This window comes from Robertmurraya beringensis, assembly GCF_042433785.1.
GTDB classification, from domain to species: Bacteria; Bacillota; Bacilli; order Bacillales; family Cytobacillaceae; genus Robertmurraya_A; species Robertmurraya_A beringensis.
On record NZ_JBHLUU010000028.1, the window covers coordinates 1 to 57671 of the forward strand.

At 36.8% G+C, this 57671-nt stretch carries 39 protein-coding genes, 1 pseudogene and 2 riboswitches (1 of these 42 running past the window's edge); of the genes and pseudogenes, 10 read left to right on the top strand and 30 right to left on the bottom strand.

The features are described from left to right. Positions 1–110: 110 nt before the first annotated feature. The 4 genes from ACFFHF_RS09840 to ACFFHF_RS09855 all read right to left on the bottom strand — a co-directional run bounded on the left by ACFFHF_RS09840 (position 111) and on the right by ACFFHF_RS09855 (position 6988). Entirely contained in the window at positions 111–1814 is a 1704-nt protein-coding gene (locus tag ACFFHF_RS09840) for a S8 family peptidase (protein ID WP_377057966.1), read from the bottom strand. A gap of 144 nt (positions 1815–1958) precedes the next feature. Next, on the bottom strand, positions 1959–3113 hold the full coding sequence (locus tag ACFFHF_RS09845; RefSeq protein ID WP_377057967.1) for a glucosaminidase domain-containing protein: 1155 nt from the start codon (positions 3111–3113) through the stop codon (positions 1959–1961). 236 nt (positions 3114–3349) lie between these two features. Continuing rightward, positions 3350–4966: a hypothetical protein gene (locus tag ACFFHF_RS09850; protein ID WP_377057968.1), complete on the bottom strand. Its 1617-nt coding sequence runs from the start codon at positions 4964–4966 to the stop codon at positions 3350–3352. A gap of 159 nt (positions 4967–5125) precedes the next feature. Then, complete coding sequence (locus ACFFHF_RS09855) at positions 5126–6988, bottom strand: bifunctional metallophosphatase/5'-nucleotidase (RefSeq protein WP_377057969.1); 1863 nt, start codon at positions 6986–6988, stop codon at positions 5126–5128. A gap of 334 nt (positions 6989–7322) precedes the next feature. Here ACFFHF_RS09855 and tagU point away from each other — a divergent pair, with 334 nt between their 5' ends. From tagU to ACFFHF_RS09870, 3 genes are all read left to right on the top strand, one after another. Then, positions 7323–8252, top strand: coding sequence for a polyisoprenyl-teichoic acid--peptidoglycan teichoic acid transferase TagU (gene tagU, locus ACFFHF_RS09860; protein ID WP_377057970.1), 930 nt, complete (start codon positions 7323–7325; stop codon positions 8250–8252). Between the two features lie 124 nt (positions 8253–8376). Further along, positions 8377–9729 (top strand): hypothetical protein, encoded by a 1353-nt coding sequence (locus ACFFHF_RS09865; RefSeq protein ID WP_377057971.1) that lies wholly within the window; start codon positions 8377–8379, stop codon positions 9727–9729. A gap of 20 nt (positions 9730–9749) precedes the next feature. Then, positions 9750–10772: a hypothetical protein gene (locus ACFFHF_RS09870; protein WP_377057972.1), complete on the top strand. Its 1023-nt coding sequence runs from the start codon at positions 9750–9752 to the stop codon at positions 10770–10772. 54 nt (positions 10773–10826) lie between these two features. Here ACFFHF_RS09870 and ACFFHF_RS09875 read toward each other — a convergent pair whose 3' ends face one another. Then, entirely contained in the window at positions 10827–14612 is a 3786-nt protein-coding gene (locus ACFFHF_RS09875; protein ID WP_377057973.1) for a DUF2135 domain-containing protein, read from the bottom strand. A gap of 180 nt (positions 14613–14792) precedes the next feature. On the opposite strand from ACFFHF_RS09875, the gene ACFFHF_RS09880 reads away from it, so the two are divergent. Continuing rightward, the gene (locus tag ACFFHF_RS09880; protein ID WP_377057974.1) at positions 14793–15467 is read left to right on the top strand and encodes a CPBP family intramembrane glutamic endopeptidase; all 675 of its coding nucleotides are present in this window, start codon (positions 14793–14795) and stop codon (positions 15465–15467) included. Positions 15468–15589: 122 nt separating this feature from the next. Here the strand turns inward: ACFFHF_RS09880 and ACFFHF_RS09885 are convergent, their stop codons facing one another. After that, positions 15590–17056, bottom strand: coding sequence for a serine hydrolase (locus ACFFHF_RS09885; protein ID WP_377057975.1), 1467 nt, complete (start codon positions 17054–17056; stop codon positions 15590–15592). A gap of 154 nt (positions 17057–17210) precedes the next feature. Here ACFFHF_RS09885 and ACFFHF_RS09890 point away from each other — a divergent pair, with 154 nt between their 5' ends. Together ACFFHF_RS09890 and ACFFHF_RS09895 are read left to right on the top strand one after the other, a co-directional pair. Beyond that, positions 17211–19082 carry a M14 family zinc carboxypeptidase gene (locus ACFFHF_RS09890; protein ID WP_377057977.1) on the top strand — a complete coding sequence of 624 codons (1872 nt, stop codon included), beginning with the start codon at positions 17211–17213 and terminating at the stop codon, positions 19080–19082. A gap of 130 nt (positions 19083–19212) precedes the next feature. Continuing rightward, positions 19213–19296: riboswitch (cyclic di-GMP riboswitch) on the top strand. Positions 19297–19319: 23 nt separating this feature from the next. Then, a complete protein-coding gene (locus ACFFHF_RS09895; protein WP_377057978.1) occupies positions 19320–19451 on the top strand; it encodes a hypothetical protein in 132 nt (43 codons plus the stop codon). Positions 19452–19751: 300 nt separating this feature from the next. Here ACFFHF_RS09895 and ACFFHF_RS09900 read toward each other — a convergent pair whose 3' ends face one another. Both ACFFHF_RS09900 and ACFFHF_RS09905 read right to left on the bottom strand, forming a co-directional pair. Further along, the gene (locus ACFFHF_RS09900; protein WP_377057979.1) at positions 19752–21101 is read right to left on the bottom strand and encodes an IS1182 family transposase; all 1350 of its coding nucleotides are present in this window, start codon (positions 21099–21101) and stop codon (positions 19752–19754) included. 328 nt (positions 21102–21429) lie between these two features. Next, positions 21430–21636, bottom strand: a complete 207-nt coding sequence (locus ACFFHF_RS09905) for a hypothetical protein (protein ID WP_377057980.1) — start codon at positions 21634–21636, stop codon at positions 21430–21432. 251 nt (positions 21637–21887) lie between these two features. Here ACFFHF_RS09905 and ACFFHF_RS09910 point away from each other — a divergent pair, with 251 nt between their 5' ends. Then, the gene (locus tag ACFFHF_RS09910; protein WP_377057981.1) at positions 21888–22166 is read left to right on the top strand and encodes a hypothetical protein; all 279 of its coding nucleotides are present in this window, start codon (positions 21888–21890) and stop codon (positions 22164–22166) included. Positions 22167–22297: 131 nt separating this feature from the next. On the opposite strand, the gene ACFFHF_RS09915 is transcribed toward ACFFHF_RS09910, so the two are convergent. From ACFFHF_RS09915 to ACFFHF_RS09930, 4 genes are all read right to left on the bottom strand, one after another. Next, on the bottom strand, positions 22298–22903 hold the full coding sequence (locus ACFFHF_RS09915) for a cell surface protein (protein WP_377057982.1): 606 nt from the start codon (positions 22901–22903) through the stop codon (positions 22298–22300). A 16-nt stretch (positions 22904–22919) separates the two neighbouring features. Next, complete coding sequence (locus ACFFHF_RS09920; RefSeq protein ID WP_377058047.1) at positions 22920–23435, bottom strand: matrixin family metalloprotease; 516 nt, start codon at positions 23433–23435, stop codon at positions 22920–22922. A 321-nt stretch (positions 23436–23756) separates the two neighbouring features. Further along, positions 23757–25979, bottom strand: a complete 2223-nt coding sequence (locus ACFFHF_RS09925) for a hypothetical protein (RefSeq protein WP_377057983.1) — start codon at positions 25977–25979, stop codon at positions 23757–23759. Positions 25980–26148: 169 nt separating this feature from the next. Next, positions 26149–26988 (bottom strand): hypothetical protein, encoded by an 840-nt coding sequence (locus ACFFHF_RS09930; RefSeq protein WP_377057984.1) that lies wholly within the window; start codon positions 26986–26988, stop codon positions 26149–26151. 207 nt (positions 26989–27195) lie between these two features. Here ACFFHF_RS09930 and ACFFHF_RS09935 point away from each other — a divergent pair, with 207 nt between their 5' ends. Next, positions 27196–28146, top strand: coding sequence for a DUF3298 and DUF4163 domain-containing protein (locus ACFFHF_RS09935; RefSeq protein WP_377057985.1), 951 nt, complete (start codon positions 27196–27198; stop codon positions 28144–28146). Positions 28147–28290: 144 nt separating this feature from the next. Here ACFFHF_RS09935 and ACFFHF_RS09940 read toward each other — a convergent pair whose 3' ends face one another. The 4 genes from ACFFHF_RS09940 to ACFFHF_RS09955 form a co-directional block, all read right to left on the bottom strand. Next, positions 28291–28608, bottom strand: coding sequence for a hypothetical protein (locus ACFFHF_RS09940; RefSeq protein WP_377057986.1), 318 nt, complete (start codon positions 28606–28608; stop codon positions 28291–28293). After that, a complete protein-coding gene (locus ACFFHF_RS09945) occupies positions 28565–31024 on the bottom strand; it encodes a hypothetical protein (protein WP_377057988.1) in 2460 nt (819 codons plus the stop codon). The genes ACFFHF_RS09940 and ACFFHF_RS09945 overlap by 44 nt, the downstream gene beginning before the upstream one ends. Before the next feature lie 124 nt (positions 31025–31148). Next, on the bottom strand, positions 31149–33086 hold the full coding sequence (locus ACFFHF_RS09950; RefSeq protein WP_377057990.1) for an SH3 domain-containing protein: 1938 nt from the start codon (positions 33084–33086) through the stop codon (positions 31149–31151). A 5-nt stretch (positions 33087–33091) separates the two neighbouring features. Then, positions 33092–33667 (bottom strand): hypothetical protein, encoded by a 576-nt coding sequence (locus ACFFHF_RS09955; RefSeq protein WP_377057992.1) that lies wholly within the window; start codon positions 33665–33667, stop codon positions 33092–33094. A gap of 67 nt (positions 33668–33734) precedes the next feature. Beyond that, positions 33735–33821: riboswitch (cyclic di-GMP riboswitch) on the bottom strand. 304 nt (positions 33822–34125) lie between these two features. Here ACFFHF_RS09955 and ACFFHF_RS09960 point away from each other — a divergent pair. Both ACFFHF_RS09960 and ACFFHF_RS09965 read left to right on the top strand, forming a co-directional pair. Next, positions 34126–34593 carry a sigma-70 family RNA polymerase sigma factor gene (locus tag ACFFHF_RS09960; RefSeq protein ID WP_377057993.1) on the top strand — a complete coding sequence of 156 codons (468 nt, stop codon included), beginning with the start codon at positions 34126–34128 and terminating at the stop codon, positions 34591–34593. A 363-nt stretch (positions 34594–34956) separates the two neighbouring features. Next, entirely contained in the window at positions 34957–35481 is a 525-nt protein-coding gene (locus tag ACFFHF_RS09965; protein WP_377057994.1) for a competence protein ComK, read from the top strand. A gap of 265 nt (positions 35482–35746) precedes the next feature. Here the strand turns inward: ACFFHF_RS09965 and ACFFHF_RS09970 are convergent, their stop codons facing one another. The 14 genes and pseudogenes from ACFFHF_RS09970 to ACFFHF_RS10035 form a co-directional block, all read right to left on the bottom strand. After that, complete coding sequence (locus tag ACFFHF_RS09970) at positions 35747–36757, bottom strand: GGDEF domain-containing protein (RefSeq protein WP_377057995.1); 1011 nt, start codon at positions 36755–36757, stop codon at positions 35747–35749. Between the two features lie 636 nt (positions 36758–37393). Next, positions 37394–38539, bottom strand: a complete 1146-nt coding sequence (locus ACFFHF_RS09975; protein WP_377057996.1) for an HNH endonuclease — start codon at positions 38537–38539, stop codon at positions 37394–37396. A 143-nt stretch (positions 38540–38682) separates the two neighbouring features. Continuing rightward, positions 38683–40125 (bottom strand): recombinase family protein, encoded by a 1443-nt coding sequence (locus tag ACFFHF_RS09980; RefSeq protein WP_377057997.1) that lies wholly within the window; start codon positions 40123–40125, stop codon positions 38683–38685. A gap of 333 nt (positions 40126–40458) precedes the next feature. Continuing rightward, entirely contained in the window at positions 40459–41514 is a 1056-nt protein-coding gene (locus tag ACFFHF_RS09985) for a hypothetical protein (protein ID WP_377058049.1), read from the bottom strand. A gap of 36 nt (positions 41515–41550) precedes the next feature. Continuing rightward, positions 41551–42636, bottom strand: a complete 1086-nt coding sequence (locus tag ACFFHF_RS09990) for a hypothetical protein (RefSeq protein ID WP_377057998.1) — start codon at positions 42634–42636, stop codon at positions 41551–41553. Positions 42637–42762: 126 nt separating this feature from the next. Beyond that, on the bottom strand, positions 42763–43443 hold the full coding sequence (locus ACFFHF_RS09995; protein ID WP_377057999.1) for a hypothetical protein: 681 nt from the start codon (positions 43441–43443) through the stop codon (positions 42763–42765). A gap of 214 nt (positions 43444–43657) precedes the next feature. Further along, a complete protein-coding gene (locus ACFFHF_RS10000; protein WP_377058000.1) occupies positions 43658–46702 on the bottom strand; it encodes a recombinase family protein in 3045 nt (1014 codons plus the stop codon). A gap of 196 nt (positions 46703–46898) precedes the next feature. After that, the gene (locus tag ACFFHF_RS10005; RefSeq protein WP_377058002.1) at positions 46899–48626 is read right to left on the bottom strand and encodes a zinc-ribbon domain-containing protein; all 1728 of its coding nucleotides are present in this window, start codon (positions 48624–48626) and stop codon (positions 46899–46901) included. A gap of 181 nt (positions 48627–48807) precedes the next feature. Continuing rightward, on the bottom strand, positions 48808–52428 hold the full coding sequence (locus tag ACFFHF_RS10010; protein WP_377058004.1) for a recombinase family protein: 3621 nt from the start codon (positions 52426–52428) through the stop codon (positions 48808–48810). Positions 52429–52549: 121 nt separating this feature from the next. Beyond that, positions 52550–53284 carry a recombinase zinc beta ribbon domain-containing protein gene (locus ACFFHF_RS10015; RefSeq protein WP_377058050.1) on the bottom strand — a complete coding sequence of 245 codons (735 nt, stop codon included), beginning with the start codon at positions 53282–53284 and terminating at the stop codon, positions 52550–52552. Beyond that, a pseudogene (locus tag ACFFHF_RS10020) lies at positions 53285–53374 on the bottom strand (recombinase family protein); the annotation flags it as partial. Positions 53375–53529: 155 nt separating this feature from the next. Continuing rightward, complete coding sequence (locus ACFFHF_RS10025) at positions 53530–54687, bottom strand: phospholipase D-like domain-containing protein (protein ID WP_377058006.1); 1158 nt, start codon at positions 54685–54687, stop codon at positions 53530–53532. 240 nt (positions 54688–54927) lie between these two features. Next, a complete protein-coding gene (locus ACFFHF_RS10030) occupies positions 54928–55434 on the bottom strand; it encodes a hypothetical protein (RefSeq protein WP_377058007.1) in 507 nt (168 codons plus the stop codon). Positions 55435–55557: 123 nt separating this feature from the next. Beyond that, on the bottom strand, positions 55558–57671 hold the 3' portion of the coding sequence (locus ACFFHF_RS10035) for a recombinase family protein (RefSeq protein WP_377058008.1). 1531 nt of this gene lie beyond the right edge of the window; the window shows 2114 of its 3645 coding nt (coding positions 1532–3645); its start codon lies beyond the right edge, outside the window; the stop codon is at positions 55558–55560.

A 57671-nucleotide genomic window follows, 5' to 3' on the forward strand; every position in this document is an offset into this window, starting at 1 on the left:
AGAAGCGATATAAGGTTAATGGTTAACTGAAATTAGATGGGACGCCGTATGCGGTGAAAGTCGCACGTACGGTGTTAACCGGGGGAAAAGTTGGAGATAACATCAAATACTTACCTATCGGAACTGTCCAAAGGCTTTAGAAGATCTGAATGATCGGCTGGTAGTTCTATTTGCTTCGATACATTCAATGTAAATTCAGAGCTTTTAAGTGCAGACTTATCATAGCTGCCGTTTACATCCTTCACACTAAATACTAGTGTCCCAGAGAATGGTGCTTGAAATAGCTTACCTTCTTGCTTACCCTCTTGAACGGCATTGATTTCTTCTGAATGCTTTCCGTCTTTTGTTTCTAGGTATAAGGAAAGCTTGTAATCAAATTGACTCGCTCCATCTAGGACGAATTGCAGATTATCTCCTTTTTCCACATCCACTTTATATAAGTATTCTTGATATGGCATCGTGATTTGTCCCTCTAGCTCTACTGGTTCCGTAAGCTTGACAGGAGCGGCCTTTACAATCATTTCTTCAACGGTTAACTTTTTTGTTAATAGGGTTGGTAACTTTTTCACATCGTACTGCATAGCCAAGACAGGATTCACAAGACCATTTGCGTATTTTACATCAAACCCTATTGCACCTAAATCTTCTGCTGTTTCTTCTAATATGTATTCAATCTGAGCTGGTGTTAAGTTTGGATTTTTTGATAATAATAGGGAAGCAATCCCCGATACCATCGGAGTAGCCATCGATGTTCCGCTCATTTTTACGAAGGTTGATTTTTTCTCATAATCATACATGGTAGAATAAATATCTTCACCTGGAGCTACAACATCTACAGAAGGTCCATAAGAAGAGAAATAGGATAGTTTCTTATCACTATTAACGGAACCAACACTGATTACACCTTCGTATGCAGCTGGATAGCTAATCGTGTCGTCCCCTGTATTCCCTGCAGCAGCAATAACAACTACGTTTTTCTCAGCAGCTTTTTGAAGAGCTTCTTCAATGAGTGGAGACTTCATTGAACCACCAAGACTCATGTTGATAACTTTTGCTCCCTTTTCAACGGCATACAGGATACCGTTTGCAATCGCATAATCACTTGCACCCCATCCACGATCAAATACATCAATTGGGAGAATCTTTGCATTTGGATTTACTCCATATCCGCCAATTCCATTCCCTTTATTTGCAGCAATAATACCAGATACATGTGTTCCATGATAATCAGGTGAGCCCGGGTTCATTGGATTTACGGTATTATAACTCGATAATAAACGTCCTTTTAAATCCGGATGTTTTGAATCGACACCTTGGTCAATAACCGCAACAGTTACGGCGTTTTTCCCAGCTAATTTTTGAGCCTTTTCTAGCTGCAAAAGAGAATTTTGGTATTGAGAACTTGCTTTCGGGTCTATTCCTAGCGGCTTATAAAAAACCGACGGACTGACAGATTTGACTTCGTTAAGCTTTTGATAGTTTCTAATGACTTTATTTAAATCCTTCTTGTTAGTTACCTTTACAACAGCATATTTCAAATCAGAAAACTGCTTTAATAAGGTTGCACCAGCTGCTTTATGCTGCGCAGAAGTTAAAAGCTTGTTCATTTTGATAACAAGGGTGTCTTCGCTTACTACCTTTTCATCAGTAGTATTGATTTTTGCTTGTAACTGAGGTTGATTTGCTGTAACCGCAGCAACTTCTTGTAAACTACTAAACTTCGATTCTGCTGCAGCTGTTGACAACGGGATAAAACCGTTAGCTAGTAAACCTATTCCCGCTACAATGGATATAGACTTTTTCCATATCTTCATTTTTTCTCCTCCTTTTTTCACTATTTCTTTTTTGAACTCACATATAAATAGAATCATATATCCTAATAAATAGCAAGATTTTCCATAATAGGAAATTCGACAATAAAAAGGCAACCGATGACTTTTATCGGTTGCCTGGGAAAATTATAGATTTGTATAGATTGCACTATTTTTGTTAAAGAGAATGTAGTAGCCAGAACCCACTTCTAGTCTCGTTCCTTTTAAGTTGTACACTCTGAACTGTTGTCCCTTGACTAAGGTTTTTACAACTGCCCCATTTCGATCGTATAAAGGTGTGTTGGCTTTGATGGAGACAACTCCTTTATAGAAAGATACCTTTTGTTGCTTTCCTACGTAATAGCCACCGCCTACATAATATGCTTGATCGTCGTAGCTATAAACTTTAATGGTTTCTCCTGTTCGTAAATAACGATGGAATTGTCCGTTTGGTTTATATAATACGGACTCATTATTAGGGATATAGAGACGTCCAATAAATAGATTCATTTTACTACTATCCGCAGCCACCACATAGTTTCCACCTAGGTTGTAATTATTACCGATGGTTCCATAAACCTTATATGAGTTCTTTCCTTTTAATACTTTCGCAACTGTGCCATCTGGTGCTATCAATGGACGATCGTATTTTAAATATAAAGTTGCTATTGGTAGTGGGTGAGTGATGCTATTATCTACATTTGGAATCTGTAATTGAATAGACTTGATTTTTTCATAGATAGATAGAATGTTCTGTCCATAATTTGTACCAGGGACCGCCCATCTTCCGTTCAGGTCCTGCCAGTTTGGTGCGATTCCTCTTGTAACATAATCAAATCTTGGATCGATCTTTTCTGTCACTAGCGGTTCTTTGTTGGCATATGCTTTTAGATGCTGAATTTGTGCTCTGACTCCCTCTTCAGGTGTTGAGAAGGTTGCACCCTGAGCCCCTCCTCCTACTGCACCAATGCCAGAATAATTATTTTGTTCTGGCTTCACATCTCCACCGAAAGTGAAATAGCCTGTCTCATGAATCGCTTGAGCAAATGCAATATCCCCACGAATCCCTTCCATACGTCCGATGCTTAAATAGAGCTCCGCTAATCTGTATATAGTAACCCCCATTAATTTAGGCTCTGGATTCGATAACAAAACAAAATCTCCAAGCTGTTTAGAGGTTAGAATAGATGAACCTGCTATAGGAACGAATACCTCCCCAGCCTTTCCCTTTTGTGGATGCATAACGAAAATAGTAGAAAAGAGAAAAAGAGAAGCAAGTAGAGACAGATAAATCTTCTTCATTATTATTTGAACAACTCCTAAACCTATTTTCCTATTATTTTACTATATTATTAGAACCATCAGGGAAATATTTTCGGGAAATTCCAAATGGGTGTCTGTCACCCTTCGTGGACAGTTTGCTCTATTTTGTCCGTCTGAGGCGGACACTCACTGACTTCAATACCTAGCCGCAGATTGGATAAGTAACTTGACGCATTAAAGCCCTTCCAATAAGGAAGGGCAACTAATTAAAATGATTAATCAATATTTAAAGTAAAGAACTCTAAACTGTATTTATCTTCTTTTAAATTGTAAATCGGGCTAGAATAATACCATATAAGTGAATTTCCTTGTACAAGTGGGCTTATGTTACCTGGTGAAGGTACGCCTAAAAGTTTTTTTGGCTTTTGAATTAATTCTCCATTGCCGTTTACAACAGCAAAATATAGATCCTTATTGTAGTTAGTACTCATATTTTCCTCTACCCATAAGATCACAAATTTATTATCATTGATTTTACTTATATGAGTTTCTTCGATATTAATGCTTGACTTAGTATTGTCATTTGAAATCTGAAGTAGTTTTGGTTGTGAATCTGTTTTTTTCGGAACAACACTTAAAATAACATTTTGCTTATAAGCACTTATGACTAAATAGTTTGACTGACTTACTTCCAAGCCACCCAAAGATGCTCCAGTATAATTATCGCCTATCCTTCCAGGAAAACTAATTAAATCCACTTGTCTAGTAATCTCGTTTTCTCGTTCAACTTGTAATACAATAGCACGTGGATAAGCATCCCCATGGTCTACATAAACTGTATCTTCTCCATCAAACCGGACATAGGTTGCGAAGGAATGACTTACATGGTTAGCTGGCCATTGTCCTCCATTATTGATCAATTTCATATTTTTCATATCAACTAAAAAACTTATATTAGACTGATGACGTAAACCATCATCAGTTTTGTATCTTAATCTAGCTGAATGAATGACTAATTTTCCATTGTAGCTATCCATTGTAACATTACTACCATCAAAAGGTTGAGCAACATATACATCCTTAATATCTAATTGAGCAATTTTTTTCCACCTATTATCATATTTAACTAACCTATAGACGGGTTTTGTATTTGACTCTTCATAATTACCTTGACCATATAATATATAGTAGTAACCATCATTTCCTTCATGAAATCCTCCAAAATTCAATGATTCCTTTTGTACCTTTGTTTCTCCACTTTTATTAAAGAGATGGTCAAAGTGTAAAATTTTTATATCTTCATAATCAGCGTTTAATATGTTTATACGACCTAAGTGATCCTTAAATATGTACCGCTTTGAAGGATAGAACCAATTAATATAGGAGTAGTCCTCCGACTCTTTTAAGCTTGAAAGCAAATTTGATGAGGTAAAGGATAAATTAGGATACAATAGAATGGGCTTTGAAGCTTTCTCGTCTTGAAGGGTACAATGGCTTAAATTTCTAATTGTCTCTACTTTTATTCTTGTAACTGCCTCTAGTTTTGCCTTACTGGGAGTTTCATATTTTACTTTTGAATCCCGATCTACATAATACCCTCCACCTACACTAAGCATTCCAGGTTTAAAAGCATAAATACGGTAAATTTCACCCTTATTCAAGGTTCTAGTAAATACCTTTTTATCTCCATCAAATTTAAATAACGAGGTATTATGAAGAACAGTTAATCTCCCAATTTGACCTACTTTAAGCTCAACTCCATCCCAATATACTTTATCAACTACACTGCTTTGTCTTTGTCTACAATCTAATGATTCTGTAGCTTTTATCGATGAAATATTATCCCACAGCAAAAGAGCAAATACTATTAAAATTACTCCAACCTTTTTCAAAAAGCTCCCCCCTTTAAGTAAAATTATAATGCATATATTTCCCAACCCGAATGAAAAGAATAAAAAAACTAACCATAATTGAGAACACTTTTAACAAAGTTACCCTTCACATATATAAAAGCCATGCACTTCAAAAATGCGAGTGCATGGCTTTTGAAATTATTTACCTTGAAGCTGTTGAAGCTTTGTCTTTGATGGAGTTTCATATTTAATATGAGATTTCATATTCGTAATGAAGTATCCTCCACCAACACCGTACTGTCCACCGTATTTACTATTGAAGTTATAGACACGATAGGTTTCACCTGGTTTTAAGATACGAACGAACTCAAGTTTATTAGTTGCTGTACGTTTCCATAGGTTAATAGCCTTATTAACTGTTACTCTTCCAATTTGACCTTTTTTCAGAATAGCCCCATCCCAGTAGACAACTGGAGTTGGTTTTGTAACCACAGGTGATTCTGGTTCTTCTTCTGTTGGAGCTTCTTCTACAGTAATACGCTTGTCCACTGACACGTTTACCTTACCTAGCTTTTGAATATAAACAATTAATGCTTCATCTAAAGCAGGGAACTCATTGACGATCGCACTTTCTTTAAAGGACACATACTCATCGCCACCTGCAGCCATGAAATCATTGGTTGCCACTAGATACTCTGCCTTCATATCCATAGCTTTCCCATTTAATTCCATAGAATGAACACGCTCTCCAGCTGGCTTATTTACATCAATAGAAAATGTCATCCCGGCAATATGAGGAAATGCACCCTTTGACTCAGGATAAGCACTTACACCATTTTCAAGACCCGCCTTAATTTGTGCCCCTATAAGTTTCTTTGTAACAATGTAATTTCCAAATGGTAGAACAGAAATAACTGAACCTTTTGTGATATCTCCCTCACTGATAGAAGCACGAATTCCTCCACCGTTTGTGATTGCGATATCAGCACCTGTCATGTCTATCATTGCATCCGTAATTAAGTTTCCTAGATTAGTTTCACCTGTACGAACACTCGCACGTTCACCGTCTAAGAAAACAGCTGTTTCACCAATTTTTTCAGATAAGATTGTTTTTTGCTTTTCCTTAATTTGGTCAACTACAGCTTGTACAGCAGGATCAGGAGTAATGTTCGCCGCTTCTTCTTTTGTTACTAGCTTTGCGGTTTTATTGACAATCTTGCTTCCTTCAAAAGTAAGTTCTACTACACCTAGATTTTTTGTATATTCACCAGCACTTACTATTAAAGTATTATTCTCTCCATTTAAGCCTTCAACAAGTGTAGAGTGACTATGCCCATCTACAATTAAGTCAATCCCTGGAGCTTCCTTAGCTACTTTAATAGAAGTATCTGTACTAGACTCATCAATTCCTAGATGAGTAACAGCAACAATGGCATCAACATTTTGAGCCTTTAGTTCCTGTACCATGGCTTTTGCTTCCACAACCGGATCCGTAAACGTTAGACCTTCTACATTTTTCGGATGAGTCTTATAGTGTGTTTCAGGAGTTGATAAACCAAAGATACCGATTTTCAATCCATCAATTTCTTTTATCTCATATGGATTTAACAATAATGAACCATCCTGTTTACGGACGTTTGCACTTAAAACAGGGAAAACAACTTTATCTTTTAATTCGAGTAATCTCTGATAGCCGTAGTTAAAATCATGATTTCCTGCAGCCATCCCATCATAACCAACTGCATTCATGACGTCTGCAATACTTCCACCCTGTTCTAGGGTTGCAAACGTTGTACCGTGAAACGTGTCACCTGCATCAAGTAGCAAGGTATTAGGGTTTTGCTGTTCGTACTGTTTTAACATCGTTGCAATTTTTGCGAACCCCATTCCATCATTCGCTGACTCTTCTACTCTTCCGTGTGAGTCATTCGTATGAAGGATCTGGATTTTCTTAGTCGTTGTGCTCTCAGCCGCATCTGCTATTTGGAGCGCTCCCCCAAAACTAGAACCAAAGACTAGTGTCGAAACTAAAACGATTGCACTCTTCTTTAAAAAACGCATATTTCCCCTCCTAAATTGGTCTTTTTTCATAGTACAAATCTATTATATAAAATATTCTGTAAAATTTGTGTAAAAGATTGTAAGATTTTAACGAAAAAAGGAAGAAAGGTGACAGACACCCTTCGTGGACAGTTGACCCTGTTTTGTACGCCTGAGGTGGACACGTATATAAAAGCTACTTTATCGTCGAAAGTTGTTATAGATAAATTACAATTGTCAACAGATAGAACTACGCCCTTGACATCACCCAATAATTTCGTATATGATATTTCGACAATTTCTGTTATTCTATTTTATGTAGTACATTAAACCTAAAAACATGGAGGATTTTGTTGTGGCAAATAGAGTAAGTACGAAGAAACGCAAATGGCCAAAGGTCTTAGGAATCATCTTACTGGCACTTTTCATCGGTGCTGGAGCCTATGCCTATTCAATATACACTTCTTTAACAAAAGCAGTTGATACGATGCATCAACCGATAGATCGAGAAAAATCAGATAAAAGAGATGAAGAAGTAGTTTTAGAAAAGAAGGTTCCATTTTCTATCCTTATGCTTGGAGTTGACGAACGTGAAGGAGACCGCGGACGCTCTGATACAATGATTGTTCTCACAGTTAACCCAAATCTAAACTCTGTAAAAATGTTAAGCATTCCCCGTGATACACGTACGGAAATTATTGGGAATGGTACTACGGATAAAATTAATCATGCTTATGCTTTTGGTGGAGTGGAGATGTCTCTGGATACAGTGGAAAATCTATTGGACATTCCGATTGATTATTATATGCAGATAAATATGGAAGGCTTTAGCGATATCGTTGATACTGTTGGTGGAGTAACCGTTCAAAACGATTTAGACTTCACTTATGAAGGAGTACATTTCCCTGAAGGCGAAGTGACATTGAACGGAGAAAGAGCTCTAAAGTATTCTCGTATGCGATATGAAGATCCACGTGGAGATTTTGGACGTCAACAAAGACAAAGACAAATTATCCAGGCTGTTATCAAAAAAGGAGCTAGCTTAAGTTCTTTAACCAAGTATGATGAAGTATTTGAAGCCCTTGGTAACAATGTTAAAACAAACCTAGTATTTAGCGAGATGGTAGATATACAAAAGAATTACAAGGAAGCAGCTAAAAATATGGAGCAACTTACTGTATCAGGTACAGGTACAAAGATTGATTCCATTTATTACTTAGTCCTTTCCGATGAAGAAAAACAACGTATTCAAACAGAACTAAAAAATCACCTAGAACTTCAGTAGTACTTAAGCTCCCGTTTACAAGTGTAACGGGAGCTTTTTTTCCCTAAATCTCCCTATAGTCAGAAACCCCTCTAGTATGTATGATTAAAGAGGTTCAATCACTATGACAAAGGGGAAATTTCACTTGAACAAAAAGAAACTTATCCAGTTAACAGCTACTACCACTTTACTTGCTAGTTCTTATGTAGCAGTTAGTCCTATTCAGGCAGAAGCAGCTACCTCAACGGAAAGCTTAGTTATGCAAGCGGAGTCAAATGTAGTTTTGCTAAAACGAGCAATCTCTGTTGATTATGAAGCTGACGCAGTCACTCAGCCTTGGACAGAATACAATAAAGCAAAAAAAGCTTACGAGACAGCTAAAGCTGCAGTAAACAAACTCACTGGGACACAAAAAACAACACTTAACGCACGATTAGATAATGTGAAACTTTGGATTGACCGTACAGCGGTTTATATTGATTCTATTACTTCAGGTAAAAAATTACTTGCTGCCCAAGAAGCAATGGAAAACCACCTGTACGAAGGCGAAATGGAAGAAGCTACACTGTCTTACCATAAGCTTTCCTACGAAATTAAAAAACAAGCAGCTTACCTTTATAAAGTATATGGTCAATCAACACGACAAGCGATTCTTGAAACATATAAACTCCCAGCAGAAGAAGCAAAAGCAGCTGCTCTTTATCCTGTAAGTATTCATATTGAGCTCGGGCGTTTACAAGCAGCTTTAGAAAATAACGACACCGAGAAAGCTGATGTACTAATGGCCAACATTGATGACTGGCTATATTATGTAGAAGATCCCGTTCTATTTGATACTCTGACTGAAACCTATACAAGTATTTACGAAACGTACTATAAACCTAATATTGTTGAAGTTGATTCTTTTCCTTATTGGAACGAGATTCCTTCAGGATTAGGTGGAGATGAATTTAATATCCTAGATATGTTTGCCTTTTATGATGAGAATGGCGATATGGCTTGGATTACCCCATCAGAATATGGATTCAAAGTAAGAGACAACAAAGGTTATTTTAACGAAGATGGCACTCTAACAACTGCATATTCTAATGGACTTACTGAAGCTGAAATTGGTTCGGTTGAAGTAGAAGTGCTTGATAGCTCTAACAATGTAGTTGTCACACATACTTTCCAAATTGTTGACGGCAACAAACTTTTTTCTCTTGATGCTGGTAAACTAGTAGATGACCAGGCAGTCGAAGCTTCTAACTTAACAGTTGGGAAAAACTATCAGTTTATTCCAACTGATGCTCAAACGGTTAAAGGCGATTACACAAGTGAAATTGAACGCAACGTTTCTTTAGAAGAGTTTCCTGGTGTGACCTTCCGTTCTTCAAAACCTTCTATCTTTACAGTCGATTCCACTGGAAAGGTAACTGCTGTTGCTCCAGGCTATGCAAGACTAATTGTTTCATGGAATGACTATGAGTTCGAGATGATGTTAAAAGTGAATGAATAAGATTATAGAGGATAAAACAAGTGTATAAAAAGATTAGTATTATGCTTACTATTCTTCTGCTGTTATCTACCCAACTTTTACCTATAGGAAATGCCTCTGCAGCCTTAAGCTATTCCCAAACAAATAGTCTTGTGACTAAGGCAGAAAAGCTAGCGGGTGCACTAAAGTGGCAGATTTCAGTAGATTATAATAAAAACCTAACGTTGCCAGATATGGTTTTGTTTAATCAAACCAAGGATGCATATAACAAGGCTCAAACAGCTGTTTCCGCTCTTAAAGATTCACGAAAAGCAAGTCTCCAGTCACGTCTTGATACAAATGTAAAAATTCATATCACTCGTGCGATTGCTTATATTGATGCGCTAAATGGCGGAAAAAAATTAGAAGCATTAACGAATGAATTACGCTATTTAATCAAAGAGGAAATTTACACCATCCGGATGGATGACTTATACCATGAATTATCCTATCAAATTCGGAAGCAGGCCGTTCTTCTTTATCGTGTATACGGAAAATCTACTCGTGAGGCAATCTTAGCAAAATATAAAGTACCTGCGGAAGCCGAAAAAAGCAAAGTGGCTTATTTTGTTACTGTGAAGGATATTGTTGATAAGGCAAAGCTTGAAATGGCTAAGGATGAGGTTGATATCTATTTAATGATTAATTATCTCATTACATCGAATGATATGCTTCCAATCATTCAACAGCTTCACCCATACCATGTAGCACAATTCCTGCAATCCGATATGATTGATCTTGCAGAAGAATTAAGCATGGTTAGTGAGTCGGAATTTGAAGGGCCACAATTTGATATGTTAAATACAGAGGATGCCTTTCAAGAAACCATGATTGTTCACTTTGACATGGGGGGCTACTACCAAAAGGAACTCTACTTTTTGGATGAACCTCTTCAACAATATGAGTCGAGAATCATAAACTTTGAATTTATTGGTTATGAATATACGGTTCTCCTATATAGAGTTGATGAAAACCCATGGGTTGCACCTAACTTCTATACACTAGATATTTCTGAAATACAGTAAAAATAATTAAGCCCTTCTCCAAATCATTGGAAAAGGGCTTTTTACAATCAAATATTAATTTGCTAACCCTGTATTAAATTGATTAATCATAAAGTCTGATCCATCTGTATCTGTAAAGGAAGATTCTTCTCCTGAAACTAATTCTCCTAATTCAACACTCACATTTACACCATCTACAACTAAATTCCCATCAAAAACCACATTACCTTCCACCACATTAGAAACGGTCAGAGTGGCAATTGGTACTTCAGGTGTTTCAGTTGAATAAACGACAACTTGATCTTGCTCTCCGAGATCTAATACCTCAACATTAACATTAGTAGGCAAGTTCAATTGACTTATATCTTGGTTAAATGTAAATGAAATGATATCTGATGTGGAGAAGTTCACGTTATCATCTAAATCTTCAAAGCCTACACTAGTGATAGATAACTGATTTGTCTCAGTTATAGTACCAACCTGAACACGGAATTGAACAGAGTGACTATTCCCTTCTCCGTCTTCAGCATATAAATTAATTACATCTTCTCCTTCAGTCAATCCAAGTAATTTTAGAGTAGGCTGACTTGATTCTTCTACAATAGTAGCCTCAACAATTCCTTCTGATTCTTGATCAAATGTGTAAGAAATCGTCTCCGGATCCATTCCTCTATATTCAACAAAGAAGTTATTTAGATTAAGAGATACTTCTTCTCCAACATCAATGAAATGCATAAAATCAATCATATCTACATCAGTTACACGTAAATGCAAAGTAAGGGTAGCTTCTTGACCTGCAGCATTTTCTGCGTGTATATGCAGTGTATCTTCACCAACTTGAACTGGACGTAACTGAAGAGCTATCCCTTCCTCAGGAACGGTTGATTCTCCAATAGAGAAGTTAACTATTTCAGAGCTTTCTTCTTGAACCGTAAGCTCTAATCCTTCTGGGTCCATACCTAAGCCGTTAATAAAATCGTTCAGAATATAGAATTCATGAAATGCATTTAAACTTATTACTTCATTTCTTACTGGAACATATTCATATCCTGGTTCTTCCGGTACTTCCATAAATAGAGCTAAGGCTAATCTCAACCCACGAATACTAGCAAATAACTCTTTCATTGTTACATCAGGATTTGCTAAAACAGCCTCAGAATTTGCAATTGCTTCGGTGAGAGCATCCCTTTCCTCCGTAGAGTTATTATCTTCTTCCTCAAAGAACTCCTTACCAGTTGCAATCAGCTCTTGTAGAGATTCCTGTGGCTTCAAATAATCATTTGGAATTACTTCTGATTGCTCAAGTTCATTGATTGGCATAACGGAAACAGACTCACCATTATCTTTAATTTCTACGGCAAATACGACCCAATAAAGTTCGGAACCAGTACCCGTTGGAAGCGTAAATGTTTGATCAGCAGTTTGAGCATTTCCTTTAAAAATTTTCACATTTGCATTTGATTCTGCTAAATTAGGTTCTTCAGAAAAATTATGAACATAAAATACATATTTACCATCTTTTAGTTTTCTAAATGTAGTTGTCTCTGGACCGTATGAATTAGTGTCATCCCAATCTAAATCAACATACGTAACTCCATCTTCTTCATGTACCTGATCATAATAAGCCGTGTGTAATTCAGTACCGTCAATGGTTTGTCCAATTAAGTGGGAATCCAGATCCCTTGGTTCCTCGCCCCATGAAAGCATGATTTTTAATTCACTTGATGCAGCTGCACGAATAGCTGTTTCGTTCTGGTGTGTATTATATACATCAGAAGGAGCTGCAGCATACATATTGGAACTGATTACATTTGGCCCAGACATTTCTCCAATGTACTCACCTGCTGGTAAAGAAACGGAGTAGAAACCGAATTTGTCTGTTACTGCTTCGCCAACAATTTCACCATTAGCATCGTTAGCATCTCTAAACTTGATTGTAACCCCTTCAAATCCTACCTCTGCTACATCCGTAATTCTGCCTTCAAATCCAGTACCAATAAATACTTCATCTGAAATAGCTTCACCATGCAATTTCTCTGAGTTAGAAGATGGTTTTACCGTTATACTTAAAGTCTTTCCTACGTTCCCCTCTGTTAAAGATAGTGGTGTATAAGTGATTCTATTGAATGCAGGATAATATTGCACATTTTGAAGTTCAATCTCTTCACCATCAAGCGTTGCAGTTACATCAAATTCTTCTGTAGAGATTCCTGCTACATATTTTTCAAAATTAACCTTAATACTTGCCTGTGTAGCTTCTATTGTTTGAATCTGAGTTTGAGTCTCTGAAGAAACACTCTCATCAATTACTTGGTCATTAACCGTTACTGTTGTTCCATTATTTAGCACAACGTTTTGCGGCATCGTTGATAGCGTTGAGCCATCCGAATTAACTTCAGCAGTTACAATTCTCCCTTGTCCAAGAACCGAAGCTACTGCATTAAGGACAAGCGATTCAATGCTTGTTGCCTCTGAAAGATTTAGGCGCACTTGCGCTGCACGAGAATTAATCGTTTCAAATGAACCTAATAATTCTACTTGAAGGTTGCTATCCGTAGACTGGACTGTTTCACTAATATTAATATCAGTAAATCCTTCTGCATTCTCGTCCAGATCTGATTCCTCGATTTTCACATACGATTCAAGTTGGACTTCTACTACTCTAGTACTACCACTTGCGACGATACGAATGGCACCGTTATTTTTGTTAACAATCACTGTTGCAAGAACTGAATCTTCAAAATGAATACTGTTTATTCCACCACCACGTACATAGGTAGTACCTTCTACCTTAACGTTTTGTAAGCATACTTCACCTTCTGCAACAGATTCAGAGATAATAAGATCTCCTTTAATGACCATGTTTTTAAGTGTCACATCATCCGATGTAACAGTCACATTGTCGTTAATGGTTGCAACACCTTCTGATGGTCCATAGCTACCTGGGGAATCATATGTACTTGGTAGTTGTTCACTTGGCGGTTCTTCAGAAGGAACATCATTTCCTGGTTGTTCTGTGCTATTATCTGGCACTGGTGTTTGAGGTGCAGGTGTTGGTTCATCCTTACCAGCTTCGACTACCTCTTTGTATTCCTTTATTTCCTTATTAAATTTTTCATAGATTGGTTCGTGTTTAGTAACATTCCCAAGCTTCTCAGCCTCTTTAACTAGCTCATCTAGTAAGGTTAAAAGTTTAGTCATTTCCTCTTTTTTATTGTTTGAAATGGCTTCCTCTAAAAGATCCAACTTCATTTTAATAGTAATGGGATACATAGCATCTGCTTTAACATTCTCGGCAGATTTTTTAAAATGATTTCGTATTGCTTCACGAGTAGTTTTTCCATATACTCTATCAAGAAGTTTTGATTGCTTTTTTAACTCTTTAGATAGGTCATGGTACAGTTTTTCTGTCTCATCATCAATAATATTTTTCTGTAATCTCTCTTCTAACTTTTGCTTTTTCTCTTCAATTTTCTTCCCAGCATTTACCGCATCTATGTATGCTACCGCTCTACCAACTTTATTTGGTGTTGTTGAAATATAAAGTTCCACGTTTTGTTGTAAGCGCGCTTCATAAATATTTCTTTCATCACTCTTTAATTTACTAACCGCATCTTTTGCCTTTTGATAAGCTGCTTTGGTTTGGTTATACAAGTCCCAAGGAATCGAAGTAATATCTTTATTTGTCCCTTCAACTGATATAGCCCACTTTAAACTACCAGCATAACTTTCCGCACTTCTTACTAGTTTTTCTACTTCTGATTTACTCTCTGCATTTACAGGTGCATTAGCAACAAATGCACTAGAAAGTACAAGCCCAGAAATAAGGACTTTTGAACCTCTGTTTCTTTTTTTACTCATGATAATCCTCCTATTAAACAGGTAATATATCCTATAATATATAAAAAAATACAAAATTTCTACTTAATTTACAAAATACTAATAACGAAATATATATGTTTTAGAAGTTCAAATGTTAGTAATCCATTGTTTTAAAGATTAGAATAGTAAATGAAATATAGTTAGTTTAGGAAGGTAATTATGCTACCAGTAGTAAGTCACGAGGTTGACGACAATAAAATAAATGTGAAAATATTGATCGGATTTCTTTTTAGTTTTTATGTGGTATGGACCTTAAAAGAACTATGGTTTGTACAGTTTATTTATCTGTTTGAAGGAGCTACCACCAGCCTCCTAAATGGATCGATTAAAGTATTCGTTTGGGCTGTGCCTGTCTGCATAATCATTAAGTTTCAGCTTAACAGCAATCCCTTTACTTACTTAAAGTTAAACGTAAACGTAAAGAAGGGACTCTTATTAGGGATTGGTTCTTCGTTTCTTATGGGGCTTTATTTAGTCATAAATACTATGATAAATAAAGAACTTCCATCTTCGTTCTCCTTAACCTTTAATGAAGTACTTAATACCGTTCTACTGGCGGGATTACTAGAGGAACTGATGTTTAGGGGTTTTATTTTGCAGGAGATCCACAAGAGGTTGGATTTTTGGAAATCCAATATGCTTACTGCTCTATTATTTGTAGCCATTCATTATCCCGTATGGATTAGGCTTGGTACCTTTTTTCACTTTGAAACTCATTTATATATTTTTCTAGTAGGTCTGCTATTTGGATATGTATATAAAAGGACCGGTTCACTCTGGGCTGCAATCATTCTACATTCGGCTCATAACTTTTTCCTTGCTATTTTACTTTAGTTTTTAAACCAGTAAACTTATCCACATTTTGTGGATAAGTCTTGTTAATAACCTTTCACACCAGAAAAAAGAGTAACCAGAAGAGTTCTCCTTACCTCTTCTGGTTACTCCCCAATTATTCCTTAATTCTCCACTACACTCTGAACCCATTCTCCAAGATGATCTCTCATCACCTTTTCTTGAACCTTTAAAAGTATCTCTTCTATTTCCTGTTGATACGCATCCACTTTTTCCTTATCACCTGAAGCAACCGCTTCTTCTAGTGAATTCATTAGGTCACTTATTAACACCACTAGTCTTCCTTGTTCAAGAGCAACCTGTGACACACCCTTGTACTTAGAGAGTATCGCTTCACGTGTCGCTTTACCATATGGTTTATATAAGTATACTGCTTGACGTTTTTGTAAGGAGGATAACGAATGATAAGAAGCTATACTGTTTTGAATATCTCCTGCTTGTAAATATTTTCTTAGCTCATTTGTTCCAGCATCTAGCTTTCGACCTGCAGAAATAGCGTCGATAAAGTTAGCTGCACGGCCAATCCATACCTCTATATCCGCTAAACTCCTCTTATAGGCAGATTGTTTATCAGCTGGCAAGGTAGCTACAAGCTTCTTTGCTTCTTGAAGGGATTTTTTCACTTCGTTATACGCAGCATATGGCTGAATCTGAACGTTAGCGTTATATTCTATTAAAATTTGCTTTACTAAACTAGCATTTTTCAGTTGAGCTGTTCGGACACTATCTGCTACTTTTGCGTAAATACGTTGGGTATGATTTTTATGAATAGCATCAGCTATCGCAGAAATTACTTTTACGTCCTTCCCAACAGGGATACCCTCGGTTGTTACTACCAGAATATAAGGCTGCGTATCCTTCACAAGAGCCACATCGTTGTAAACTAAATTAGCAGGGATATACCCTACCTTATGGGCTACCTGATCAGCTTTTAATGAGGAAGCTACTGTATCTTTATAAACGGTATGGCTCAGCATGGATATGAGCTTATTTCCAAGGTCCGGATATTTTTTTGAAAAATTCCAAACCGCATTCATATAAGTAGCTAGGTCTGCTGCAGTGGTCATGTTCCTTCCGTTTGGATATACGACCTTCCCGCCAATGGACTTGGCATACTTAATGAAACTCGCTTTACCTACTCTTTCTCTTAGCATAATAAATGCAATATTATCAGAATACGTAATCGCTTTGTAAACTAGGTCATTAATGGTATATGTAGTCCCTACTCGGTCATTTTGTATGACCCCACTTCCCCCATAGTAGTGATGCTTTTTATAAGTTAACCTCTCATTTAAGTTCAACTTATTCTTAGCAGCCAATTCATACACATACAGAACTAAAGGCAACTTAATCGTACTAGCTGCCTGACGCACTTTTGTTGGTTGATAGGTGTATGTCTCACCAGTGACAAGATTTCGGTAGTATACAGATAATTTGGGATAACTCTTACTATATTTTTTTATTAAACTTTCTGTAGAGGAAAATGAACTCGCAGCTGATACCGGTACGAATGTGGCAGTAACTAAAGTAAAAACAAATAATAAAGTCAATAGTTGACGATATTTTCTCATTTCCTTTTCTCCTTTCATATATGACTATTAGCCTATCATAATATAATCCTTATCACCTGACAAAAGTATTATTTTTCCACAATATGTTTCTCCCAAATTTCCATTTTTAATAGTATGATATAGATATTATTTTACTAGATACATAGGAGGAACCATGAAACATCTTAGAAAAGGAATTATTCTCACATTACTCATCATCTTTTCTGTCTTCATAACAGAAAAACCGGCTAGTGCAGCGGTCATTAATCCAAACCAAGTGTACACCTACGTACAAATGGAAAAAGATATTATGGCATTAGCAAAAGCTTATCCAGACTTAGTTGAATATAAAGTTATCGGAAAAAGTGAATATGGAAGAAATATATATGCGATCTCACTAGGTAAAGGCGATCCAACTGTATTTATTAATGGCGCTCACCATGCTCGTGAATGGTTGACGACCACTCTCAATATGCAGATGATTGAGCAATACGCAACCGCCTATACTAAAGGAACTAAAATTAGTGGCTATGACGTTAAAAATGTTCTCAATAAAATGACCATTTGGTTTGTGCCAATGGTTAATCCTGACGGGGTCACTCTCCAGCAATATGGGATAAAGGCTTTTCCATCCAGTGTCCATGCGGATTTAATTAAAATGAATGGTGGAAGTACTGATTTTAAACGATGGAAAGCAAATGCGAAGGGTGTTGATCTAAACCGTCAGTACAATGCTGATTGGGCAAACATTAAATACGATCCAGGAAAACCTTCCTATAAAAATTACAAGGGAGCGGCTCCGCACTCTGCTGCAGAGGTAAAAGCTGTATTAAATTTCGTTACTGAGATTAACCCGGAAGCAGCCGTTGCCTATCACTCAAGTGGGGAAGTTCTTTACTGGAACTTCCATCAAACAGGAAGCTGGTATAATCGAGATCATGCCTATGCCAAAAAAATCGGCCAAATGACAGGGTACTCCTTAGTCTATCCAGGAGCAAACCCCTCTGGAGGAGGATTTACCGATTGGTTTATCATCCAGTACAAACGTCCGGGATTCACTCCTGAGATTTCAAGAGCTGTATATGAAACGAGTCCACCGCTAACTGAGTTTCCACGTGCATGGAGTAAAAATCAGGGTGTTGGTTTATACGTCGCAGAAGTTGGATATCAGATTCATCAACAAAGAGTTGGATCCGTGGTCAAGAAAGCCGAACAACAAGTTAATTTAGCTATCTCCAAATCAAAAGGGTTACGATACTATTATTCTGGTAGCATTAAGAGCGTAAGTGATTTAAAGGTTACAACAAGTTTTGCAAAAGCATATCAAGAGGCAAGTAAAACCATCCAAACCGCAGAAAAATCGTTAGCTTCTTTACCAAAGAAAGAACAAGATCGACTGAAGGCAACCCTGAAACAGGCGTATTCTTTTAAAAATTCTGCAGCTATCTTTATTGACACAATGAAAGCTGGAAATCAACTGCTGGCTAATGTACAATCCTTTAATCAAACCGTGAACAGTGGTGTATTAAACGATACAACGGTACAAACCTATCACCAGTTCTCTTATCAATTGAAAAAGACAGAAGGATTAATTAACAAGTTATACGATCCTAAGGTTCGTAAATTAACTGCTACCAAGTTCGCACTTCCAGCGAAAATCTCAAAGGAAACCGTTATCTATGAGATATCACGATATATGCTAATTCAAGAAATCCATGCATTAATTGATGTAAACAATGTTGAAATAATTGAGTCTAAGTTAGCGGAACTTAAGAGACTTGAAAAGCGTTCTATTGAAATCAAGAAGGCAGGAAACCAATTGTATCCTGGCAAGTATCCGGAGTTACCAAGGTTTGAACAAATACTTCAGAGCATGAAAGAGGAACTACTATTAGAAGTAGAAGCACTTACACCTAATGAGACTTTGGAACCAGAGCAACAACCAACCACAGAAACTAATGAGCAAGTCTCACAACCGATTGAAACAAATGAAGAAACCACTACATTTCCTACCACTGATATAAATGTAGAAACATCACAACCTTGATAGTAGGATGTTAAAAGGAGAGAGGCTAGTAATCCACTCTCCTTTTTTGTCGAATAATTATTCGACATCATTAGACAAAATCACCCTTTTTTCCTATTAACTTTTTCACAGAAAGAACCGATAATAGTACTAGATATAAAGGCAAGATCATTGAAAAGTGATTACGCAAAGCTACAGGGGCCTCTACTTCCGGTAAGGCCAGCCAGCTACTATCATAAAAAAAGGAGAATGGGAAAAATGTCTAGATTCTATACACCAGAAGAAATGGTTGCTAAAAGAAAAAGAAGTAAATATTTTCTTTATGCAGCAATCGTTATCGGTACAATCGTTTTGAGCTCTACATTAACACTGCTATCCAACGGATTATAAAACTACTTTCACTATAAACAAAGAGACCTAATGTCTAGGTCTCTTCAGATTGTCGACAAAAGGTAATGAGAAGCCCTTCTCGTTACCTTTTGTCATTTTTTTTGTTTAGGAATGGTGGGAAAAAGGCTGATTTCCGCTCCAGGCGCTTGCTTTCCGGGGGGCGGGCGGTGAGCCTCCTCGTCGCTGACGCTCCTGTGGGGTCTCACCTGTCCCGCTAATCCCCCAGGAGTCAAGCACCCTCCGCTCCAATCAGCAGTTATATTCTTAAAACTTTGACTCAAAATCTATTTAGAGTCAAAGTCAAGCACCTTGCCAAGTCCAAGTTGCCAATTTCTTTAAATTCATGGCAGCAAAAGTAAGCATCGCTTGCATGGACAATTTTTTAATCCCCCGTAGGGTTGTCCAACGCATACCATGCTTTTCCTTCGCATCAGCAAAGACACGTTCAATCGTCTCTTTGCGTCTTGCATATATTTGTTTCATTGTATAAGTGTGCCGTAGATGTTCTGCCTCTTCTATGTAAGCCTCCCAAATATGACGCTGAATGAGTTTTTGATGGTTCTTACTTTCCGTACACTGTGATAGAAAAGGACACTCTGCGCAAATGGTTGGATTCGATTTATACTGTTGATATCCTTCCTTTGTTGTAGTCGTATACTTTAACTGTTGTCCTTGCGGACATAAATAGCAATCAAAATACTCGTCATACACATAATCATGCTTTTTGAAAAACCCATCTTTTGTTTTTGGGCGTGTGTAAGGAAGGACAGGTAACATTTGATTTTCTAATAGAAAGTTAGTGATGGCCGGTGTTTTATAAGCCGCATCGGCTGCGACAGCAAGTGGCTTCTTTACTTTTTCGATAATCTTCTCAACAAGTGGCTGCAACAAATGACTATCATGAACATTCCCTGGAGTTACAATTGTACCTAACACAAATCCCTTTTCCTCCGTGGCTGCATGGAACGAATACGCAAACTGTTTGGTTCGTTCATCCTTTACATAGTAGCCACTTTCGGGGTCTGTGGTACTTTCCTTAATTTCTTTCCATTCCTCTTTTTCAAACTTTTCAGGAGGGAAGGGTTTTTTACCATGTTCCTCTCGGTCTAGATTGAGTTCCAATTGGAGCTTCTCTTCATAAGCTCGAGTTTCTTTACGGACGACTTTCTTATCAAATTTTCGTTTATTGGCGCTCGCTTTTACATGTGTTGAGTCTACAAATACATGGTCCGCAGACAAAAGACCTTTATCCATAATCTCCTTCAAAATATGGTAGAAGATGTCTTCGAACACACTGGATTCATGATAACGACGTTTATAATTTTTACCGAAGGTAGAGAAGTGGGGGACTTCTGTATAGAAACCAAACCCTAAAAACCACCGATAAGCCACATTGGTTTCAATCTCTTTTATGGTTTGACGCATGGAACGAATCCCAAATATGTATTGTATAAACACCATTTTAAATAAAACGACTGGATCAATACTTGGGCGTCCTACCTCCGAATAAAGGTCTTTCACCAACGGATAGATGAATGAAAAATCAATTGCTGACTCTAGCTTGCGAACTAAATGATCTTGTGGAACTAATTGATCAATCGCTAGCATTTCAAATTGTTCACGTTCATTAAACTGATTTTTTGTCATCATGGTTGGTCACCTCTAGATAAAAATGATTGATTAAGTGTAATAAATTGATTGGAACGGAGGGTGGCGACTCCTGCGGGAAAAGCGGGACAGTCGAGACCCTGGACTGAGCGTAGCGAGGGAAGCGGCTCGGCCCCGCCCGCGGAAAGCGTCCACCCGGAGTGGAAATCAAACCACATTGGTATTCTATCTATATTTTAAAATAAAATAGACCGTAGGCAAACTCGAAATCCCTCGAGTTTGTCTACGGTCTGAAGAGACCTAATGTCTAGGTCTCTTTTTTGCTACAAAAATAGAAGGAAAAGTTTTATAATTGTTCCTTCTATTCTATTTAATTAAGATCCGGAAAGTTCAGGTTTTCGTCATCAAAAAATATAGATGACTTAACATCACTTGAGAAAACGGCATAAAGATAGCCATCTCCAGATATCCCCTCAACTCTTCCTTCACCGTATTCTTTATGTATCACTCGAACATGTTCTAACCCCTGGTAATAATAGAGGGTTTGCAACTTCTTTGCTTGTACCGGTGTTAACATGATGAATCCTCCATAGTATATTTCGTAACCCTATTATACTATATGGAAACAGCCGTTTGTAAGATGGTAATGGATGGTTTTCTTTCCTATTCTATTGACTATTTATTCATTTTATATTTTTCAAATTCACTCACCATTTATAAATTTCAAATCTCTTATGATAACCCCTTTTATGGATCCTATATATAAATTAGACTAATTTGAAACATTAATAAATAATATACGTCTAAATTGCAAGGAGGGATAAATGAATGAGGAAATTTGTTTCAGTTTTAATGATTGTATTATTACTTTTGCAATTTGGTATTGGTTGTGAACAAAGAAAACCTGAAATAACAGAAATACAAGCAAAAATTAAGGTAATTGAAAAACACAAGATAAAAAATGGCATGGTTAAAATAAAATCTATAACCCATAAAAATAATGAGTATATTATCGAATGGGAAAACAAGGATAATTGTGAATATGGCATTGACAAGGTAGATGATCAAAATGGGGAGTTAAAAATGGTTGAAGCATCAATTTGTTAGTCTCTCTATACTTACAACATCTGGTGAATCAAATATGATCAAAAATAATCTAACCTAGTTATTATCAACCAGGTTAGATTGGAGATACAACATAAAGATCAAAAATTCGAATAAAAATTTTATAGGAATTATTAATTACTATACTTTGATGAAAATCTTTTGCGGTCAGTTTTCACTTCATTTTTGACCGCCTCTTTATATTTTTTGTATTCTTTTGAACTGACAATTTCACTCTTATCAGTAACATTTAATACTATATTGGAATTAGGTCCAGAAATTAGTATAGATCCATCTGGTTGATTGTACGTATTAAAAATATAATACTTCCCTTCTTCAGGTAAGGAGTCATCTTCGTAAAGTATATATATATCTGAATCTTCGCTTATACCCCCTGACTTTTGCATTGGGATAGAGTTATTTTTTTTCAATCTTCCTTTGATGTTATCTACAACAGTGATTGAATAATTGGTATAAGGGCTTGTAACTTCTTTTGTCCCATTTTCAGTTTCAACTGTAACTGGAAATTTATACTCAGTCCCTTCTATTTTATCCACGTAACCCACAAACACGTTATCAGCGTCTCCTACGACCTCATTAACGTTGTCAACATTTATATCGAAAGTACCATGTAAATGTGCAACTTTCATTACCTTTTCCTTTTCACTACAACCTACCAGTCCAACTATCAAAAGAGCCAAAATAAATAATAATACAAACTGTTTTTTAAAGAGTTTCATCCTTTTACTCCATTCACTAGTATTTACGATAAGCTTCATCATAGGACGCTTTATCATTAAAAGACAATGTTACTACTGTCGAAACATAAGCATACATTACATCTCCACTTAGGTTATGTGCCAAGCCTAGTGCATGTCCTAATTCGTGCATAGCTACATTTTTCTTCTTAGTAGAATCATACCCACTCATTTTATAATCGTTGAATTTTAACGTACCCCCAGAAGAGGTAACACCAGCAGTTGAACTTACCTCATAATAATCTGATATTGTTACATCTTGAAGTGTACTTGCAGTATCCGGTCGAATAACACCCGATTTGTAGTTATTCCATACTGTAGCCCCAGAACTTAAATTTGTTGAATATTTCGAACTACCACCCCAGTCAAGATGTTTTCCTGAATCAACAAGGTCCCAGGTTAATACTTTCACAACTATAACTGCTGCATCCGTGTTCTTAGGTGTATTAACTTTATAAATTATTAAAGATGAAAATAGCACTAGGATTGATACGAGTGTAATTTTTTTTAGCATATTCAATTTTATTTCTCCTTCCTACGTTTTTGTTTATTAACTTCTAATATTATTAAACTTCATTCTCCTTTCTATAGATTTAAAGTAGCGGTTCTATTTCACTACACAAACTACTAAATTCTCCAATTTATTACAAATTCCTGCCTCTTTATCCAATTTTTTCTTTATTGGAGCAAAAAGTATATTATGTTGTACTAACGAAGGGGAGAATAATGAAAATATATTCAATTTTCTTTGAGTGAAATTCTACTATTTTACACAAGGCCACAATAAAGAAGCGACTACACAAATAAATGTGTTGTCGCCTCTGACATTTATACCCTATCTAAACCTCCAAAGATTCGCACCTTCTGTAAAATAAACCACTCCACTATCATCCATGGTAATATCTGTTGCAGTAACACCTGGGTAGATAGTCTTTTTCATTGTATTCGGATTCACCAAGAACAGTTTATTTTCTACGGTTCCATAAATCATTCCATCTTTGCCTATGACAAGATTTCCATTTTTAAAGCGTCCGCTTGTGGTTGGTGTGATGTTGATGGTTTTTGTACTCTTTGTTTTAGGATCGTAAGCAAATAAGTTTCCATCAGATAGACCCCAGATGACTCCATTACTTGCTGCGACTAAACTATGAATCATTCTTGGCTTCGTCAAAGGAAGAGAGATGGATTCAATTTTCCCATTCGGACTTTTAGTATTTAGTCTAAAAAATACAGCCGTTAATGTTCCTTCACTCTTACTATTACTAAAGATGGAAGTCCCTCCATATACATAGCCATTGCTGGTAGCCAAGGAAACCACACTTTGGTTGGAAACAATATTTCTTCGGATGGTATTGCTCTTTGTTGCTGGATTGTATATTCCAAGTGCTCCACCGACTTCTCCATTTTTTGGATGAGTCCCCATAAACAAAGTATTCGTGGCTTTGTCTGCTGCCATAGCAACAATTCTATCTTGCCCATTACCAACTGCAAAAAGTAAGTTAGCAGCAGTATTGGAAGGATTAAATTCATATAAATTCGCTCCTGGGTAAACCCCAAGATACAGTTTATCGTTCAAAGTCACCATCGATTCAGCTTGTCCTACTTTCACCAGCTGGTTTGTTGCTTTTGTTAGCGGGTCATACGCACTTACTTGGCCCGATACAAATCCATTGCTTATGATTTGTCCGTTTGGACCTTTTTCCACATTATAGATAGGAATAGACTGTGCCGGAAGATTTAATTTATTCACTTGCAAGCTACTTGTCTCTGGATTATACAGTAAGAAGGTACCTGAGTTTCCAAGTAGCCCAACTACAGAAGAACCTGGATAAGCCTTATTATTCAAGTCAATGATATCGAGTGAAACTGCTTCGGTTCCTTTTAGTGTTCCAGGTATTTGAGTGGTCACGCCAGTACTTAAATCATACTTTTGAAGCGCATATCCATGTGAGTAATAAACAACGTCTTCTTCTGGACTTACCGACGATACTCCTCTTGAGCTTGCAGATATCTCTTTCTTAAATTCTAACGATTGACTGTCAAACACTAAGATTTTTTTACTAGGCTCCAATTTAGCAAACAAAAGGCCATTTTCTTCGTCCAGATCATACACGGAGGTTTCACCTTGATATTTTTTCGGAAGAATACTTTGCTTTTGATTCGTCGTCAGGTTCCAAGCGACCAATTGTGCTTTGGCACCTACCCCAGCAAATAGGGTATTCGTTTGTTCGTTATACGCAAGACTTCTTGCAAGAGTCTTTTCTTCCAACACCTGACCTAGATCTGTAAATCCTTTACCTGCTTCGTATCGAAAGACTTTCCCGTCTGTAGATGTACTCCCAAAAACCACACCTGACTTCACAGACTCAAGGTCATGAATCGATGTTCCTTTTGATGTGGCCTTTCCAATGTTATTTAAAGACTTTGTATTTGGCTTATATTGATATAAGTGGCCATCGGGGGTTCCACCAATCCACACGTTTTGGTTATCATCCACTGTCATAGCCCATGCACTGGAGGCATTCGGTAAGGTCTTTTGATCCCACACTTTGTTTTGAAGAATATCAATGACCACTAGACTAGCTGGTTGCCCCTGAAGCATGACATACATAAGTGCTGTCCCATCAGGGGCATATCCTGTTGCCCCTGAAATGGCAATGGTATTTTGAATTTGTGAACCAAGATTTTCAAAGCGGTTATACACACACTCTGCTCCTTGTAACTTCGCCTTACTTGGCGATTCATAGGTAACCTTTTCATCACGATCCACATAATATCCGCCACCTACACTTAACATACCAGGCTTAAAGGCATAAATACGATAAAACTCTCCTTTTTTAAGGGTCTTGCTATATGTACGCTTGTCTCCATCTAATTTAAATAATGGGGTATCCTTGACAACATTTAGTCTTCCAATTTGTCCTTTTTTGAGTTCAACCCCGTCCCACCAAATATTTGTTACCTCTTTATAGGCATCGCAAGCGGATGCTGCGCTTACGGGTTGATAAATGCCTAGAAGTAGTAATGTTGTTAACACTAAAATAATTCCTTTTTTCACTGTCTATTACTCCTTTTTTACTAGTATTATAGTATTATAAACGATTGTTAAAAATTAGAAAATAGTAAAATAAAAAGGAGTGTCCGTATAAAACTCCTTTAACAAAGTGGGGTAGATCTACAAATAGAAAAGGATCCCTCTATAATTGAGAGATCCTTTTTCAGGAACCTTATTTCAACTTAAACCAAAGCTCATCCTCAAAATCACGGTCCCAAATAAGTGTTGGCTCATCATTTTCATCTACAATAAAATACGTCCAACCCTCTGTTGTCCCACCTTCGTAGATATCTTGTAAATTTGGTTCTGGTGGCACAACCCCTATATACTGATCATAAACCACACCTTTTTTACTAACAGCCTCTAAGTAAGCTTGATTAGGACTCCATGCTTTGGATATTTTCCCTTCGAACTTATTTAGCTTAAACTTAAACTTTGCAAGTATAAACTTTTTACCCGCAGGTGCTTCACCGTTAAATATATTTGCATTTCTTATCATTTCTGCTGTCTTGTTCTTATCAGTAATAGCCTCCGTTAGTGTAATATAAAAATCCATATAACCGTATAGAGGGTCAGTAAATTTCACTCTCCATGTGTCCCCGATTTTTGTTGGGTTGGTCTTTGATCCATATGGATTGCTAATACATTGAACAGCTTGAAGCTTCGCCTTACTAGGTGTTTGGTATGTAACTTTAGAATCACGATCTACATAGTAGCCACCACCTACACTAAGCATTCCCGGTTTAAAGGCATATATTCGGTAAAACTCTCCTGCTTTCAATGTTCTCGAGAAAACTTTTTTCTCACCATCTAGCTTAAATAATGGAGTATCTTTCTCCACATTTAAACGACCAATTTGACCTGGTTTTAATTCCATTCCATCCCACCAAATCTTCTTCACACCTTCGTATTGCTTACAGAAAGTGGAGTCATACTCGGCGGCTTTGGTTGGTGGACTGTATATACCAGTAGCGACGAGCAATATTACTATGATACTTATAACCTTTTTCATTCTTTCCACTCCTTTCAAAATATAATACTATTATAATTGGAATAATTTACACATAAAAGTAAATATTTACAGTTAATGCTTTTGTACTATCTAATGCCATCTTCCCCAGTATGATGAATATTTTACCAACTTTTTAATAGTATAAATTTACTAGATTTTCTATTTTTTAATGATACTATCAATTTGTCAAAATATTAGGAGGTACATATGAACAAGAAGATTATTGGATCACTACTTTCATTCGTTTTACTTCTTCTATTAGTTATTCCACAAAATGCTTCTGCAGCTGTATGGTGGGATGGAGTAGAGCTTAAGAAGGGGCAAATTGGAAGATTAACCGTGCTTAAGCAAACAGACCTATACAAATGGGATGGGAATAATAAAACATTTGCTCGTAAATTAAATGCAGGAGAGACTTACCGTATCTATACGTTCCTTCCTGGAAAATTGGGTCTTGGTGGAGGGTATTATATTGACAGAGATACTCGAGTCAAATACCAAACACCATCTAAAGAAAAACTGCAAGCACTCGGAGTTAAAGTCACCAATAACAAATACCAAGGATTACTTGATTATCCTCAAGTGACTGGGCTAGTGAGTAAAACGGCTCAGGATAAGATCAATGAAGCATTTAAAAAGCATATCCGATCTTCCTTTAACTCTTATACTCAACTAGAAGCAGATGAGCAGGAATTCCGTCAGGACCATCTAGATGAATACGGTTATCCAGTTCCGGAAGATGAAGAATGGATGTATAGTTTTGATTACGAGGTCTATTATGAAATCAAGTACAACGAGAACAATCAATTAAGCGTTCTGATTTACGATTATATGTATATGGGCGGCGCTCATGGAATGTCAATTGTTACTTCTTATAACTTTGATGTGCTAACAGGACAGCGTCTGTACCTCGGAAACGTAGCCAAGACTTCTACGGCTCTTAGTAAAATTAAGAAGTATTCCATAACAGATTTAACCAATCGCGCAAATCGTGGAGAATCAATCTTCACTGAATATCTAAATGAGATTGAAATAAATAATGATCGACCTTTCTATTTTACATCCAATGGAATCGCTATTAAATTCGGAGAATACGAGGTTGCTCCTTATTCTGAAGGTATGCCTGAAGTAAAAATTCCTTATAAAGTGTTTAGATAATAATCAAGTGCCAGATCCAAAATCATTGGATCTGGCACTTATTGTTTACTCTATGAAAAAAGCATTTGGCTATAATGGTCATAGGTTTTACTTTAAAAGTATATGACATACATTAAAAGCTAGATTAAAAATAAATAAATAATCTTATCCTAGATTATTTGCTAGTGTATCATCCGGGTTGGTTTGTATATATCCGCCCCCATCCTGGATATCTAAGTCAACATCTGTATTACCATCTCCATCTCGCCAGTAACCCTCAACAAAGGTTCCGTCCTGTTTTGAATAACTATTCACATAATGTGGGCTGACAAAATGGGTTTCAACACTTATTGGATTTTCATTTTGCTTTGTTGAGAAGAATGGATTCTCTGCTATGTCTAGTTGCTTAAAATTATTATTATTTAATTCTTGAAATGGATCACTTTTCTCCCAATCTTGTGGTCTCAATATATTTTGAAACATGGTAATGCACCTCCAAATTTAAGTTTTTTATATTTTCATTACCAACTGAAACGTAGTTATGAATAACCTCTATTAACTCATCCTTCAATTTATTAACGGAATCATCAATAGGCAGTTGTTTAAACGTGTAAAGGGTACTAATATTGTGAAGTAATTTTTCTTTGACAACGGGAAGTTCTAAAACCTCACTGTATCTTGATGAAAGCTGCGAATAACATTCATATACAGCTTCATTCACTTCAGATATATAATACGGAAACCAAGTTACAAAAAAATGATCAAACCTATCTAGCATTTTTTGAACATAAAAATCCAACCTGTTTGTTTCGTTTATTTTTCTAATTTCCTCTTGTTCTTGATGATCATTTTTTGAAAAATAGCTGTTTGCTCCTGTTAATGCAGCACCGATAAGGAGCGGGGGAAAAAAGGCTCCCACTACCCCCAACGCCCCTGCTATGCCATAACCTCTCATGGTACGTTTTTCAATTAAAGAATCAAAATCATGCTTTTCAATTAAGATATATGTTACCGCTGAAATAGAGCTTTCTATTTCAGCAATAGTTCTAGACATTTGCCCGCTTATTGACATTAATGCATCCTGCAATCTCTTAAATTCTTTTAACCTGCTTAATCGCAGCATTGATAAAGTACTTAGTTCTTCTTGTTCAAGAAGCTTAGGAAGATAAACAATGACAGCATCTAACCTTTTTTTCTGAGATTGAAGACCATGATAAAGGAAATTAACAAGTTTTTCGTTTCTAATATCTCTATCATCTTCCTCATACTGAATCTGTTTTATCCCCTCTTTTAAAGCAATCAACTGAGCGAATACCTGAAATAAAATAAAATCATTATTCAACCTCGAATAGCTTAAAAACATTTGCTCGGTTTTTACGGAAGGTAACAAAAGACTCTTATTAACCTTATATACATGATAGACAATGCCACTATATGTGCTTTGATCCATGTCAACCAGTATCTTTTCACCAGATAAAAGACAAACCTCCGCCATACAAAACTTAGAAGTTTCATCAACATTTATCATTTTTATATGTTTTACCGAGGAATAGAGATATTCTTTCTCAGGTTCATAATCCAAGCGAGAATGAAAAAACAACGATCTTTCCCCAATACGTAAATGATACGGCATTTCATTTTCTAACAAGATATTCATGGTATCTCCCATTTTAAGCCCATCTTCCACCTTATTTGAGACTTCATTAGGAAATACAAGCATAGCAATCTGGTTGCTATATAAAATCAATTTGTTTTTATCTATGACAATAGAATAATCATGAAGGTCAATTACTTCTTGAATCTGAAATCCTTCTTGTTTGTTAAAAAGGAGTAACTTTCCCTTACTGATCACAACAAAATTTGTGGATTTATATTTTTTCCCTTTGATACTTCCATTTACCTGGATACACTCAAGAAAGTATGTTGATTCACCCATAGATTTAAAATATTTAACAGAATAATCTGCCTGTAATTTGATAATGAGCATATTCTCTTGGTTACCAATTGCTATTATCCTATCTCTTTTATAGATTAAGATACTGTTTTTCTCGAAACTGTTGAGCAACTTTTTTTGTTTTTCATTATAAATATTAAAATGAGTGTGTGTAATGATTACGGATATTTCTTTTTCTTGTTCATAGATATTTCCTACATGAATTGTTTCTATGTCTTGAAATACATCATAGAGCTTCTCGGAATTTTTATAATGAAGGAGTATATCCTTCATTCGGTCTTTGATTGGATAGAACAAATAAAACTCACTGAAAACATCACCATTATGATGGAATATCCCCTGAATTTTTAAAATTAACTTATCTATGATTTCAATCGTTCGTATCCTACTATATGGAATCGTTGTGTTCGTTCCTGTTCCATTGGTGAGAGTAATTCCCTCCACATTAATATCAATTGTAGCCTGAAAGTAAGCTGACGAAAGACCATTCGGTTGCATTAAACTACTAATAAGAGTAATAATGTTACCTGATGTTGCATTTATTCTGTTAGTAGTGGAGTTATGTTCATTTTCAAACTTAATTAAAGCTGTCTTTCCTTCTACAAACTCAAAACTACTCGATGGAACAGAGTTTGAAAACTTTATAAATTCATCTACTTCTAGCAGGAATTCAAATCTTAGACGCTGAGAATTGTTGGCATTTTTTATTCGCATTTGATTTTCTACGATATTAATATTAACTTTGTTTTTATTAATATCGTACTCAATTACTTCTTCGCTTCCGAACATTCCACCCTTATCATGAGCAAATATTCTACCCATGGACGTAACATATAGGCTATGTGGTCCTAACGTTGATATTCCGCTATAATGAAAAACACTTCCTTGTTTTAAAATTACCTTTTCATTCGTCATTAGCTTTTGTTTTACTTTTGCATTTATCATTTTAATTCTCCTTGCCAATTCAGTTAACTTAGTTTTTCGGAGTGTTACAAGAGTATAAATAGATATACAAAAGACATTATTATCCACTTAATGTACGAACTTTTGGTGACTGGCCTTTTCTATCTTAATTATTACTCAAGTTCACAATCTTACTACTAATCCACCCAACAGACCCATCTGCAGTCCTTACCTGAAACCAAATTCGTCCTTCACTATCAGCTTGTTCCTGATTCAGATACTCTAATCTATCCCCTTGCTTTAGCACTGTAAGAATACTGGATGATAGACTCGGTGTTTGACGAAGGTTCGCTTGACCTTCAATTACTACTGCGAATCGTGTGGCAGCCACATTGGTATTCGCTTGGTCAACCGCTTCATCATTCTGGAACAAACCTATTTCAGTGACCTTTTCGACTAATTGATCTTTATTCATATAGCCTGTTACCGTTAGGGCCAGGGTCAATAACACCATAACTGCTTTCATCTTATATACAACAAATGGTCTGACGATTGGTCTAATGGTTTTTAATAAAACCGAGGCAATTTGCGCTTGTATTAAAATCTTATAGAACGCATCTTTCCCATATAATGCTCTATACTGGATTTTCATTTTTCTCAAATGCCAGAATCCTGGTATAAATCCTTCTAATAATTCAGAAAGCGGATTATCAAATTTTAGAACCTCCTCAGCGTATAATGCTATCGTTGCAAAAATGACTGAGCTCTCTATTATTTTTAAGTTCGCTTCCCCTGGATACAGTCGACCTTCTTCTTCACGTTTGCCGATCTTCAGCAAGTAATCAAACACAACTGGCAGGTACTGCTTATCTACATGATGTTTTATGCATAAGTACATATACTTCATAAGAAGGTTGGTAGGTGTGACTCCGCCAATACGTTCCACATCTATGTCATGCACCATCAATGGCAACTGCCTGTATATCTCCGTTATAAATTCGAGCCCTTCCCTTTCGTTACTGTCCGCAATCTTTATGGCTTTTTGAGACAGTGCAGCAAATTTATATAGATGGGCTATGTACAAAACACTTTGATCTTCAGAAACTACAGTTCGACTCATAATTGGATGTTCATTCACATAATGGTAAAAACGATTGGAGACATCTATTGACTGATCTATAGAACGATTCTTCAGCAGCTGATCGAGTCCTTTAGTGGTCTCTTTTACCCACTCCCTCACACGTTCAGCTTCCCTCTCAGTTACACTTAACATATATGTATTTGTTTCTAAATTTACACTTTCAATCTGCAACTGAAATGGTTTCAACTGCTCATTCACCCGTAGAAAAGTGCCTCCGTATAGTGTCATTAATATATGTTTATATCGCTCTTCAAGGTCTTGTAAAAAAGACCTTAGCTGATCTGTGTAGTCGTCCCAGCTTTGAAACACTGTTTGTAGGGAATCCGATATTTTTGATTCATCGTTAGCCCCCATAATCTTCCCTGCAGCTGTCCCCAGGAACGGAACACCTACGAGTATACTAAGAGCCGTAAAGCCCCCTTTTACAAAGCCCTTCGTTTTCTTGGATTCCATGATTTCTTGGAGCAATAGGACATGCTTGGCATTTTGTTCCGTAAAGGATTCGAGCTTTGCTGTGACCTCTTTCACCTCAGAAAGAAGACCATATTTTAGGTAGCCAAATACCTGTCTATCAAACTGATATCTTTGAAATAATTCTCCATGCTCACCTTTAGATAGGTCAGTTAAAACCCTACGGAATTCTGTTTCCATTTCTTCAAATTCAACAATCGATTTGAGTTCATCTACAACTTCTCTAGGCTTCGTTAACTCAAAAAACCGCTTGATTTTTTGATTTCGCTCCTCTTTACTATCTTTGTCTGAATAAGATTCATAGAGTTCATTCAACCGATTATACCTTTTTGAAACAAGATTCCAAATGCGATTAAATTTTTCATCGGTTCGAATCTGCACTAGTGCTTCAATTTCTTCCGCGACTCCAATTGGTAAAGTTCGATACAGTTTGGTTTTTATTTCTTCAATTTGCTGTGTTGGGTTTTGAAAGTTCCTCATGGCATAGGACATGTTCTCTACAACCAATCAAAGAGATCTAAGTAATCAAGTGCATCAGCTGCATCCATGGTGGCAGCAACATCGGAGCTGTCTAATAAAGTACTAAGCGCATCCACTTTATCAAATGGTTCAAACACATTAAGTGAAGAGATATCAGGTAGAGGTGGCTGAATCGAGGTAGTAAACTCAGGATTTCCCATAATCCCTACGGAAGAACTCAAGAGAAGTTCCCCACCACCAGAATATAGGTCTACCCCTCCACTAATATTATTTTTTGTAAATCCTATTACCCCTTCCAAGCTAGTGAAAGTTTCTCCTTCGAAAATATTAGCATGTCCATTAATGACTTCACCGCCGCCTAGATCTATTTTCGTTCCATTACTTACATTTTCAGTTATGTGCGCAATAGTCTCACCATTCCCATCCATAACTATTTCTCCCCCAGCTGCGTCTGGTCTTGTTGAAGCAATGACCGTACCGTTTCCAGTAGCATAATCATGTCCGCCAAAAAAATTAGGTTTTTCATGTATTTTCTCTAAACCATTGCCAATTATCAAATCGTTTTTGTACATAACACCAATAAGCGCTTCCATAAAAACAACTCCTTTATAATAAAAATGACTATCCAAATATAAGGACAGTCAGCTACCGTTTCTATTCAGTGGTAACCCGACTATCCTAGCCCGTTGGACCTTAGATTCGCGGCTTTGCGTCCCTCTCTTTCGATGAGGTTTGCCTTTATCAATTTATTATAATTATTTACCATTTAATAGTAAGTAAATTTTTAAAAAATGTAAATAGTTTTCGATACTTTTCACCCAGGACTATAGTCTAATAACTAAAAAAATGTTGCCTCTCAATCTCACTGTTTTCAACATTTGCACCCTTTTTCAAAAGAATTATCTTTATTTTCCTCCACAAATCATACATTTCAATAGGCATTTTGCTAATCAACTCAAGATTTTGAAGTTAGAACGACGAGCTTTCCATCCTTTATTGTGGTGTTACCCGGGAATACAATTGGTAGCGCGCTTCCTGAAAGGGAAAGCTTGTGGAAAACTTTAATGAAATTGCAAAACAATATGAGCCTATGATTCACAAAATCATTCTGACACTAGGAATCTATAAAAACAGAGAAGAATTCTTTCAAACAGGATTAATTGCTCTTTGGCAGGCTTCGGAACGATATGATCAAGAACGAGGGGCCTTCCCCTCCTTTGCGTATTCCTATATAAAAGGTTATCTCCAAACGGAGATGACGAAAAGAAATAAGTATGAAGAACATTACGTAAGTGTGGATGACGATAGTTGGGAATTAATCCCTGACCTATCTTGTCAGCTACCGTTGCAATGGGAGAATCTAAATTATGAGGAGTTAACAAATAAAGAAAAGAAATGGCTGATGTATACCGTTATCTACGGCTTAACCATTAAAGAGATTGCTACAATTGAAAAGGTTTCCCAATCAGCCGTGAAGCTTTGGCGGTCCGAAGCGAGAAAGAGACTTAGGAACAGGTAACAGGTAGCTGGTCCATCTTCTCCCCTAAAGCTTTGAGATCCAGTATCCAACTACCTTCTACATCCCCACAAGCGGGACAAGCACTTGTCCTGCTTGTGACTATCATCACCATGGCAACAAGTTGGACACTCACCGAAACCAAGTAACAGCTCCCAAACCCTTCTACCGTATGGGTTAACGAACTTGTTCCCTTGATTCACAAATCTGCCTTGGAAGAAATCCTTACAATAAGTATATAAACCTAGTTCTTTTTACTTATAATGATAACCAAAGGGGTACTCATTAAGTGATAAAAGGAGGGTAAAATCGTAAGGGGGGCGTTGTGATCTGTTTTATTATTTGGAGCCGAGGAGCTGAAGTAACTTGTTGTTATTAGAATGCTATATTATTAATCAAAAAACTTTGTACATGCAGGGATTTTATGATCGAAACGGAAAGCGATGTACCCTTGTAAGAGAACTCGATAAGACTTTCACCGTTGATAGATCACCCCTTCATATCCTAGAAGATAGTATTAAATGTATTGGCTATGACCTTAAAGGCGCGATGGCTTCTGCTAAATGGATTCTAGGAGAGATCCATATGCCACCTGTCATGATCAACCCGATTCAAAGTATTTGCGTATTCTCTGACAAGTCAGCCAAGAATGAAGATACCATTTGGTTTAATCCTGTACATATCGTTCGTACCATTAGTTACAAGAAAAAAACATACATAGAATTTTCAAACGGAATCACGCTCATTCTCCATTGCTCAGTTTCTTCCTTCAATACAAAGCTTCAGAATGCCATGCAACTCAGGAATTTAACAACAGAAATGGGCAAAAACCCGATCTCTATGATTTTGGATCCGAGTAAAAGAAAACCTACGAGGAAAAACAAAAAATAAATTCAATCAAACGTTTGATTGAATTTAAAACTAATTATCCTAAAGGTCAATCATCCTTGTTTGGTTGGCCTTTCGTTGTGTTTAACCTCGTTTAAAAGCCCTTCTTTCTGCATATTCCTTACATGATGGACAACAATAGATTGTCTTCTTAGAATCCAGATATTTTGTATATTGCTTCGTCTTTCGTTTACAGAAGTAACATTTCTTTGAAAAAAACATACTTCTCTCTCTCCTTACTTAGGTGGTGATCATTTCCTGAAATGAGTCAAAGGATCTGTCCCCTTGTCCCTCTTCTCTTCATATCGTACATATTTTCGTCCGCAACTTTAATCATTTCTTCTAGATCTGAGTTGGATACTTCAGTTGTATAGGCAGTTCCTATACTAGCAGATACTTGTATCATATGAAGGTTAATGTTCATCGGATCCTCTAAAACAGATTGAATTTGTGCAGATAGGCCATCTAACTCATTTTTGTCCCTATTAGATAATAAAATCACAAACTCATCTCCATCCAACCGACAGAGGATATCCGAATTCTGCAGCTCCCTGCTTACCCTGGATACAACCTTCTCCAGTAATTGATCACCTACATCGTGACCATACGTATCATTGATATACTTAAAATCATTCATGTCAAAGAATAATAGGCCGATGGAATCCACCTTCCTGTTTTTTCGTTCAGCAAAATCTTTCTTAAGCAATATCCGATTTGCTGCCCCCGTCAAAGGATCATGATACGCAAGTTCTTGAAGCTTTTCGTTAGTCTCTCTTACATCTTGCCATAGCCGAAGAGTCATATGAATAAACGTCAATAGAAAGGCTGTAACAAATACACCAAATAAGACTAGATATACAAAATCCCCCCTAACGACATTCGGGAAAATTTGCTGGTGCAAGTAAAAGAAAGAATAGTAGTTTAAAATCATCGAAACAGTAAAAGCTAGTAACACCACACGATAGTTTTGATAGATCGCACTCAAAGGCAGTCCCAACCACATGAATAAGTAATTGACCAGATACGGAGAATCAGTTAAAAGGAAAGAAAAATAGACATAAGTGCAACTTACCATGGCATACATAGTCGCTCTTGGATTTACTTTCCTAAGAATCATCGTTAACAAAAGAAGACCCACAATGATAAATAAAAAAATCGGTGGAAACACACTTGCTAATCCTTCTATGAAGACATTAATCATTACTTGTATCAAGTAAAAACAACCCATTAAGATGAATAAATGTACATTGCGCCGATGGATTAATTCGTTACCAATCATAGATAGTCATTCCTGTTCTTGGGTGGTAGTAGGGTTAGATACCTTCTAGTTTCCAACCCCATTTCTCTGTAAAATTATAACATACGTGAGTCTATGGGCACACGTTTGATCCGAACCCCAATCACGATAAGGAATTGTTTGTTGTCATAGGGACAGTGTGCCACCTCTCCCCTCTGTACACGCCTCACCAATCTTCCCCCTGCCGTTATGTCGAATATAAACTCTCTGAGAATATCTCTGTTGGCAGGAAACGATTTAATTAATTTCTTAGACGTTGGTACAGAATTTTGGTTCTCCTCATACAACTACTTCTTTTACGGTTATTAAAGATTCCTTTTGCCAGCTTTTCAGATCTCCACCAAGATATCAGCTGCACTTTCCCATTCAGGTTCGTCATACCAATTCCATCAGAGTCCCAAAACTCGCCGTGAGGACGTATGGATAAAAATACGCAAAATATAGATTAAAATATCCGAATTTCTACTATATAATAGGCGGTTATTTTCACTCCTCTTCTCTTCAAAATCCTCGGTTCATTTTTACTTAAAATTTCACCAAATAAAACGCAAAAAATGGCCCACCTCCTTGTTTGGAGATGAGCCTGATTGGTCGTTTTTCTTCTATATAAATTAGGTTTTAATTATTGAGATATGGCATTTGCTCTTTGATCTTATCCTCTGCTAATTTCTTTGCTTCTTCAATATCTTTGAACCTTCCGTAATATGTACCTTTTACATTCACAATCCAATCCTGATTGGTTTCATCCCAAGAGACTCCTCTGATGCCACTTTTACTTCCTTTTCTTGCTCCTTGCCTATTTTGCTGATTTTCACTTTTAGTGGCGTTCACTAGGTTCCCTTTTCTATTATCCAGCGTATTGTGATTTCGATGGTCTGTAACCATCCCCTCAGGAGTGTTCATTATAAACCTGTGTAGATAAATGCGTCCCTCTGAAGTATTGGCCACTGCATAAGGATCCCCATTCCCTTTGAAATAGAACCATGTATATCCATTTGCTTTTACCCGTTCCAGGTCTTCTCTATCAATCAATGTCCTAGCTTTTTCTTTGCCATGCTTATCCCTTAGAATAATCGCAACCACATTATCTTCTACCTTTTCATAGTCATTAATCATTTCTTTACTGTAGACCTTCAAGTTTGATTTACAATTATTCAAAGTGTCTTTATCCGCATGCCTAATTGGTTCCTTGTTATCCACTCCCATGATAAAGGAATGTAACGTGATTTTCTTCCGGTGCTTCTTACCATCAACATAATAATAACTAACATTATGAACTAGATAATTTTCGAAGTCAGTATGCCACTCCGCAAACCAAGTTCCTTTGTCTAATACTCTTTGGAGATCCTCTGCATCAATTTGTGTAGTTAATGTAGAGCCATCACGTCTTTTTAACATTAGATAAGCTTTATCACCGTTAACCTCATATTCGTTTCCTTTTTTGATTTGAATCTCTTGATATCCAACAGTTAAATTGCTCTTCCTATGATCTAACTGGTCACCATTTATAAATCTTGCTGGAGAACTATCAGTCACATCTAAAATAAAGCGGCTCAACGGAATATTTTTCTTAACTTTATTTTCACGATATGTACCCTTGATTTGCCATCTATCTCCTCGTACCTTCGTTGCTCCCCATGTATTAGGAAAGCTTTTTACCTTTTCTAAATCCTCTGTATCAATGATAACTTCTAGTATTTCTCCATCCGGTCTATTAATAAAAACAATCGTTTGATCACCTTGTATTTCATAATTGTTTTTCATAATAATCACCACCCGTTATATTTTACCATTTTAATTTAAGTACAAGAAATATAGTCTATTAAACTATTAGAATAAAGCAAAAATGGCCCACCCCCAAAATGGAGATGAGCTTAGTAAATCGTATTCTTCTATAAAAATGCTACTTAAAGTTCCTCGTCCTTCTTCATTCGATAATGGTTTTGTTCCAAGTGATAATCGTCCCGCTTTGCTTTGAACTTTTCCATTCTTCCTGCTTCCAGTAGAGGGTTGATAACCACATCCATTAAATGAGGTTTTGAAATAAACATCCTTTCATTTATAAATGCCAACATTTCCTTCATTACACGTGGTTCTTCACAATACTTCAGCAACTCTGCAATCTCCGGCCTATTTCGTAAAGCTTCATGTCGCTTTCTGGACTTTTCCTTTCTCTCTACTGCCATTTGCTCAAGGAATGAATCATACCTTTCATCAGTCGTCCACGCGAACCCGAAGTTAAAATGATAAATGATTTTTCCGCTTTTATACACGGTTGCCTTCTCTATAAATTCTTTATACAGATCTTCAGAAAATGTTGTTGGTTGTTCGATCATGTGTAGTTTCAAGTTTTTCATAAATTGCTTTAAATTCTTTCTGTACTGTATGGCATTTTCTCTTCGATTGCTATAAACCTTTAGCTGGTTATACATTCCACACAACTCTTCAGTAATGCGGTCGACCTTCCTGGAATCCTGCCCCTGCTCTTTTAGGCCTTCACTCACCGCATCATATAAGACTTGGTTTAATTCATGCAGTTCATTTTGTATTTTTTTCTCTGCATCTAGGTCTTCATCAGTTAGTTCAACTTGTGAAATGGCATCGAGGGCATCTTGATAGAACGTGGGGGATGTACTTATTGCTTCTAACAAATGAATAAAATGCTGTTCAATATATCTTTGACGAAAATACCTTGTATCACATGGATCATTCACATATTGATGGGGTCGATTAAAATGACGGCATGTCCAATAGTGATTATGATAGTAACTTTCGGAATTCTTGACTTGAGTTCTCGAATGAACTAATGCCTGTCCACATTCCCCGCAATACATTTTATTGGTTAATGTCTCAATTTTATGTTCACCTACATCTTCATGCGGTGCACTTTTTTCCATGGCTACTCTCGCCCGTTCATTTAAAATCTCTTGTACTTCTTCCCATTCCTTCGGGTTAATAATCGCTTCGTGGTGTTCTTCGATATAATATTGAGGCGCTTCCCCCTGATTTAGAATAGGCCGCTTATCTGCAGTATTCACGGTTACATATTGTTGGAAAAGATAATCGCCACGGTATTTTTCGCTTCTCAAAATTCTATCAACAGTGGTTTTATTCCAATTATCCTTCCCTGTCGGTGATTTAATATCTTCTTTGCTCAAATCCTGCGAAATCTGGTAAACTGTTTTTCCTTCTCGAACATCTTTGTAAATACGTCGAATCACTTGAGCCTCTTCTTCAACGATATGCCATTGAAAATGTTTATCTGCCTTGTAGCCATAATTCGTTTGCTTTCGATGAATCACACCTCTTTTAGCTTGGGTTCTTATCCCCCATGAAATGCTGCCACCCAAATTAACACTCTCTTCTTGTGCAATGCCTCCGAAAATGGATAGGATGAGATCGGACTGAGGGTCGTTTGTCCATAGGTTCTCTTTTTCAAAATATACCCCATGATACTAGTTAGATAAGAAAACTAAATATAGAGTTATATCTAACCAAAAACACTATATATTGTATCTAATTCACCTTTTTTATCTTCATATAATGATGTTTTTGTAAGAATAGATAGTATGCGTGTTAGATGTATTTATAAATGAAGGCGAACAAAAAAGCCCACCACCGCTTTAAGGTAATGAGCTAAATAAGCGAGTTTCTTCTATATAATTTAAAACAATGGTGCTTTTTTAATCTGAATTAAGAGAATTAAGATAAGTTATAAGTCTAAATTCATCCCGGTTTTTCCAGTCACAAATATACCCCTCAGTTTCATTAAAAGATAACGAATTATTGAAATTAGTAGTCAAACGAACGATAGTTTCAAAGTGAGAGCCATAAAAGCTTATATACCCTAATAGCTGATTCCCACTTCTAATGATAACCAGCTTATGTGCTTCATCAGGAAATGGAATTGCATTCAATATTCCCTTATTATTAACTTGTTCTAATAGTGTGGCAAAATGATTTTCACCGCCATTTACAATCCAATGACGTATCGGATCAAAGCAACTATCTAATACAAAGTTTTGTCCTTTTTCATATGCAAGGTAGTTAAAAATAATTTTACTACAAGTTCTGAAATAACTATCCGGATCAAATTGTAAACTTTGATGAACTGTAGCTTGAAACGTACCATATCCTGGTTCACTTTTTTGTTCTGGTGTTTGGTCAACCATTTTATGAACAAATTCCATTAGCTTTTTTGCAAGTTCAACATTGCTTAATCCTAAATGCCACTTTCCTTCATGATAACCAAGTACAAATTCATCATTATAAAACGACTCATCTTCATGAAGAATATATTTATCTTCAAACTTCTTTAATTGATTAATAAAGTTAATGAACTGCTCAGAAGGTTCTCCAAACGAACGGTCCGAAGTGAAATTATACTTCCCATTTATATTTACTATTATCTGTGGAATGTTGTATGGTTTCCCTAGACTTAGATATCCAAAACTTAATGACGTTTGACCTTCCCTACCACTCATAAGTGAAACATTTGATTTAGTTGCTTTTTTTGGTGATAGTTTCCCTCTTTTACCAGGGCCAACAAATTGTCTAGGAAGTGCTATTAAAGAATTGCGCATAAAATTTAACTCTAATGCAGAAAAAGCATTATTACATTGATCACTTACATATCCTTCTGGGAGTTTTTGAATACCTCCCAGTCCTGCCGGAAAAATATGTTCCTGTGAATTAAACGTATAATTTGGTTCTCCGCCCTTTAAGTAAATACAATACATCACAGCAACTTCTCCCTTTGAAAATAGTACAGATTACTATTTAAATAATTGATTTATTTCATCATTGAACATTTCGGCCTTCACTTCATACTCCTTCACTGATAGTCCTTGCGGAAAATATACAGCAAAATACCTATCATAACCATCTCTATATTCTAGTCCAGTTGACTCCAGAATCCTTACCCATGTTATACCTCTACTTTTTACATATTCTCTTCCAGTCTGAAATATTGGGATTTCCAAAGCAGTTTTAGGTATATGCTCTATTGGAAACCCACGTGATGATCCCATATTACGCCCTTTGAATTTAAATTTAATAAAAGCACCGCCTATTATTGTCTTGGCTAGTAAACTGGGAATCTTTGATAATTTTAGCGAAACTTGTCCAGGTTCCGCACTCATTCTTCTAATTTCCTCGATATCTAAGTCTGTTAGCGCCAATTCGCCTTGATTCTTACTATGCTCCCTATAAAAATTCATTACATTTACGCTAGCGATTAAATATTCATCATCTAGAGAATTCAGTTGTCTGTTGCATAACTTATTATGTAATCCAAGCATTTGCTTATGTACTATTTTAATTGCATAATCAACGTCTAAATCGCTATATGAAATATTTTTTAACTCTTTTTTAAATTTGGACTGCATGCCAGTATGATCATTAATGAATTTTTCTTTTTCTAGCACTATCCTAACACCATTAGTAAGTGATTTACTGACTATGGATACTGGAGAACCATTATGCTGCGAATAATTCCTAAGATTATATAGAAACCTGTATTCAAAGTATTCATCATAAATGGCAGATAATGACTCTTTAAAAAACTGAACAAAACTTTCACTTTTATTCCTCTTAAGGTAGGTCTCCCACCGATCAATAAAACTTTTATAAGCACTTAAATAGTTATTTATACATCTTACTAATTTTTTAGAAGACACATTTTTATCATCCAGCTGTTCTAAATATTCTTTATAGGTATCATTAATTTCTTCTACAAAATTTACTTCTTTCAATAGAGAATTAAGCTTGTCGGAATCTCTTAATATTTCTTCTTTTTGTTTTTCTGTTAATTGATTAAGGATTTCCAAATTTCTATTTTTTATTTCTATGACCCAACTCATTTTGATAACCTCCGTTCCTATAGGCTAATTTTTGCTTCAATATTAACTATTTCTGCAGCAGGATTAGTAAAACAGAGCTCATTAATACACAACTATAAAACTAGTAAATTTGGTATTATAATGCTGTTATTTAGGTGGACCATTTTTTTCGTGTTCTATTATGATACCAATACAATCATAAATAATCTCTCGTAAATCAGATGAAATTTTTTCTGAGAATTCATCAATTGAATATAACCAAGATCCTTTTTCTGCTATTAGTTCCTGGATTCGGCTAACATTATCTTTACCATTACTTAATTTTGGTTCCATTGGTACGCAAATTGAAATGTTTGCATCCACTTCTCCTGGATTTTTATCTGCGTATATATTGGCTCCACCAGCAATTCTATGAATCCACTCATACCGATAGTTTTTAAGATCATAAATAAATTCCCCATGTTTTTCGTAAAAATAGCTAAATGGGTAATGCTTTATTTGAATAGCTTCTTGAAACTTCTGATAATGAAAGCTTTTTGGAATGTCCTTTTTTAAGGACAAATAATCAGCTAGCCAGAGTGCAACTAAATCAAGAACCGCCTGTGAGTAAAATATCATGCTTGTAGAATGATACCTAGCAGGGACAACATCATTTGATCCAATTTGAAGCCCTTTAGGCAATTTACTTATCTCCATTTTTGCATACTCTACAATAGATACATATTCGAAAATATTTCTCCAATTAGACCAGGGTTCAATATTATTAATTGAATCCTCAGTTTCCTCATAAGAAAGTTTTTCTAAGTGTTTCAAATCCTCATTCAACAAATAAATGCCTTCTAATTGAGGCGGTAAGATCACCATTATAAAAACACCTCTTTTTTGATAATTTTACCACATTATGAATCTGACTTACTCGCTAATAAAACGATGCCCTATAAAGCTATTATCGAAATTAATGACTTCTATCAAATAAAAAAACCACCAAGTAGCCGTATTAAAATACAATACGCTAACTCAGTGGTTATTTTATTCTCTCTATTTACTTTTTCTTCCGTTTACGAGGCTTGCCCTTCTTCCTCAATCGCCAAGCCATAATATCATTTTGGTCAACCGTGATTTGCATCCCAAACTTTAAATCATAAACGATTCGGCCGTCAGGATACACCGTCCCTTTCTCAACAATTCTGCTGAAAATATCTGCCCGGAATACAATCCTCTCTTTTTCAGGTTTAAAATCCTGAATTCCTTTCAATTCTTCAAGAAGCCAATCAAGGTCTTTTTCTGCCTCAAGGCACTGTTGTTCTCTATCTTCAAAGTCATAGACTTGAGTTTGTAGTTCCACAATTTGATCTGTTATTGCTTTTATTTTGTTTGGGTCGCCCCCATGCCGCTCTCCTTCATCCACTTCATCATAAAGCTGTTGGTAAAGTTGCTGCATATCATCCTTGACCTGTTCTATCCTATTTCGTTCGTTTTTATCAGGAACAGTATTTCTAAATGCTTGTTTTATTTTATCCTTATAGCCTTCTGTCATTTTCATTTCCTGCAATAATGCCATGAACCTATGTTCAATCGACTCTTCCCTAAACCCACGGACATCACAGGTTACTTCCGTGTACTTTTTCTCTGCCGTTCTGCACCGCCAATAATGAGAGCCATCGCTCGAGCATCTTATATGAATTATAGGAGCACCACACTCGGAACAAGTAAAAGTATTGAAAAACTCCTGTCGTGTATGAGGCTTCATTGATTTTCCTTTTTTATTACTTCGATTATTCATGATAAGCTGAGCCGCTTCCCAATCCTCCCGGCTCACAATCGCTGGGTGGTGATTTTGAGTTATATATTGCGGAAGCTCTCCATTATTTTTTAGATTTTTTCCGGTTAAGGTGTCCTCTACGTAAAACCGCTGAAATACTAAATCACCTACATAAATTGGATTAGTGATCATGCAATCAATGCTGCGATGGTGCCACTTGTTTTTTCCTCTGGCTGTTACAATACCATCTTCAGATAATTCCTTTGCAATTTGATTAGTGCTTTTGCCAGTCAAAAACTCCTTGTAAATTCGGCGTATAACATCCCCTTGTTTTGGATGGATTAGCCAGTTCCCATCTTCATCGTACTCATATCCGTAGCGTTCGTATTTGGTATTGAACTTCCCTCGCTCAGCCAATCTACGTTTTCCCCAAGCAACGCTTTCTGCTAAGTTTCTGCTTTCCTCTTGAGCCAGTCCACTATAAATCGTAAGCATCACTTCGCCATCTTCATCAAGGGTTCGTATGTCCTCCTTTTGAAAGACCACTTCCACTGGTGGCTTTAGTGCTTTTAGCATTCTAACCGTCTCAAGAACGTCAACGGTATTTCTACCAAATCTTGAAATCGACTTTGTAATAATGCGGTCTATTTTCCCCTTTTTACAATCATCAATAAGCCGTTGGAATTCCTTTCTATGTTCTGTATTCGTGCCAGATACACCTTTATCAGCGTACACTTTGACTAGACTCTGGTTGGAATCCTTTAAAATATGATAGGTGTAGTAGGCAATTTGTGTTTCCAAGCTTCCCAACTGATGAGCTATCTCCGTACTAATTCTTGCATAAGCGGCAGTCCTGATTTTGGGTTGATTCGGTTTCTGTTTTTCTAAATGTTTTACGGGGTAAAACTCTATCTCCTTTTTTACGTTTTGATAAAATCGCAAAGGATCCTTTTCAATAACTTGTTCGTTCAATGTAGATGCCCCCTTATCTGTTTGTTCGGGAACTTCAGGAGTCTTTGAAGGAGTGGATTGTTCATCATGTTCTCCCTTAATTTCTTGAGGCATCGGAGGAACAACGCAATTTCCTATCTGCGTTTCCTCCTGATCTAGCCAGCGAATAATGTAGGCATCCTGAGAAAATATCTTGATGCTTATAATCCAGGCACGCATATAGTCAATCGTTACTTCATTTAAAAACTGTTCCACACTCGTGACATTCTCCATCCATTGAATGGCCTGATTGCGGTAATTCCGATCTGCTTCTATCTTCGTAGCCCACTCCTCAAACACCTGAAGTTCTTCCTCTATCTCTTCTCTTTTTCGGATCGGCAGATTAATTGATTCATTGAATTGATATTCTTTTGCCATTTCTAACTCTAAGAAGAATAGAAGTCGTTGATATTCAAAGTGATCATTTTTATTCATATGTTTAATATCGTGAAACATCATTTTTATAACCTTTGAATCAGTAAAGTCATACCGTTCTTGAAAAGCTGCAAGCATCATCTCTAGTAGCTTTGTTTCAGCCATATCTTCAGACGGGCATAAAATTTCGCTTGCTATTTTCTTTCTACAAGCCCATTTGGCGGTTGTATGTTTATGATAGATATTATTGCAAAGCCCACAAATAACCCTTTTTGACATTGCTTTTTCTTTCGTCTTTTTCTTTTTAGTTTGCGGCTTGTTTTTGACCTTTCTTTTTTCCAATATGGATTGAGCCTGTTGGAAAGTTTCTCTGCTGATAATGGCGGGATGGCTATTTTCAATTAAATATTGTTTCTCCATTCCATTATTTTTCCTATAAACATCGTGTATAAAATCACTGACTGTTTCACGGGTTAACTTGTCTCCAGTGTAATTGTGATTAGTAAGGATCCGATGGACTTTTGTATCCGTCCATATATCACTTCCTCTTGCCGTCTTTATTCCTCGTTCAATCAATAATCGAGCGATTTGCCGTTTAGATATACCGCTATTAAAAAGTTCATAGATTTCACTAACAATAACAGCTTCTCTTTCATTTATCGTTAACACCGAGCCGTTTGTATTTTTATGAAGGGTGTATCCAAACTGTGGCTGAAATAGAGGAATTCCTTTTTCAAATCTTTTCTCAAATCCCCACTTTGTAATTTCTGAAATGGTCCTACTTTCTTCTTGAGCAATTGCTGCTAAGGCTGTCAGAAAGAATTTATTCTTCAATTCCAAGGTGTTTATTTTCTCGCGTTCAAAATATATTGCTATGCCCAACTCTTTGAGCTGATCCACTATTTCAAGCAAGTCTTTTGAATTCCTAGAAAAACGTGAGATGCTCTTTGTTAGAATCAACGCCGTGGAGCTGGATGGATAAAAATACGCAAAATATAGATTAAAATATCCGAGTTTCTTCTATATAATAGACGGTTAATCTCACTCATCTTTCTTTCAAATTCCTCAGTTCATTTTTATTGCGAATTTCACCCCATAAAACGCAAAAAAAATGGCCCACCTCCATGCCTGGAGATGAGCCTGATTGATCATTTTTTTACTTTTTCTTTTGTCGCCCTAGTTCATAGCATTCTTTACAACCTCTTGGTTTGTTCGTTTTACTACCCTTTCTACTATAAACAGAAGCCGGCCATTCATGCCCTTTATCACAAATCCACCAAACCTTCTTACTAGAACCAGCTGTAATATCATAAGGTGTAAGAGCTCCATTTTTGGTTGGATGCCATTGAGCAGCAAGCTTAGGATTAACCGTCGCTAAACAATTATCTTTCCCAACCTTTTTTCCTACACAGTATGGACAGCCTTCCCCCCTATTCCGATGATTCGGAGCTGCCTCATAAGAATGTCCCTTGGAGCATTTCCACCAGAATTTCTTATTAGAGTTGGGGAGAATATCAAAGGGAGTAAGGTTTTCATTCTTATCATAATCCCATTCTTTTGCTAGCTCTTTTTTCACTGTACCTAGCGATGTTTCAATTGTAGCTATTTGTCCATCACAGACCGGACAACCATGTCCCTTTTTTCGAGTAGAAGGTGCTGACTCCCAACTATGTCCCTTATCACAAGTCCACCATAGTTTGAAACTAGAACCGTAAGTAAAGTGTTCTGGTCCAAACGGAAAGTTCCTTTCTAGATCGAATTCCTTTGTTAACAAACTACTATTTTCTTTTATATTATTTCTCTGTTCTATAGGAGGTACTTGACTAAGGATTTCAAATCTTTGTTCTTCAATATGGATATCTTTTAAAGCTTCTATTCTATGTTTTTCTTCTGCAGAAATATTTACATTTTCGGTTATGTATTGCAAAGAAGCCATGATTGCTTCCTTGAGCTGATTTCTATTTTTATTTGAAAACGAAATATTAGTAACACCTTGCAGCGGAACTTCAGATAATCCTTGTTCACGCATTCTAACAAGAAAATTACAGAACTTAATAAGCTGCCTGCTTTTTTCGGTATCAATTGAAAGTCTGTCCCGATGATGAAACTCACTATCGTATTCCAATATTATTTTGTACTTTGGTACATATATATCAACTTTGAAACTTTTGTCTTCCACTTCTATAACGTGATTTAATTTAACCTCTTTAAATACTCTTTTATAAAAATAACCAAATGCTAACTCTTCAAAAGATACATTATACTTTTCTTTACATTTTGGACAAGCTGTTTTTTGACTAGTCCGATGGTTAGGTGCAGTTTGCCATTCATGATTACACTCTTTACAAACCCACCAAACTTTTTTATCTGAATAAGCATGTATCTTATCAGGTTTCAATTCCCCATTTTTTGTTGGATGCCACTCTTCAAGAACCTTGGGATTCATAGTTGCTAATGAATTTTCCTCTGTTACAACTTTACCTGCACACTTCGGACAACCGTTTCCATATTTTCTATTTGAGATAGTAGATGACCATGTATAACTACATTTAGAGCACATCCAATAAACCTTTCTAGAAGAGCCTGCTGTTACATCATCTGGCTTTAAAGACCCGTTCTTGTCAGGGTGCCATTCTGAAGCCAGTTTAGGGTGTGTCTTGGTTAATGGTTCTTGTAATCTACCAAAACATATAGGGCACCCGGTTCCTCGATTCCTTGAATTTATTCTAGCTTCCCATTCATGCCCTTTCTCACAAACCCACCATGCAAAATTATTAGTACCAGCAGCAACATCATCAGGTGTGATAGAGCCGTTCTTTGAGGGATGCCATTCTGAAGCTAACTTTGGATTCTTTTGTGAAAGAGGGATAAATTTTTTAGGCATTTTGGAACTCCTAACCAATAACTTTATTTTTTGCAAAAAGTACTATTCCGTTATATTTTACCATTTTAGATGCATACAAGTATCAAGTAATATTTAAATCGACAGTTCACTCCTAAAACAAAAAAATTGCCCATCCCCCAGAATGGAGATGAGCTTTTTGGTAGATTAATAGATTGCTAAATTATTTTTCCTTTACCCGGTACACATACTCCCTGATATTCTTCCGCTTCCCCTGTACTTTGAAGCGCTCAAACGTACCTTTTTTAAACAAAGGCATAACCACTCGATCGACAAGGGTTGTTTTCCCCATTTGTTTCCTTTCCAGCATAAATGCTAACATCTCTTTCACCGTCCTAGGTTCATGACAGTACTCGAGAAGTGCTGCTACTTCTGGCCCTCTCAAAAATGCTTCATGTTTTGCTTTTACCTTCGCCCACCGCTCCCTTTCACATTGTTCCTGAAAAGTGGAATACACCTCGTCAGTCGTCCATTCCAATCCAAAGCGCAAATGATACACAACGCTGCCATCTTTATATACTGCCGCATGTTTCAAAACATCTGTGTAGATTTCACTTGGGAAGGCTTTTGATTCACTTTTTATATAAGCTTTCAAGTTTTTCATAAAACGCTTGAGTGCCTTTCGTTCCTCTTCCGCTTTCTCCTTCCGATCTCGAAAAGCAGCCAGCCTCTCATACATGGAACATAGTTTTTCGGTCAATTGGTCAACTCGTTCTGTATCTCTCCCCTGACCATGAAGGCTTTCGTCGACCACCTCGTAAAGTTCTTGATTTAATAGTTTCACTTCCCATTCTAACTGTTCTTCCTCAATTTTCTCTTCAAGAGATAAGTCCATCTGTTCAATCGCCAGCTCGGCCTTCTGATAGAATGTAGAATCCTCATAAATATTGATTAACATATGTCGAAAGTGTTGTTCATAGTATTCCTGTTTAAAAGCCATTGAATCACAAGGATGATGAACATGGTAGTGTGGATAGCCTGCTCGATAACAGACCCAATAATGTGAATAATAGTCACCATCTTTTTTCGGCCTTTTATTCACATAATGGACCACTTGTTTGGAACATTCCCCACAAATCATCTTTTCTATGAAGGTTTCATTTTTATTTTCATTGATTTCTGGTAAGGGAGCTGAACGTTTCTTCTTTACCTCTTCCGCTCGCTCATCTAGTATCTTCTGTACTTCCTCCCATTTTTTCTTTGGTATGATCGGTTCGTGATGCCCCTCTATATAATACTGAGGTTCTTGACCTTCATTAGGAACGTTTCTCTTTCGGCCATTTTGCACCGCTATCGTTTGTTGGAATAAAATATCGCCTTTATAAACCACATTTCTTAAGATGTTTGTAACCGTTCTGGCTCCCCAGGTTAAATTACCAGTTGGGCTCGGAATCTTTTTTTCACTTAAATCAACTGCGATTTGAGCTACAGTGACTCCCTTTCGTACTTCTCTAAAGATGCGCCGGACCACGCTCGCTTCTTCTTTCACTACATGCCAACGGTAGTTATCATCAATGGTATAACCATAGTTCGGTCTTTTTCGATGGATAATGCCCCGCTTGGCCATGCTCCGAATTCCCCAAGCCATGGATCTACCCATACCGATACTTTCCTCTTGTGCAATGCTTCCGAAAATAGATAACATAAGGTCTGCTTGAGGGTCCGAAGTCCATATATTTTCACGTTCAAAGTAAATGTAGGTTGGATTTGGAAGCTGACGAAGATATATCGTGATTTCCAGTGTGTCTTGGATATCTCGGCTTAGTCTGGAAACGGACTTGACCAAGATGACATCAATCCGCCCCCGTTCACACTCTCGAATGAGCCGATTCAATTCATCTCGATTTTTCATGGAACGCCCCGATATTCCTTCGTCTGCATAGATGCCTGCAAATTGATAGTTCTGGTTTTTCAAAATCAAATAAGTATAGTATGCTACCTGTGTTTTCAGGCTTGATTGCTGCTCTAAACGGTCCGTTGAAACACGGCAATAAGCAGCTGTTCGCAGGGCGGTTTTAGTACTTAAATGGGATGAAGGCTGTTTATTCACCCCCTCCATCGATGCTTCAATCGTCTGCAAAATCGCTTTACTGTTGTTTGGTTCAATCTTCTGTACTTCTCTTTTAGGAATGGATGATTTCTTATTTTCCTTTTCCTTTATCATCAAATCGCCTTTGTCATTTAGTATTTTCAATTCAGAAGTCACCTCCTTTGTTGTTTGGCTTTCTTCAGTCGGTGATGAGTCTATATTCTTTATTAATGGTGTTCCAATGGTCGTCACCGTTCCATCCAACCATTTCACCTCATAATCTCGTTCAGTAGTTACCGATGTGCTTAAAACCCATGCCCTGAAATGTTCTAGAGTGGCCTGTTCGTAAAAAGTCTCCATTTCCTGAATGGAATCCAACCATTGAATGGTACTGGTCCGGTAAGGTCGTCCTTCTTCTACGCTTTCAATATGTTCTTCAAATGCACGATACGCTTCTTCTTTTTCCTTCAGCTCTTCATCGGTATCCGTAGTTCGAGCCATCTCCATTTCCGTCAGCCACTTTAACCGGTGGAATTCGAAATGGTCTTGTTGATTGGCAACGGTCAGTATTTTCTTCAAAGTATCGATTTGAACATTTTCATCTTCTAAGAACTTTTTCTCAAAAGCCTCTAGCATCATGGTTCGTATTTGATGTTCTTGTAATTCTGGTCCCTCACAAACGCCAGCTTTTCTTGCATTACACCGCCAGATATTACCGGTCTTCCTTTTATGGACTCTTATGAGTTTCCCACAATGCTGGCAGATGATTTGTTTCTGAAAAGCATGTGGTTCTGTGGGAGTGGATCGCTTACGTGGAGATTTATGGTCCAAACTAAACTTTTCCTGAGCCCGATCAAAAACATCAATACTGATAATGGCTGGATGGGTATTTTCAATCAAAATGGGCTCATCCTTGTTAATCGTTTTTTGCTTGGTAAACAAATCAATAGAATGAAGTCTGGCCACCTTATTACCGGTATAGGTAGGATTCTGTAACATATATTTAATATTTTTTGTCCCCCATATTTTCCCGCCCTTCATGGTTGGAATCTCCAGACGTATAAGTTCTCTCATGATGTCTGGGATGGACCAATCTTGTAAATACCAATCGTATATCAAACGAACTACCCTTGCTTGTTCCTCGTTGATTTCAAGGGTGGGCTGTCCATCTTTTGTGATTTTTCTATAGCCGTAGGTCGCTACAAACTTCGGCTTTCCTTTTTGCAAACTTTTTTCATAGCCCCATTTGGTAGAGGCAGAGATCGTTTCAATTTCTTCTTGTGCAAGTGCCGCATACGTACTTAATAAAAATTGATTATATTCAACCGAGGTATCTACCTTCTGCTCTTCAAAGTACACGCCGACTCCCTTCGCTTTTAGCTCTTCTACAATCGTGATAAGATGCTCCGCATTCCGAGTGAAGCGAGACACATTTTTGGTCAAAATAAAATCGACACGTCCTTCATGGCAATGGCGGATAAGACGTTGTAACCCTTTCTGTTTGGTGGCATTCCTGCCACTCGTGCCGTTATCAAAGTACACACCAACGAATTTCCAGTTTGGTTTACTTCGAATGAGATGTGTATAATGTTGCACTTGGTTTTCTAGAGAATGCAGTTGCTTTTCTATATCCGTACTCACCCGACAATAGGCTGCCACCTTCACTTCATGGTTGCCGATTAACGGACTTTCTTCTCTTGCCTTAACTGGATCCCACAATGTTCGGACCCACATGCCTTTTTGAATTTCATCCAATACAAAAACCCCTTTCCCATAAGTGATAATGGTTCGTGTCCATCTATCACTCACATCCCGAGAACATTCAAGTTCTTTTTCCGGGTGGAAAGAGGTTTATGTTTATTCAATTAGATTTAGCTTATTTTTTCTTAGGAGTCTTACGTTCTCTTACACAGAGGGCCCGTTTCACCCCGCATTTAAATTGAAATTCAACTATTCGTTCCTTATAAATAATGCCCCGTTCGATTGTCTTTTTGAAAAGCGTTACATCAAAGTCCTCTAGTTTCTCAGTTTCTTCTAATAAGACTAGGAGCGATTGGAATTGCTTTTCTAAATAAAGTTGCTCTTGCATGTTTTCCTCTAGGCTGTCCCGCTCCTGTTGGAGAATTTCTTGTTCGTAGATGAGATGTCTTAAGGTCGCATCGTAAATGGCATCGCTGGTGGCTGACTCTCTTGCAGCCAATTCACTAATGCGGTCGGTTATTGCTTCAATTTGCGTGTTCAACTCCTCCAGCCGTTGTTGTTCCGGTGGAGAGAGGGATGCTTTTGCAATGGCTTGTTTCGCTTCTTCTATTACTTCATCGAGGTTTTCTTTCATTTCCCTCATAATTTTCATAAAGGCATTTTCAAGGTCTGTCTCATGAACATAGCTTGTTTTACAATCTTTATAGTCTGGATCTCGTCCTGCGGTCACTCGGCATTGCCATGCAGAAATGTAATACTTCTCCCCCTTCCTGCTTGAAGTCATCCGTCTTCGTATCACCGGCCTTCCACATTCTCCGCAATAGTACTGATTGGAAAATGGGCTGTGTCCACTAAAGTGCTGCCGGTATTTGTTATCCGGGTCCCGCATCATCAAACTTCGCCTTTTCATTTCTTGTTGAACCGCTTCAAAGGTTTCTTCGCTGATAATGGCTGGGTGGGTATTCTTCACAAAATATTGTGGCTGAATATCTCTGTTGCGAACGCGTTTATGCGATAAAAACGCCGTGAGGCTGAATGGATAAAAATACGCAAAATATAGATTAGAATATCCGAGTTTCTACTATATAAATAAGCTAACTTTTATAATGCAAAGAGCCCACCACCATAGTGATGAGCTATACTATCCCTTATCTATTAATCTCTTTCCAAATCAAATTCGGTATTGTTTATTAGTCTTTCATTTTCAATTTTATAAGTCCTTTTTATTTCTTGAATTCCATCTAACTCATCCAGTATCTCGTCAAATAAATATTTAAGGAAGTCCAATCCTTTTTCAACTACACCTAGGTTTTGATTTAATTTATCTAATATCAGCTCTCTTTTTTCACGAACCCGCTCATCCGCCAATTCTAGAATTCTTTCTGTATCTTCTGGCTCACCCGTATTCAACCCAAGAGAAACATCACTATAGTGTTCATAATTAGAATCCCATTCTTTCATTTCGTTAAATTCACCTATTTCATTCAAATGAAATTTTAGAATAGATACTGTTTTTTCAAGGGCCTTTAATCGGCTTGGGATGTATGTATTGTTTATTTCTTCATCAAACTTGTATAGCAATTCATCAAAAAGATACTCAACGTCACTGTATAGTTCTATAAAACTATTCCAGTCAGAAATGGGGATATCACCATTTGAAAAATCTATACCATAGTAACTACCTCTATACCCAAAGTCATATTCTGTTATTAGGTTTTCCTCAATTGAGGTGATTATCCTATTACATTCGTTAATAGTTTGTTCTAGAAAAGCTTTGCTTAGTTCGTAATATGAGTCGATGCTATAATAAATAGATTCCTTTTTTATAAGCTCAAACATCTTCTTCTTTATTTCGTTTACAGAGGCTTGGTCATAAATAATTGTTCCCATTTCATAATTTGACTTACTTCCATTAGAAAAGTTTGCCGAACCGATGTATGCAATATTATCTGTAAGAAATATTTTACTGTGGTTATCAAAATTAAAATAGGTTTCAATGCCACCTGCAATATAATCATCTAGTAACCTACAATAACTTTTAATGCTTTTAAAAACGTTTTCCTGCTGCTTATCATTTTTATAATCCCAGCGACCAGGAATATTAGTTATTACGGTAATTTTAATATCGGGGTTCCCTTTCTTAATCTTTTTTAATAGTTTCAGAAGTTCAGGTTTATAAACTGCAGAAAGATTATATGTAACTATGCCTATGAAATCAGTATTGTCAAAGTCATCGACTACTTCCTGAAACCCATATTCGTCAAACGATAACAAAAGCTTACTGCTATTTGAAATTGCTAATTCTTCTTTCAAAATGACACATCCTATCCAAGTTATCTTTACTATTATTCTATGAAGAAAACTCCTTTAATACACCCCTATGAGTTAATCTCTTTTAATAAATTATACTCTATTAGTAACATCTTAATGACTATCTCTTGTTTATTGTATCCCTTTTACATTATGTGCCACGTTCTCTTATTTATAATCTACTTAAACGCAAAAAAACGGCCCATCCCTTAATGGAGATGAGCCTGTTTCGTTTTCTTCAATTTATTTTATTTTTTCGCAACTTTTAAATTTGGGCCTGAACCACAGTGTACTTTCAGCCCACCATTGATGGAAAGGATGAAAATTAGAGTTATGTATATGTAAAGTCTGATCAAATAAATGAAGTTCTTTAACAGGTGACCCCTCATCAAAACAACTCTTCCGTAGTTGCAATGCATCAAAGTCTTCACTAAGTTTTTCAAAATCTATAAATGTATTATCACCTAAGAAATTTGGTCGGCCATAATTTGATAACAACGTATCTATATCTTTTTCTGTTTCCACAACAAATACCTCAGCTTCCTCCGGCTCTAATTTGTACCACTCTCCATCGTCCATCGGATAATCTTTTGAAAAATACGATCCCACTTTTTTATTAATGAAAGTTGAGGTCCAGAATCCATATTTAGGTTTTGCCTTGTTTTCTTGGTTTTGTACTGGTTTAATTTGGGACAAGTCCAAAGTGCCATTTCTTGCAACATGTAGTTGTGATTCTAATTTTATTTTCATTAAATACTTCCTCCGAATGCTGATTTTCCAACACAATTATATCACACAGCATCTGCATATAATTTAACGCAAAAAATGGCCCACCTCAACAATCGGAGATGAGCCAGTTAATCTATTACTCTATTAAGTTATTAACTCCGCAAAACCAGTATCTTCGATAACCTGATAATGAAACACTTCTCTGGTTCCACCCTTTTCCGGTGCTTTGAATCTTTCCATTTTCCCTTCCTTCATCAGGGGTCTCAAAATAACTTGGAAGATGTGTGAATCAGAAATTACCATCCTTTCATTCATAAAACTTACAATCTCTTTTAGATCCTTTGGCTCCTCACAAAATACTAGCAGCTCCTTAACCTCAGGCCCTTTGAGTAACGCCTCATGTTTTTCCTTCGTTTTCTGCTTCTTTTGCTGCCTTTTTAACTCTACATAATCAGCATAGGTTTCTGGCATTTCTTGTTCCAGTTCAAATATAAGATGGTAGGTGACCTTTCCATCTTTACACACTTCTGCTCGACTAATAAATTCTTGAAACAAGCCGTCAGGAAATTCCTCACTTGCTCCTTCCACATACTTTTTCACCTTTTTCATGATTTCCTTAAACAGTTTTCTTTCATGTTCCACACGTCTTTCTCGTTCACTAAAATGTTTCAGTTGGTCATGCAACTCCACCAATTCTTCTGTCAGTTTATCCACCAGCTGAGTGTTTTGGCCGTTTTCATGGATGCCCTCTTCTACAGCTTTATACAAGGCTTGGTTTTGCGTTTCCACTTTGTCCTGCAAATCTATTTTTTCTTGCTTTTCTTCCTCTGTTAATTCCAATCTATTAATCCAATGCAAGACGTCATTTTTAAAATTAGGGTCCGCATGAATTTGGTTTAAAAAGTGGATAAAGTTCCACTCTAAATAATCCTGGCGAATACGCCTTGTATCGCATCGTTCAGTTCTATATCTCTGATCATGGCGACAGCACACCCAGAAGTGCGTTTCAAATGGCTTTTTCCATCGTCTCTCTACATGTCGTCTATGCCCCATCAAATATCCACATTCACCACAATACAGTTTTTCAATAAACGCTTCATTTTTCATTTCATCTTTTTCATACTTCCGATGCCCATCTTTGATAAATCCTTTTTTCCGTTCTTCTAAAATATCTTGAACCCGGTCCCAGTCCTTTGGTTTAATGATCGGCTCATGATGATTTTCAATATAATACTGTGGTTCCTCACCTTGATTACGGATGACCTTAGATTGCAGTGTATCAACGGTCACGTGTTTTTGAAATAAATAATCCCCCCTATACACTTCATTGGTTAACATCGCCATCACTGATTTAGGATTCCAATAGTCTTTTCCTGTTGCTGTTTTAATCCCATCACTGGCTAAGTCTTCACAAATTTTATTTACTGTCTTACCTTTTATCACTTCCCTAAAAATACGTTTGATGATTTTGGCTTGCTCTGGCTGGATATGCCAGCGATAATCTTCGTCTACCCAATATCCATACGTAGCCTTTTTCCATCGGATAATTCCTCGTTTGGCCTGACTCCGATGTCCCCAAGCAATGCTTCTTCCAACATTCATGACTTCTTCTTGGGCGATTGCACCGTAGATGGACATCATCAACTCTGATTGGGGATCTGACGTCCAGATATTCTCCTTCTCAAAATAAATATATACTGGGGTTGGTAATTGCTTAAGATGACGTGCGATAGATAAGGTATCTAATGCATTCCGGCTGAAGCGAGAAATGGACTTGGTGATGATGACGTTTACAAGTCCTCGTTCACAATCCTTCAAGAGTTGGTTTAATTGATCTCGCTTTTCCAAGGAGCGTCCTGTGATTCCTTCATCTGCATAGATACCCGCAAATTCATAGGATGGGTCTTTCAGAATGAGATACGTATAGTATGCTACCTGTGTTTTCATGCTTGTTTTCTGCTCTAAGCGGTCGGTTGAAACCCTGCAGTATGCAGCTGTCTTAAGTGTATTTTTACTTTTTTGCAAATGATCTGGCTTTTCATTTCCTATCCGTGCGTTCTCAATCGTTTCAAGAATAGCCTTCCCTTCACCTGGTTCTATCTTTTGTACTTCTCGCTCAACCGTAGTATTCACTTCTTTTTCCCTCTTCTCTTTTAAAGCCCCATGTTCATCGAGAAGGGTCAGTTCTTGATTCACCTCCTTCTTGGGGCTCTCTTTTTTCTTTGGTTTTTCTTCTTGAGATGAATGAATGGATTTGC

Coding starts and splice junctions, on each gene's coding strand:
- ACFFHF_RS09845 (WP_377057967.1), bottom strand. CDS start 3,113: ATGAAGAAGATTTATCTGTCTCTACTTGCTTCTCTTTTTCTCTTTTCT.
- ACFFHF_RS10015 (WP_377058050.1), bottom strand. CDS start 53,284: ATGAAAAGGCGAAGTTTGATGATGCGGGACCCGGATAACAAATACCGG.
- ACFFHF_RS09955 (WP_377057992.1), bottom strand. CDS start 33,667: ATGGAAGCGCTTATTGGTGTTATGTACAAAAACGATTTGATAATTGGC.
- ACFFHF_RS09910 (WP_377057981.1), top strand. CDS start 21,888: ATGAGGAAATTTGTTTCAGTTTTAATGATTGTATTATTACTTTTGCAA.
- ACFFHF_RS09855 (WP_377057969.1), bottom strand. CDS start 6,988: ATGCGTTTTTTAAAGAAGAGTGCAATCGTTTTAGTTTCGACACTAGTC.
- ACFFHF_RS09920 (WP_377058047.1), bottom strand. CDS start 23,435: ATGCTAAAAAAAATTACACTCGTATCAATCCTAGTGCTATTTTCATCT.
- ACFFHF_RS09900 (WP_377057979.1), bottom strand. CDS start 21,101: ATGATGACAAAAAATCAGTTTAATGAACGTGAACAATTTGAAATGCTA.
- ACFFHF_RS09890 (WP_377057977.1), top strand. CDS start 17,211: ATGAAACATCTTAGAAAAGGAATTATTCTCACATTACTCATCATCTTT.
- ACFFHF_RS09945 (WP_377057988.1), bottom strand. CDS start 31,024: ATGATAAATGCAAAAGTAAAACAAAAGCTAATGACGAATGAAAAGGTA.
- ACFFHF_RS10030 (WP_377058007.1), bottom strand. CDS start 55,434: ATGAAAATAAAATTAGAATCACAACTACATGTTGCAAGAAATGGCACT.
- ACFFHF_RS09985 (WP_377058049.1), bottom strand. CDS start 41,514: ATGTATTGTATTTACTTAAAGGGCGGAGAACCAAATTATACGTTTAAT.
- ACFFHF_RS09930 (WP_377057984.1), bottom strand. CDS start 26,988: ATGAAAAAGGTTATAAGTATCATAGTAATATTGCTCGTCGCTACTGGT.
- ACFFHF_RS09950 (WP_377057990.1), bottom strand. CDS start 33,086: ATGTCCTATGCCATGAGGAACTTTCAAAACCCAACACAGCAAATTGAA.
- ACFFHF_RS09935 (WP_377057985.1), top strand. CDS start 27,196: ATGAACAAGAAGATTATTGGATCACTACTTTCATTCGTTTTACTTCTT.
- ACFFHF_RS09970 (WP_377057995.1), bottom strand. CDS start 36,757: ATGATTGGTAACGAATTAATCCATCGGCGCAATGTACATTTATTCATC.
- ACFFHF_RS09885 (WP_377057975.1), bottom strand. CDS start 17,056: ATGAGAAAATATCGTCAACTATTGACTTTATTATTTGTTTTTACTTTA.
- ACFFHF_RS09880 (WP_377057974.1), top strand. CDS start 14,793: ATGCTACCAGTAGTAAGTCACGAGGTTGACGACAATAAAATAAATGTG.
- ACFFHF_RS09915 (WP_377057982.1), bottom strand. CDS start 22,903: ATGAAACTCTTTAAAAAACAGTTTGTATTATTATTTATTTTGGCTCTT.
- ACFFHF_RS09905 (WP_377057980.1), bottom strand. CDS start 21,636: ATGTTAACACCGGTACAAGCAAAGAAGTTGCAAACCCTCTATTATTAC.
- ACFFHF_RS10005 (WP_377058002.1), bottom strand. CDS start 48,626: ATGCCTAAAAAATTTATCCCTCTTTCACAAAAGAATCCAAAGTTAGCT.
- ACFFHF_RS09840 (WP_377057966.1), bottom strand. CDS start 1,814: ATGAAGATATGGAAAAAGTCTATATCCATTGTAGCGGGAATAGGTTTA.
- ACFFHF_RS09895 (WP_377057978.1), top strand. CDS start 19,320: ATGTCTAGATTCTATACACCAGAAGAAATGGTTGCTAAAAGAAAAAGA.
- ACFFHF_RS09975 (WP_377057996.1), bottom strand. CDS start 38,539: ATGAAAAACAATTATGAAATACAAGGTGATCAAACGATTGTTTTTATT.
- ACFFHF_RS09875 (WP_377057973.1), bottom strand. CDS start 14,612: ATGAGTAAAAAAAGAAACAGAGGTTCAAAAGTCCTTATTTCTGGGCTT.
- ACFFHF_RS09940 (WP_377057986.1), bottom strand. CDS start 28,608: ATGTTTCAAAATATATTGAGACCACAAGATTGGGAGAAAAGTGATCCA.
- ACFFHF_RS09990 (WP_377057998.1), bottom strand. CDS start 42,636: ATGAGTTGGGTCATAGAAATAAAAAATAGAAATTTGGAAATCCTTAAT.